The following is a 41,747-nucleotide window of genomic DNA, read 5'->3' as shown; positions in this document are numbered from 1 at the left end:
GCCCGAAACCGGTGGCGCGGTGCCGGCGCAGCGGCTCGACCTCCCGGAACGAGCCCTCGTCGAGCAGCAGCTCGATCCGCTCGCGGGCGGTCAGCTTGCCCTTGGCGTGCTGGGCCTCGGTGGCCTTCTCGCTGGGACCCCGGCGGACCTGCTCGCGGAGTTCGTGCAGTTCCGCGACTCTTCCCCGGACGTCCGTGGGGATCTCCGGGACGTCGTCGTCGACCGGCGCCTGGTGCACAACCGTCATCTCGAACCACTCCAAAGGTGAGGGAACTGTCCGACAGCCAACGTCTGCGATGCCCCCGGCTGCGAATCACTTCTTCACTTATGACTGTACGAGGGGCCGCGCGCTGGTTTCGGCGTCGATTCCGTACAAGGTCGCGTCCGTTTAGATGTCAGGGCTGCACAGAAAGCGAAGCGTTTCAGCCCGTCCTGCCGGTAGCTGTTCGATTACCCCGAGCTGTCGTCCAGATGGCGGTCGGGTGAGCGCAACCTGAGGAAACACGCAGGTCACGGCCGCCCCTGTGAAGGGTGGCGGGGGTTCCGGCCCGGGTGTCCGCGGGACGCCTGGTGCGGCGGTGAAGGCCGTGCCGGCGGGCCGGTGGTGTCCGACCAGTCGTAGGGATGCACCAAAAAGACCGCAGCCCACCCGGTGGATGCCGGGTGGGCTGTCCGAGCGACGGGGGCTCAGCCGCGACGGCCTTCGTCCGGGTCGTCCTTGCCGCGCAGCTCGTTCTCGCGGCGGCGCAAATCCGCCTCCCACTGCTTGAGCATGTCCTCGTGCTCGTTGTTGTGCTTCTTCAACGAGGCGAGGAACTCCGGGTTGTCGTCCGGCGCCAACGGCCGGCCGTCGGGCCGCGCGGCGTACGCCCGGCCGTCGGCGCCGCCGCCCGCCGGTGCGGTCCTCGGCGCCCCGCGCTGCTTGCCGGCCACCAGCCAGGCGATCGAGCCGACGAGCGGGAACAGCAGCACGATGATCACCCAGACCACCTTGGGCAGGTGCTTCACCTCGTCCTCGGGGGTGGTCAGGCAGTCGATGAAGGCCCAAACCCACAGGGCGAGCGGGAGTACGAAGGTCAGGATCCTCAGCACGGCGGCGGTCTCCCCCGGGTGACGTCGGTGGCGGGCGGGCGCGTTCTCGCGGCGGCGGGCCGGTCCGTCGGGCGGTGCGCCGCTTCGAGGGGGCCCTTGACACAGGCCAGGCTATCGGGTGGCGGATACTGGCAGGCATGGCATACGACGATCTCCGCTCGTTCCTGCGGGCCCTCGACCGCGAAGGCGACCTCAAGCGGATCAAGGCGGAGGTGGACCCCTATCTGGAGATCGGCGAGATCGTCGACCGGGTGCAGAAGGCCAAGGGCCCGGCCCTGCTGTTCGAGAACGTCAAGGGTTCGTCGATGCCGCTGGCGATGAACGTCTTCGGCACCGAGCGGCGGCTCTCCAAGGCGCTCGGCCTCAAGGGCCCGGAGGAGATCGCCGACCGGATCTCCGGCCTGCTGAAGCCGGAGCTGCCGCAGGGCTTCACCGGCTTCCGGGACGCCTTCGGCAAGCTGGCCTCGATGGCCCACGTGCCGCCGAAGAACGTGAAGTCCGGCGACGCCCCCGTGCACGAGGTGGTGCTCACCGGCGAGGACGTCAACCTGGACGAGCTGCCCGCGCTGTTCACCTGGCCGCTGGACGGCGGCTCCTTCTTCAACCTGGGCCTGACCCACACCAAGGACCCGGACAGCGGCATCCGCAACCTCGGCCTGTACCGGCTGCAGCGGCACGACCGCCGCACCATCGGCATGCACTGGCAGATCCACAAGGACAGCCGCAACCACGCCGCGGTGGCCGCCAAGCGCGGCGAGCGGCTCCCGGTCGCGATCGCCTTCGGCTGCCCGCCGGCCGTCACCTACGCGGCCACCGCGCCGCTGCCGGGCGACATCGACGAGTACCTGTTCGCGGGCTTCGTCGCGGGCGAGCGGGTGCGGATGGTGGACTGCAGGACCGTTCCGCTGCAGGTCCCGGCGGACGCCGAGGTGGTCCTGGAGGGCTGGCTGGAGCCGGGCGAGATGCTGCCCGAGGGGCCGTTCGGCGACCACACCGGCTTCTACACGCCGCAGGAGCCGTTCCCGGCGCTGACGATCGACTGCGTGACGATGCGCCGCCGGCCGATCCTGCAGTCCATCGTGGTCGGCCGGCCGCCGACCGAGGACGGCCCGCTGGGCAAGTTCACCGAGCGCTTCTTCCTGCCGCTGCTGAAGATCATCATCCCGGACATCGTCGACTACGACCTGCCCGAGGCGGGCGGCTTCCACAACTGCGTGATCGTCTCGATCGACAAGAAGTACCCGAAGCACGCCCAGAAGACCATGCACGCCATCTGGGGCGCGCACATGATGTCGCTGACCAAGCTGATCATCGTGGTGGACTCCGACTGCGACGTCCACGATTACCAGGAGGTCGCCTGGCGGGCCTTCGGCAACGTCGACTACAGCCGCGACCTCACCGTGGTCGAGGGCCCGGTCGACCACCTCGACCACGCCTCCTACCAGCAGTTCTGGGGCGGCAAGGCGGGCATCGACGCGACCCGCAAGCTGCCCGAGGAGGGCTACACCCGCGACGGCGGCTGGCCCGAGATGGTCTCCTCCGACCCGGAGACCGCCGCCCTGGTGAGCCGTCGCTGGAAGGAGTACGGCCTGTGAGCACCGCCGCCGCACTCCCCGAGGTCCCGCCCGGCAAGGTCAGGTCCTTCCTGCGGCTGGTGATGATCGAGCACTCGGTCTTCGCCCTGCCGTTCGCCTACATCGCGGCGCTGACGGCGATGTTCCGGGCCGACGGCCGGGTGCACTGGGGCGAGCTGTTCGTCGTCACGGTCTGCATGGTCGGGCTCCGGACCTTCGCCATGGCGGCGAACCGGATCATCGACCGGGAGATCGACGCCCGCAATCCGCGCACGGCCGGGCGCGAACTCGTCACCGGCGCGGTGTCCCTGAGGACCGCGTACGTCGGCTCCGCGGTCGCCCTGGTGGTCTTCCTGGGCGCGGCCGCGCTGCTGAACCCGCTCTGCCTCGCGCTGGCGCCGGTCGCCGTGGTGCCGATGGTGGTCTACCCGTACGGCAAGCGGTTCACCGACTTCCCGCAGGCGATCCTCGGCCTGGCCCAGGCGATGGGACCGGTGGGTGCCTGGCTGGCCGTCACCGGCACCTGGTCCTGGGACGCGGTCGTGCTCGGCGCGGCCGTCGGCATCTGGATCGGCGGCTTCGACCTGATCTACGCCTGCCAGGACGTGGCCTCCGACCGGGCGGGCGGGGTCCGCTCGGTACCGGCCCGGTTCGGTGTCCCGGCCGCGATCCGCGGCGCGCGCGGCTGCCATGTGCTCACCACGCTGCTGCTCGGCTGGTACGCGGTGCTCACCGACGCGGGCGTCGCGTTCTGGATCGGCCTGGTGGTGGTGGCCGGAGCCTTCGTCTACGAGCACACCATCGTGAAGCCGAACGACCTGTCCCGGCTGAACCGGGCGTTCTTCCAGACCAACGGCTTCGTCGGCATCTCGCTGTTCTTCTTCGCGCTGGTGGACCTGGTGGTGCGCGGCCTCGGCATCTGAGGCCGCGCCCCGCGGGGCGCGGCCCGAAGGACGCGGTCTACTTCCCGCCCTCGTCGAGCGTGTGCTTGACGAGGGCGTTCGCGTGCCCGTGGCCGAGGCCGTGGTCGGCCTTGAGCCAAGCGACCAGCTCCATGTGCCTGGTCAGCGGGGAGGAGCGGATCAGCTCCTGCCAGTGCGCGACCGGCTGCCCGTACTTCTTCTCGATGGCGGGGAAGTAGCTGGCGGGGCCGTTGGGGGTGGTCATGCGGTGCTCCTCGAAGTCCGTCCGGTCGTCCACTGATTGATGATCATTACGCATGCAGCCGGATCGCGACAGCGGTCAGCCAGGTCAGTCCGAGCGCGGCGGCGAGGGTGAAGGCCAGCACGGTGGTGCCCGAGGCGGCGAAGCCGACCAGGACGGCCGCCGCGACCACGCGCGAGGCGAGGGCCCAGCGCCCGTCCAGGTGCCGCGCCAGGACGAGGAAGGCCGCGCACAGGGCGAGGAAGCCGACCGTCCCGCCGATCAGGTGCACCAGGCCGTGTCCGCTCAGCTCCGTCACCCGGCCCTCCGGTGCCCCGACCGGGAAGCCGGCCCCGGGGTCGGCGGCGAAGAAGCCGTCGAGGACGAAGCTCGCCCCGAACACCCCGACCAGCCGGGGTGCCCAGGTGCTCCCCGGCAGGGCCCGGCGCAGTCCGACGGCGCCCGCGAGCAGCAGCGTGCCGGTGAGCAGGAACGCGGTCTGCTGGACCCACCCGAGCTCGCCGAGGCTCAGCTGGCTGAGCGCGTTGCGGGTGAAGTCGAAGCCCTCCCGGGTCAGCCCGCCGGCCACGCCGACGGCGAGGAACAGGGGTCCGGCGACCGCGCCGGCGGTCAGCAGCGGGCGGGCAGCGGCGGAAGCGGTGGGGGCCTGCGCGGTCATCGTGTTCGTCATGCTCATAGGACCGGGCTCGGCGCGGAAACTCATCGGAGCATCGGATGTGACCTGCGTCACCCGACGGTCCGGGTCCGGCCCGCCCCGTACGTCCGGGGGGTGTGGATCGGCCAGACCGGGTGCCCCGCCGGGCGTCGCGGTCGCCCGGCTCGTGGCCCGATGCCCCGCCGCCGTCCGCCTGCGGGATCGTTCCGGCCGGAACCGTCGCAGGTCGGCCGTGCGACGGGCGGTGCGAGTGGCCGGATGGCTGGAAATCTCATGCAATATAACCTGTGACATTGTTCTGATCGCCAGTCGGTGACAGGATCCACGCCGATCTCCTTCCTTCAGTCCGACCCCGACTCGGGCTGCCCCCACTCACGAAGGATTCAGGCGTGCTCCTGCGCACCAGACTCTCCATGCTCGCAGCCGGCGTCGTCGCCTGTTGCGCCACGGCCACCGCCGTAATGCCGGCCCAGGCCGTCGCGGCGCCCCCCGTCGCCACCGCCGGACCGGCCCCGGCCCCGGCCCCGGCCGCGACCCCGGCCGGTCCGGTCGGCCTCGCCGCCCCGACCGCGACCACGGGGTCCGAGGACCTCGCCCGGCCCGCCGCCGCACTGCCCCCGGCGGTGATCGGCGCGACCCGCCTGAACGATCCGGCCGGGGCGAGCGCCCCCGCCGCGTTCAAGTCCCTCGCCGCGCACAGCTGCACCCCGGCCGACTTCGCCGCCCGCACCGGGGCCGACCTGGTCGCGTTCGTCCGGAACTCGACCGTGGACTGCGTCAAGTCGCTGTACAGCAGCGGCGGGTCCGATCCCGGCATCTTCCAGCAGTCCCGGATGCTGTCCGTCGCGGCCGCCCTCAAGGACCTCGCGGCCGGCTACGCGGGCGACAACTCCACCGGCATCACCCAGCTGGTGAAGTACCTGCAGGTGGGCTACTACATCCAGTTCTACTACCCGGCCCAGGCCGGCCCGTACACCGGAGAGCTCACCACCGCCGTCACCTCGGCCCTGGACGCGCTCTTCGCCGGCACCCGGTGGCGCGACGTCAGCGACGCCAACGGCGCCCTCCTCAAGGAGGTGGTGTGGCTCACCGACAGCGCCAACGTCCAGGCCCGCTACATCGGTGCCTACAAGCGGATCCTCGACGAGTACAACAACACCTACAACGCGTTCCCGCAGATGGTCAGCGCGGTCAACTCGGTGCTGTACTACCCGCTCTGGGGCGGTTACCGGAACCAGGACTTCGTCCGGGCGCTCGCCGCCGACCCGGGCCTCGTCAACTCGCTCGCGGACTTCGCGATCAAGCACCGCGACCTGCTCAGCGGCCCCAACGCGGTGCTCGACACCAACGCGGGCAACGACCTGGCCCGGTTCGCCGGAACCAGCGCCGCCGCCGAGGCCGTGGCCAAGCCGCTGGTGAAGAAGGTGCTGGACTCCGCGCCGCTGCTGACGCCGTTCGGCTCGCTGTACGTGTACACGGCCGTCCAGGCCGCCTGGTACAACCCCGGCCAGTGCTCGTACTACGGCATCTGCAACCTGCCGGCCAAGCTCACCTCGGTGGTCCTGCCGAACCAGCTGGTCTGCGACAACCGCACCATCCAGGCCCAGGCCCTGTCGGCCGCCGAGCTCCAGGCGGCCTGCACCAGCCTGCGCGGCGAGGACGCGTTCTTCCACAACGTGGTGAAGGACAACGGCCCGATCCCGAACCAGTACGCCAAGACCGTCACCCAGGGGATCTTCGCCAACAAGGCGGACTACACCACCTACTCGTGGGCGATCTACGGCAACTCGACCGACAACGGCGGCCAGACCGTCATGGACCCGACCGACCCCAACGGCCGGGCCGTGAACGTGATGTACCAGAAGGCGTGGAACACCAAGGACACCGCCCGGGTGTGGAACCTCAACCACGAGTACACCCACTACCTCGACGGCATCTACGACATGAAGGGCAACTTCTCCACCCAGACCTCCGTCCCGGACATCTGGTGGGTCGAGGGCATCGCCGAGTACATGTCGTACAGCTACCGCGCCACCACCGACACCGACGCGATGACGCAGGCGGGCCTGCACACCTACAAGCTCAGCACGGTCTTCCAGAACACCTACGCCAACTCGGACTCGACCCGGGTGTACCCGTGGGGCTACCTGGCCGTCCGCTACATGCTGGAGAAGCACCCGGCCGACGTGCAGGCGATGCTGGCGCGGTTCCGCGTCGGTGACTACACCGGCGGCTACGCGGTCTACAACAACCTCGGCACCTCCTACGACGCCGACTTCGACGCCTGGCTCACCGCCTGCGCCGCCGGTGCCTGCTACGCGGCCGGCCCGACCTCGCTGTTCGACACCACGGTGAACGGCGCCACCGTCAGCACGAGCGAGCGGTCCGTGCAGACCGGCCCGGGCCGGATCACCGCCTGGCACTGGACCTTCGGCGACGGCACCACCTCCGAGGAGCGCAACCCGAGCCACACCTACGCGGTGGCCGGTTCCTACACCGTCGCCCTCACCACGACCGACGACACCGGCCGGACCGCCGTCACCCCGACCACGGTCACCGTGACGGCCCCGGCGTCCTCCCTGCCGACCTGCACCGACCAGCGCACCGACGCGATGGGCCCGAACTGCTCCCGCTCCGGCCGCGCCGCGACCGCCGGTAACTCCGACTACCTGTACATCTACCTGCCGGCCGGCACCACCACGCTCAAGGTCTCCACCACCGGCGGCACCGGCACCGCGTACCTGTACTACAACGCGGACATCTGGGCGTCGCCGACGGCCTGGACCGCCGCCTCGACGGCCGCCGGTGCCACCCAGTCCGTCACCGTCACCAACGCGACGGCCGGCTACCGCTACCTCAGCCTGTACGCCGTCACCGACTTCAGCGGCGTCACCGTCACCACCCAGGTCTGACACTTCCTCGGAACCGCGCGCCCGGCCGGGCTCTCCCGGCCGGGCGCTTCCGCGTCCGGACACCGGCCCGGTCGCGCACCGACGGAGGGTCGTTAGCATCCGTCCATGACCGACGATCAGAACGACTGGAAGTCCGACCGCATCGGCAGCGCGCTGCGCGGGGAGAACCCCACCGTCGTCCGGCGGCTGGAGTCGGGGTTCGCGGTGATCGGGGACGTGCAGTTCCTGCCGGGGTACGCGATCCTGCTGACCGACCGGCCCGGCGTGCAGCGGCTCTCCGACCTGCCCCGGCCGCACCGGCTCGCCTACCTGGAGGACCTCGACCGCCTCGGCGAGGCGGTCGAACGGGCCTGCCGCGCGGCCGATCCCGCCTTCCGGCGGGTCAACCTGGAGATCCTCGGCAACACCGACCCGTTCCTGCACGCCCATGTCTGGCCCCGCTACGACTGGGAGCCCGCCGACCTGGTCCAGCTGCCGGTCTGGCTCTACCCGCGCGAGCGCTGGACCGACCCGGCGCACGCGCTCGCCCCCGCCCACGACCCGATCCGCGCGGCCCTCGGCGCGGAGCTGGACGCCCTGGGGTGATCCGGTCCGCGCCGGTCAGCCGAGGGCCGGCGTGATCAGCGCCAGGGCGGCCGCGCCGAAGACGACGACGTGGCGGGCGTTCTGCAGGACCCAGACCCAGCGCGGGAAGCCGGACTCGGCGGCCTTCAGCAGGGCGGCGACGTCGATCCGGGCGAGCTCCGGGTCGCCCTTGCGGGCGAAGGCGGCCCGGACCGAGGAGGTCGCGGTCAGGTTGCTGTAGAGGATCACCAGGTTGATCGCCAGGACCAGGCCGAGGACGATCCAGCTCGCCGTGCCGGCCCACGCGACGCCGGCGAGGCCGAGGGCGGCGGTGGCGCCCACGGCGGAGGCGATCGCCACCGGCGCCCAGGTCTCGTGGCCGCCGGCGTCGAAGCGCATCCCGTTCTCCTCCAGCACCGTGGTCCGCACGCCCTGGCGGTCGAGCTCGGCCCGGGCGGCGGCGGTCGCGGTGGCCCCGAAGCGTGCCCGGACGACCGGGATGCTCACGAAGGCGGCGGCCACGGACAGCTGCAGGGCGGTGACGAAGGCGTTCATGGTGGATCCCCCTGGGAAGTAGGTGCGCCCGGTTTCTTGAACTAAGTGCAAGTACAAGTTAGCCGCGCTCTTGAACTAAGTGCAAGAGGCTTCTTGAACTTTGTGCAGGAGCCGTCGCCCGCCCTATCGTGGGCCCATGCCACGCAACACGCTCACCCGCGAGCAGATCGTCCGCACCGCCGTCGACCTGCTCGACGAGGAGGGCCTCGAAGGCCTGAACATGCGCAACCTGGGCAAGCGCCTGGACAGCGCCGCCACCGCGGTCTACTGGCACGTCAAGAACAAGGACGACCTCGTCCTGCTCGCCGGCGATCTGGTCTGGCACGAGATCGCGCTGCCGGAGGAGCCGGCGGACCGGGCCCACTGGCGGTCCGCGGCGGTGGACCTCGCGGTCGGGCTGCGCGCGATGTTCGGGCGCCACCCCTGGCTGGTGCAGGCCTTCGGCTCCCACCTCTTCCACGGCCCCGGCAAGGCCCGTTACGACGACCACTGCCTGGCCCTGCACGAGGCCGCCGGGTTCGCCCCGGCCGACGCCGACCGGATCGCCGCCGCCGTCTTCACCCATGTGCTGGGCGGCGCGCTCGGCGACGCGGCCGCGGTCTCCCTCGACCGCCGGCTGCGCCGGGACGGCCAGGACCCGCAGGAGCAGCTCGACGCCACCATGGCCCGGGCGGTCGAGGTGGCCCGGGAGTTCCCCCGGCTGCGCGCCCGGCTCGACGGCCCCGAGGCCCTGGACTACGCGGCCGCCCCCGGGGCGGAGTTCGAGGAGGCGCTCCGGGCGCTGCTCGACGGACTCGCGGCCCGGCTCGGCGGCGGGCCGGATGCCCAGCGGTGAAAGACAGTGGTGCAGACCACTCGTTCTCGTGAATCCGCAGCCCGGGTACGGGACTTCGGTACCGATGCACCCCTACGCTGCGGCACATGGACATCGTCATCCTGCTCTTCGACGACTTCGAGCCGCTGGACGCGATCGGCCCGTACCAGGTGCTCGGCCATCTCCCGGGCGCCACGGTGCGGTTCGTGTCGGCGGGGGAGAAGGGGGTCGTGGCCGACAGCATCGGCGGGATGCGGCTGGACGTGCCCACCGGCCGGTCGGAGGTCGGGGCCTGTGACGTCCTGCTCGTCCCGGGCGGGCACGGCACCCGGCCGCTGATGACGGACGCCGCGCTCCTCGACTGGCTGCGCCGGACGCACGCGACCACCCGGTTCACCGCCTCGGTGTGCACCGGCGCGCTGCTGCTCGGGGCCGCCGGCCTGCTCGACGGCCTGGACGCCACCACCCACTGGGCGGCGGCCGGCGAACTCGCCGCCCACGGCGCCACCTACCGCCCCGAGCGGGTGGTGCGGCAGGGGCGGATCCTCATGGCGGCCGGCATCTCCGCCGGCATCGACATGGCGCTGCACCTCGCCGCCCTGCTCACCGACGAGACCACCGCCCGGGCGATCCAGCTGCACGCCGAGTACGACCCGATGCCGCCCTTCGACAGCGGGTCCTGGGCGAAGGCCTCGCCCGCCGTCCGGGAGCGGATCCGACAGCTCGGATAGCCGTCGGACCCACCGCCGGTCAGTCGCGGAGAAAGGCCTCCCGGGTGGACGGCTCCGGCGAGCGGTCCACCAGCGGGTCGAGCCGGACCCGGCCGGCCCGCTGCCCGGTCACCAGGTCCAGGAGCCGGTACCGCTCGGCGCGGCCCTCGGCGGCACCGTGGAACATCGTCATGTCGGTACCGGTGTCCGCCGGCCGGGCGGCCGGACCGCCGCTCAGAGGGTCCGGTGGTAGCGCATGACGGGCTCGCCGTCGACGCGCCGCTCGCCCACCTCGGTGAACCCGGTGCGGGCGAGCAGGGCGCGGGAGGCGTCGTTGTTCAGGGAGCTCACGGCGGTGAGCTCGCTCAACCCGTAGGAGGCGGCGGCCAGTCGGCAGACCTCCTCGACGGCCGCGCGGCCCAGGCCCTGCTGGGCGTCGGCCTCGGCGATCCGGTAGCCGATCTCGGCGCTGCCCCCGGCGACGTCCACCAGGTTCACCCGGCCGACGATCCGGCCCCAGCCGTTGACGAGGACGTGGAAGTGGCTGCGGCCGTCGGCCTGTTCGGCGAGCAGGGCGCGGTGCCGCTCGGCGAAGCCGTCGGGGGTGAAGTACTCGTCCCCGCGGTCGGGCACCGAGTAGCGGAAGAAGTCCCGGTTCTCCTGCTCGAACGCGAGGACGGCGCCCGCGTGTTCGGCCGTGAGGCGTTCCAGTACGGGCTCGGGGGCGAGTCGCGGGGCCTCGGGGTGGTAGATGCGCTGCCGCTCGGTCGTCGTGTGCCCGATCTCGTGGCCGATGTTCCAGAGCACGTCGCCCGCCCGGACCAGGGCCCCCGTGGCCCGACCGTACCCCTTGATGACGCCGCCGCGGCCGTCCGGGTCCGCGAAGGTGTGCGGTCGGCCGGCGCCGAGCTCGACCGAGTGGGCCGAGATCCGGCCGAGGATCTGCGAGCCGCTGCCGAGCAGGCTGTCGCCGGTGAGCTCGACGCCGTCCATGAGCCGGACCTCGTCACCGATCTCGATGCTCTCGTGGGCCCCGGCGACGATCCGGGTGCCGCCGTCGCCGATCAGCGAGCGGGCGCCGACGGTGATGCTGCCCCCGTCGGTGGCGCTGATCCGGGTGTTGCCGTACAGCACGTTGCCGGGGCCGATCGCGCAGCGGCTCCGTTCGTCGCACTCGACGACGACACCGGGGTGGAGCACGTTGTCGGGTCCGAGCTTGACCTGCCGGGAGACGATCACCGAGAACGGGTCGAGCACCGTGACCCCGTACTCCGCCAGGTCGAGCAGTTCGGCCGGGGTGAGCAGCCCGCGGTCGTGGCGCAGCCGGTCGAGGCGGGCGTGGACGGATTCGTCTCCTGTGGTCATCCGATCATGCTTACGATCTCGGGTCGGCTTGTCCAGCACGGCCACCGGAGCCCGCGGCCGCCGACCCCGTACCACCGAGGAGTCCCGATGATCGGCCGGTTGCAGTGCGTCGTGCTCGACTGTCCGGACCCGGCCGTGCTGGCCCGGTTCTACGCCGGGCTGCTGGGCGGCGAGGTGGACCGACCGGACCCGCGCTGGTCGCTGGGCGAGGACTGGTCCACCCTGCACACCGCCGACGGCCAGGTGCTCTGCTTCCAGCGCGTGGCGGACCACCGCCCGCCCCGCTGGCCGGACCCGGAGCACCCGCAGCAGGCGCACCTGGACGTCGACGTGCCGGACCTCGCCACCGCCGACGCCGCGGTCCGGGCGCTCGGCGCCACCCTCCTGCACGACGCCGGCGGGTGGCGCATCTACGCCGACCCGGCCGGCCACCCGGTGTGCCTGCTCCCGGAGCGCCGCTGATCCCGCGGGCCGGGAAGGGGCGGGCCGGGAAGGGCGGGCCTGCCCCGTGCCCGGCCCGCCCCGGTCCCCGGAGGCCGGCCTCAGGAGATCCCACGACCAGCGCGCCGGTGCCGTTGCGGACGCCCTCGTGGTGGATCCAGGAGCCGGCGAACCGGTCGGCCATCAGCGGACTGTCGATCGCGTAGGTGGGCGTCCTGGCCGGCCGGAAACGCGTGCGTCGGTCAAGCGCTCGCAAGAGTGCGTGAATTGACGGACAGTCGGGCGGTGGCCGGTGGTCAGCCGATGGTCAGCGTGTCCCCGACGCCGAGCCGTCCCGGAGCGGCGACCTCGGCGAGGGCGTCGAGCCGGGTGTCGTGGGCCTGGGCGACGGCCCGGAGGATCTCGGGCGCGTGCGGCAGGCCGGGCTGGGCGACGGTGACCATCGCGCACCGCTCGCTGGAGCGGACGAAGGCGAGCCGGGCGCCCGAGCGGGCGCTGCCCCGGGCCTCCCGGCCGAACCAGGTGTCCTCGCTGAACGGCGGGGTTCCGGGCGGGGTGCGCAGCAGGATGTTCGGGCGGAAGCGGCGGACGTCGACCAGGGCGGTCGGCGCGGCCCGGGCGACCCAGTCCAGGGTGGCGGTGGTGAGCACGCTGACCGGGAGCTGGTCGAAGTGGGAGACGGCGTCCTCGCGGGCGAGTTCGACGTCCTCGCGCTGGAGGTAGGCGCGCAGGAAGGCGGTGGGGTCGGCGACCGGCTGCCCGAGCGGGTCGAACAGCTCGGGGCCGTCGAGCCGGTGGCCGAGCCGGGAGGAGAGGCGCAGCAGGCCGTCCATCCGCCGGAAGCGGCGGGTGTTCTTGCCGGAGCCGAGCTTGCCCTGGCCGTCGCGCACGGCGTAGAGGCGGTCGCCCGCGAGCCCGCGGTCGTCCACCTCGACGGAGTCGAGCCGCTCGCCGCCGGTGGACTTCACGGGGTAGCGCCAGAGCTGCTCGACGACTCCGATGATCTCTGCCATGGCCGGACAGCGTACCGCCGTCCGCCGATGATGGTCTAGACCAAGTCTCCGAGTGGGCCGAGGGGTTCAGGCCAGCCGGGCCACCGCCCGGACCGGAGCGCCGTCCGCCGCGACCAGCCGGAGCGGGAAGAGCGACACCTCGACCGCCCGCCCGGCCTCCTGCGCCGCCAGCAGCGGCCGCAGATCGGTCAGGTTCTCCGCGATCACCCCGCCGCCCGGCGCCCCGAGCAGCACCCGGTGGGCCGCCAGCGTGGGCTCCTCGGCGGCCGGCTGGTCGTGCTCGTCGGTGAGGTCGGCGAGCAGCGCCGCCACCGCCGGGTCGCCCGGGCCGGGATCGGGGGTGGGGTCGACGCTCAGCGCGTCCACCCCGACCGTGCGCACCCCGGCCGCCACGATCGCCTCGGCGGCCCGGGCGGTCAGGGACGGGTGGGCCAGATAGGCGTCGGTGCCCCAGTGCCGCGCCCACCCGGTGGCGAGCAGCAGCACGGTGCCCTCGCCGGCCAGGGCCAGGGCGGGCGCGAGCTGCTCGGCGGTGACCTCGGCGCGCGGCTCCAGGCCGCGCAGGTCGGCCACCACGGCCGGGCCGGTGAACCGCTCCAGCGGCAGGCCGTCCAGCGTCGGCCAGGTGACGTCGACGTGGTACGGCGCGTCGACATGGGTGCCGGACTGCGAGCCGAGGTGCACGGCGAGCACGTTCACCCCGGCGGTGGCGGTGGTGAGGGCGGGCTCCAGGAGGACGGCCGGATCGCCGGGGTAGACCGGCATCGCGGTGGTCACCTGGTGGGTCAGGTCGACGAGGGTCGGGGCCATGCGGCCATCCTCCCAGGGCGGGCCGGGGCCGGGTGGGGATAGAAAGGAAGCACTATGGAAAAGCCTGAGCAGCCCGTGCGCCGCCCCTGGATCGTCGGGGTCTCCGGCGCGTCCGGCACCCCGTACGCCGCGTCCGTGATCCGTGCCCTCCTCGCCGCCGGCGAGTCCGTCGACCTGGTGGTCAGCCGCGCGGCCCGGCTGACGATCCTCGACGAGACCGGTATCGCCTTCCGGGACGCGCACTGGCGCGCCGACCTGGCGCAATGGCTGGGGACGGCGGCGGACGGCCCGGAGGACGTCCGGTACTGGCCGGCCGGGGACTTCGCGGCCGGACCGTCCAGCGGCTCGTACCCGGCGAAGGGGATGCTGGTGGTGCCCGCGACCACCGGCGCGGTGGCCGGGATCGCGCTGGGCCTCAGCAAGGACCTGCTCCAGCGTGTGGCCAGTGTCACCCTCAAGGAACGGCGTCCGCTGGTCGTCTGCGTCCGGGAGGCACCACTCAACGGGGTGACGTTGAAGCACTTGGTGGAGCTGGACGCGCAGGGCGCGGTGGTGCTGCCCGCCTCGCCCGGGTTCTACGCCGGCGGCTCCACCGTCCGCGAGCTGGTCGACTTCGTCGCCGGGCGGGTCCTGGACGCCGTCGGTGTGCCCCACACGCTGTACCGGCGCTGGGAGGGCGAGTTGGGAGGGGCGGCGCGCGCGGCGGAGCGACCGGCCTGAGGGGGAGTGAGGTGACGCAGGACGGGAGAGTATGTTCTCTGCGATATCCGGGTTGGTGCGAGCATGGCGCCTTTGAATCCGGATAATGATCTGTGGGTCTGGTGAGGTTCGGAAGGACGCGGACGGTATATGGACACGGTGGACAGACAGCTCATCCAGGCGCTCCGGGAGAACGGCCGCGCGTCCTACGCCGAGCTGGGCCGGCTGGTCGGCCTCTCCGGCCCGAGCGTCACGGACCGGATCAACCGGCTGGAGCAGGCCGGTGTGATCACCGGGTACCGCGCGACGGTCAACCCGGCCTCGCTCGGCTTCGGCGTGACGGCCCTGATCGGCCTCCAGCTGACCGACGCGGCGGACCACGAGGACGTCGCGTTCCGGCTGAAGGACCTCGGCGAGGTCGAGGACTGCTGGTTCATCGCCGGTGACGACTCGTACATGCTCAAGGTCCGGGTGCCGGACGTCGAGGGCCTGGAGTCGGCGGTGAAGCGGATTTCGGGTACGAAGGGTGTGGCCCGGACCCGGACCACCGTCGTACTCTCCACCAAGTGGGAGAGCCGGGTCAGCGAGCTGCCGTTCGCCGACGGCGAGTAACCGCCGCAGCGGGCCGACGCCGCGGCGGACAGCCGTAGTGGCGGACAGCCGTCGCGGCGGGCGACCGCCGCGGGGCGGACCGGACGAACGAGAGCACACGGGGGAGTGGTGGACATGGCACTGGTCGGTCTGGAGGAGCTGCGCGCGGCCCGGCGGCGGATCGAGGGGGTCGCGGTGCGCACCCCGCTGGTCCCCGCGCCGTGGGCGGCGGACGGCGAGCGCCGGCTCTGGTTCAAGCCGGAGAACCTCCAGCCGACCGGGGCGTTCAAGACCCGGGGCGCCTACAACCGGCTCGCCGCGCTGAGCGAGGACGAGCGGGCCCGCGGTGTGGTCGCCCAGTCCAGCGGCAACCACGCGCAGGCGGTGGCGTACGCCGCGCAGCTGCTCGGGATCAAGGCCGTGATCGTGATGCCGGACACCTCGCCGGCGGTCAAGATCGAGGCCACCCGGTCGTTCGGCTCCGAGGTGCTGGTGGTGCCGCCGGAGCAGCGGGACGTGGTGCCCGGCGAACTGGCCGAGCGGCACGGCTATGTCTGGGTGCCCCCGTACGACGATCCGTTCATCATCGCGGGCCAGGGCACGGTCGGCCTGGAGATCGCCGACGACGCCCCGGCGGAGCTGGACACCGTGCTCGTCCCGGTCAGCGGCGGCGGGCTGATCGCCGGCACGGCGGCCGCGCTCAAGCTGACCCGCCCCGGTGTGCGGGTGATCGGCGTCGAGCCCGAGCTGGCCGCCGACGCCCGGGCCAGCCTGCGGGCCGGCGAGCGGATCACCTGGCCGGTCGCCGACACCTACCGGACCGTCGCCGACGGTCTGCGCACCCCCTCGGTGGGCGTGCTGCCCTTCGAGCACATCACCGCCTACGTGGACGACATCGTCACCGTCACCGAGGACGAGATCCGCGCCACCGTGGCGCTGCTGGCCCGGCGCGGCCGGATCGTCGCCGAGCCGTCCGGCGCGGTCGCCCCGGCCGCGTACTTCCACCGGGCCGCCGAGACCGGCGGGCGGGCGGTCGCGGCGGTCGTGAGCGGGGGCAACATCGAGCCCGCGCTGCTCGCCGAACTCCTGGCCGGCTGAGCCGCGCGGGGCGGCTGCCCGCGAGTCGACGCGGGTGGGGGCGTACGCTCGTTCCGGCAACGATTCGAAGTCGGAGGAGGCGGGGCACCGCATGGACGCAGGGCTCAAGCGCGAGCTGGAGGCGAAGGTCTACGCGGGGGAGCGGCTGACCCGGGAGGACGGGATCGCGCTCTACGAGAGCGACGACCTGGCCTGGCTGGGCGGGCTCGCCCACCACGTGCGGACGGTGAAGAACGGCGATGTCGTCCACTTCAATGTCAACCGCCACCTCAACATGACCAACGTGTGCAGCGCCTCCTGCTCGTACTGCTCGTTCCAGCGCAAGCCGGGCGAGAAGGACGCGTACACGATGCGGATCGAGGAGGCCGTCCGCCTCGCCAAGGCGATGGAGGTCGACTCCCTCACCGAGCTGCACATCGTCAACGGCCTCCACCCCACCCTGCCGTGGCGCTACTACCCGCGCTCGCTGCGGGAGCTCAAGGCCGCGCTGCCGAACGTCTCGCTCAAGGCCTTCACCGCCACCGAGATCCACTGGTTCGAGCGGATCAGCGGCCTGCCCGCCGACGAGATCCTGGACGAGCTGATCGACGCCGGTCTGGAGTCGCTGACCGGTGGCGGCGCGGAGATCTTCGACTGGGAGGTCCGCCAGCACATCGTCGACCACGACACCCACTGGGAGGACTGGTCGCGGATCCACCGGCTCGCCCACAGCAAGGGCCTCAAGACCCCGTCCACCATGCTGTACGGCCACATCGAGGAGCCCCGCCACCGGGTGGACCACGTGCTGCGGCTGCGCGAGCTCCAGGACGAGACCGGCGGCTTCCAGGTCTTCATCCCGCTGCGCTACCAGCACGACTTCCACGACTCCAAGGACGGCGTCGTGCGCAACAAGCTGATGGCGCGCACCGAGATGGCCACCGGCGCCGAGGCGCTGAAGACCTTCGCGGTCTCCCGGCTGCTCTTCGACAACGTGCCGCACGTCAAGGTCTTCTGGGTGATGCACGGCGTCACCACGGCCCAGCTGGCGCTCAGCCACGGCGCGGACGACATGGACGGCTCGGTGGTCGAGTACAAGATCACCCACGACGCGGACAACTTCGGCACCCCGAACAAGCTGGGCCGCGAGGACCTGCTCGGCCTGATCCGGGACGCCGGTTTCCGCCCGGTCGAGCGCAACACCCGCTACGAGATCATCCGCGAGTACGAGGGCCCCGACCTGGGCCGCCGGGAGACCCCGCAGGCGATGCGCCTCTGACGCACGCTCCGCCGCCGCCCGGGCCCCCGCGGCCCGGGCGGCGCCTTCTTCACCGGGCCCGCACAGCCCCCGGGTTTCCCAACCCGGCCTCCGTTTGGCAGGATCGGCCACATGTCCGGTCACCGTCGCACCTCCCCGTACCCGTCGTACGAGCCGGTGCACGAGGTGCCGCAGCCGTCGTACGGCGAGCACCAGCAGGAGTACGGCCAGGATCACGGCACCGTCCACGAGGGCCAGGGCGCCTGGTACGGCTACCGGAGCCTGGCCGACCACGATGTCTACGACCGGCCCTTCCAGGCGTACGCCGCCGAGCCGGCCTTCCCGGCCGACCAGCAGCCGGTGTACCGGACCGTCCCGCAGGACGGCTACGGCGGCGGGTACCAGGACCTCCACCAGGACCTCCACCAGGACGTCGGCCCGGGCCTCCAGTACGACGGGCACCAGGACGTCCACCGGGCCTCGGACCAGGACGCTTACGGGGGCGTCTACCGGACCGCCCCGCAGGACCCGGCGCCGCCGGCGGCGGCGCTGCCGCAGCAGCGGAGCGCCGCGGCCGCTCCCGGCCCCAGGGCGGCCGCCAGGGGCCACCGCCGCAAGCCCAGGAAGAAGCGCACCGGTCGCGCCGTCACCGCCGGCACCGCCCTGCTGCTGGCGGCCGCCGCCGGTTGGTACACCGTCGGCGAGGACGCCGCCAAGCCCGGGGTGGCCAGTGCCGACGGCGCCGGGGCCGAGGGTGTCGCGGCGCAGCCGACGGCCGACCGGCCCTCGCCGACCGCCGACCCGGCCGCCCGGGCCGCCGACGCCCGGCAGACCGAGACCCCCGCGGCCGACCGCAGCGAGCGCACCGACGGCTCGGTGGCCGCCATCCCGGGCCTCGGTGCCTCCTTCGCCGGCCGGATACCCGCCGGCACCAACCAGGTGGTGCTGGCCTCCGGCGAGGGCAAGGACGCCAACCGGAGCACCGTCACGCTGTGGACCCGCACCGGCGAGGGCCGCTGGCTGGCCGGCGAGACCTGGCAGGGCCACAACGCCTTCAAGGGCTGGACCACCGACCACAACGAGGGCGACCTGCGCAGCCCGATCGGCGTCTTCTCGCTCACCGACGCCGGCGGCCGCAAGGCCGACCCGGGCAGCAGGCTCCCGTACGACCGGGACTCGAACTTCGTGGTCTCCGGCCGGGGCTTCGCCGGCGAGCAGCTGGCCGGTTCCTTCGACTACGTGGTCGCGATCGACTACAACCGGGTGCCGGGCAACTCCCCGCTGGACCCGCGCCGCCCCAACGGTTCGACCAAGGGCGGCGGGATCTGGATCCACGTCGACCACGGCGGCCCGACGCACGGCTGCGTCTCGGTGCCGGAGGACAAAATGGCGGAGTTGATCCGCACTCTCGACCCGGCCGCCCACCCGGTGATCGTGATGGGGGACGCCGGCTCGCTGGCGGCCTGAGCGGCCCGGACCGGGCGGTCGTTCGTCCACGACTGTCTTTGCGCGTCCGATCGGGACCCGCCTGCCGCAACGGTCCTTGTCGGCCTCCTACAGCATCCCGGCGCGGATCCTGTAGCCGGTCGCGCCCGACTGACCAGCGGGTAACCGGGTTGAGTGGGCAGTATGACCGGTTCGCGCATCGTGGCACTCGGCCACTACCAGCCCCCCAAGGTCCTCACCAACGACGACCTGTCGAAGCTGGTCGACACCGACGACGAGTGGATCCGCAGCCGCGTCGGCATCCGGACGCGGCACATCGCGGAGGACGAGACCGTCGTCGACCTCGCCACCGAGGCGGCCCAGAAGGCCCTGGCGAACAGCGGCCGCTCGGCCGCCGAGGTCGACCTGGTCGTGGTGGCCACCTGCACGGCGGTGGAGCGCAGCCCCAACACGGCCGCCGCCGTCGCCGCCCGGCTCGGGATCCGCTCCCCGGCCGCCTACGACATCAACACGGTCTGCTCGGGCTTCTCCTACGCGCTGGCCACCGCGGACCACGCGATCCGGGCCGGGGCGGCCACCAAGGCCCTGGTGATCGGCGCGGAGCGGATGTCGGACACCCTCGACTGGACCGACCGGTCCACCTGCGTGATCTTCGGCGACGGCGCCGGCGCGGCGCTGGTGGAGGCCCAGGAGGAGGGCGCCGAGCCCGGCATCGGCCCGGTGGTCTGGGGTTCGGAGCCCGAGCGGGGCGACGCCGTGGTGATCACCGGCTGGGACCCGGTGATCAGCCAGCAGGGCCAGTCGGTGTTCCGCTGGGCGACCACGCAGATCGCCCCGCTGGCCCGGCAGGCCTGCGAGCGGGCCGGGATCGACCCGTCCGAGCTCAAGGGCTTCGTGCCGCACCAGGCCAATCTGCGGATCATCGACGCGATCGCGTCCCGGCTGGGGGTCACCGACGCGGTGGTCGCCCGGGACGTGGTGGACTCCGGCAACACCTCGGCGGCCTCGGTGCCGCTGGCCTTCTCCAAGCTGGTCGAGCGCGGCGAGCTGTCGCCCGGCGACCCGGTGCTCCTGTTCGGCTTCGGCGGCGGCCTCGCCTACGCGGGCCAGGTCGTCCGCTGCCCGTGACACCGCGGCCGGTGGGCTCCCGGGCCGCCGGCGGCCGCCGCGGGCCGCTGTAGGCCGTCGCAGGCCCCGTGCGGCCCCCGGGGCGGCGCGACATGCCTGTGGGCGGTCACCCCTTGCACGGGGTGGCCGCCCACAGGCGTGTCGTGGCGCGCAGCGGACCGCCGGCGGACCTCCCCCGAGGACACGGCCGCCGTCCGTCGTACCCCGGACAGGAGGCCGGGGCGCGCGCGAAGCGGAAGGGTGGGTCGATGCGGATCGGTCTACTTGGGCGCCTTCTTGCCGGTGACGCCCAGGTACACCAGGGGAGCGAGGTTGGGCTTGAGGTCCTTGACCTTGACGCCCCAGGAGGTGAAGGCCTTCTGGTGCTCGGCCGCCGAGGCGAGCAGCGAGACCAGTGACCCGGCTACGGCGGCCGGATCCAGTGACTTGTCGGCCTGTCCCTTCGCCTGGAGTTCCTTGACGGCTTCCGCGAGTGGCTTGGCGACCGCGTTGAGGACGGTCATGCGGATCTTGAAGAACCGCTTGTCCCCTTCGGCGGCACCGAGCGTGACCACTCGGAGAATGGCGTCGTTCTTGCGCCAGAAGGCGAGGAATCCGTCGACCAGTTCTTCCGAAGTGGTCGTGCCGGACTTCCCTGCCCAGGACTTTCCGGCCACCAGCTCTTTGAGCGTGTCGGCGTCCTTGGCCATTTCCTCGGCGATTTCGAGGACAGCGCCCTCGACATCCGGGAAGTACTGGTAGAAGGTCGCGGGGGAGGTACCCGCCATACGGGCGACGTCGATGACCTTGACGTCCCGATAGGGCGACGTGCTGAGCATCTCGCGGAGGCAGTCGAGCAGCTTCTGCCGCGTCTCCTGTCCGCGTCGCCCGGCGACGCGACCGTCGACGGTGCGAACTTGTCCTGTCATGCCGTCAGCTTACCGTGGCCCGATCTTGGCGCGATTCGGTGATGTGACAATTACTCCGCCCGGGGGTTGGTATAGGGCCTCCGGGGCCTTCGGACGGATATTCATCGGCCTCCGGGGGGCGTCATGACGCCCCCCCGTGCACCGATGACGCCACAGGGTGACGACCCCTTCGCTGAGGGGTTATCGAGTAACGGAGCGTGACGAACCGATCGGGGGTGTGAGTCGCCCCTCACGGTGGCCCCGGGCGTGTCGGGCGCAAGCCCGGTCCGGAGCGGACGTCAGGATCCGGCCGTTCCGGAGCCGCTGACCGGGTCACGGCCCCTCCCACCGGCCGGACGGCGCTCCGGGCGGGGGAGGTTGGAGATGGGCCGGGCGGCATTGGACAATCGGTCCGGCACCACGCGGTGGGTGCCCGGCACCACGCGGGCGGTGCTCAATACGGGGAGGTGGCAGCGGGTGGACCAGCTGACGGCGCACGATCCGAGGCGGATCGGGCCCTTCGAGGTGCTGGGGCGGCTCGGGGCGGGGGGAATGGGCCTGGTCTACCTGGCGCGGTCCGCGTCCGGCCGCCGAGTGGCGATCAAGACCGTGCGGGGGGAGCTGGCCGAGGACGAACTGTTCCGGGTCCGGTTCGCACGGGAGATCGCGGCCGCCAAGACGGTCGGCGGGTTCTACACCGCGGCCGTGGTCGACGCCGACGCGGACGCCCGGGTGCCCTGGCTGGCCACCGCGTACGTGCCGGCGCCGTCCCTGGAGGACCTGGTCACCGACTGCGGGCCGCTGCCGGTCGGGGCGGTGCGCTGGCTGGTCGCCGGCATCGCCGAGGCGCTGCAGTCCATCCACGCCGCCGGGCTGGTCCACCGCGACCTCAAGCCGTCCAACGTCCTGGTGGTCGAGGACGGTCCCCGGGTGATCGACTTCGGTATCGCCGCCGGGGTCTCCAGCACCCGGCTCACCATGACCAACGTCGCGGTCGGCACCCCGGCGTACATGTCGCCGGAGCAGGCCAGGGACAGCCGCGGCGTCACCGGGGCCAGTGACGTCTTCTCGCTCGGCTCGCTGCTGGTCTTCTGCGCCACCGGCCACCCGCCCTACCGGGGCGCCAACCCGGTGGAGACGGTGTTCCAGCTGCTGCGCGAGCAGCCCGACCTCTCCGGCCTGCCGGCCGAGCTGGTCGACCTGGTGCGGGCGTGCATGCGCCCGGCCCCCGAGCACCGGCCGACCCCGGAGCAGATCCAGGTCGAGCTGGCCCCGCACCTGTTCTCCCGGGACGACGCCTCGGGCGAGGCCGGGGACTGGCTGCCGCCCGACGCGCTCGCCCTGATCGAGCAGAAGCGCCGCGGCCGCCCGGCCCCCGCGGTGGCGCAGCCCCCGGTCGTGCGGCCGCCGGCCGTCCCGCCGCAGCCGCACCTCCAGCACCAGGTCGGCCACGGGTCGGCGCCGCACTCCGTCCTGCCGCCGGTGCCGCGGCCCGGCCAGGACGACCCGCGCACCCGGCAGGTGGCCGGGCACGCGCCGCCGGCCGCCGGTCCGGTGCACAGCGCGCCGCCCGGTCCGGACACCGAGGCCGCCACCGAGAAGATCTCCGCCCCCAGCCGCCACCGCCGGCCGGTCGGCGAGGACGAGGCGGAGGTCCGGCTGCCGGGGGCCTCGGTCCGGATAGGACCCGGCCCGCGCGCCGAACAGGCCGGCCCGGGCGCACCGCCCGCCGAGACGGACTGGGTCCGCCGGATCACCCCGCCCCCGGCCCGCGCCGCCCGCTGGCGCCCCTGGCGGTTCCGGATGTCCAACGACGTCTGGGGCACCCCCGTGGTCGCCGACGGCACCCTGTTCGTCTCCAGCTTCGAGGTGCACGCCCTGGACATCGCGTCCGGGCAGCGCCGCTACAAGACCAGGGACGTCGCCTGGGCGCTGGCCGTGGACGCCGGGCGGGTGCACGCGGCCGACGGCCCCCACCTCTACACGGTCGACGTCGCGGACGGCACCGAGCGCTGGCGGCACTCGCTGGACGGCTGGGTGTACGCGCTGGACGCGGCCGACGGCGTGCTCTGCTGCGGCGTCCGGGGCGGCGGCGTCCAGCTGCGCTCCGCGGTCACCGGCGCCGAGCTGTGGCGGGCCGACGACGCCCAGCAGGACTACGAGAACCCGCAGTCCGGGCCCGCCCTGGTGGCCGGTTCGGCCTACTACTACGGCGGTGGCCGGCTGCGCTGCGTGGATCCGCGGGGCTCCGGGCTGCGCTGGTCGGTCCCGGTCGGCGAGGACGTGCCGTCCCGCCCGGTCGAGCGGGCCGGCGTGCTCTACGTGACGGCCGGGACCAGGGTGTACGCGCTGGACGCGGCGAGCGGCGCCGAGCGCTGGCGGTTCGAGGCCCCGGTGGTGCTGTTCACCCCGCCGGCGCTGGACGCCGACGCGGTCTACGTCGCCGACTACCTGGGCACCGTGTACGCGCTGGACGCGGCCACCGGCCGGGACCGCTGGCGCGCGGCCACCGGCACCCGGCAGGGCGCCGAGCCGGTGGTGGTGGGCGACGGCACGGTGCTGGTCGGCAGCGGCGAGGTGCTGTACGCGCTGGAGGCGGCCGGTGGCCGGGAGCGTTGGCGCTACACCGCGCGGGGCGAGATCGTCGGCTCCCCGGCGGTCGCCGACGGGCTGGTCCACCTCGGCAGCAGGGACCACTCGCTGCACACCCTGGACCTGGCCAGCGGTCAGCTGCGCTGGGAACTCGGCACCAAGGGCGAGCTGACCGGCTCGCCGGTCGCGGTCGGCGGGAAGGTGTTCGTCGGCAGCAAGGACCGCTGCGTGTACGCGCTGGACGCCTTCTACGGCACGGCGGTGCCCTCGCACTGACCCGGGCGGGGCGGGGGCCGCTGCCCTCGCCCCGCCCGGTGCCGGGCGCGGACTACTTGCGGGCCTCCGGGTGGCGGCCGCACCAGCCGGCCCAGGCCGAGGCGACCATGTCCTCGACCTCGTGCCGGGCGGTCCAGTCCAGCTCGCGGCGGATCAGGTCGGCCGAGGCCACCACCCGGGCCGGGTCGCCGGCGCGGCGGGGGGTGATCTCCGGCGTGGTGTCGTAGCCGGTGACCTTGCCGATCACGTCCAGCATCTCGCGCACGCTGACGCCCTCGCCGCGGCCGATGTTGAGCACCAGGGAGGTCTCCCCGGCCGGGTCCGCGGCCAGTCGCTTCGCCGCGGCCACGTGCGCCGAGGCGATGTCGGAGACGTGGATGAAGTCGCGGACGCAGGTGCCGTCCGGCGTCGGGTAGTCGTCGCCGAACACCAGCGGGGCCTTGCCGGCGGTGAGCCGCTCGAAGACCATCGGGACGAGGTTGAAGACCCCGGCGTCGGAGAGCTCCGGCGAGGCGGCGCCGGCCACGTTGAAGTAGCGCAGTGCGACGGTGGACATGCCGTGGGCCTTGCCGGCCGCGGCGACCAGCCACTCGCCGGCCAGCTTGGTCTCGCCGTAGGGGCTCATCGGCGCGCACGGGGTCGACTCGGTGACCAGGTCGACGTCCGGCATGCCGTAGACGGCGGCGGAGGAGGAGAACAGGAAGCGCTTGACGCCGCCCTCGGCCGCGGCCTCCAGCACGGTCTGGAGGCCGATCATGTTCTCCCGGTAGTACAGGAAGGGCTGCTCGACCGACTCGCCGACCTGCTTCTTGGCGGCGAAGTGGAGGACGCCCTCCACCTGGTGGTCGCGGATCGCGGCGTCCAGCGCGGCCCGGTCCAGGGTCGACCCCTCGACCAGGACGACCTCCTTCGGCAGCCGGGCCCGGTCACCGGTGCTCAGGTCGTCCAGTACGGCCACGCGCTCGCCCGCGTCGAGGAGCTGCTGCACGACGTGCCCGCCGATGTATCCGGCACCGCCGGTGATCAACCAAGTCATGGCCGAATCCTAGGGTGTGCGGGTTTCCTGCCGGTGCCACGGGCGAGTCGGAGCCGGGCAATCGGACATTTCGGTGAAATGCTGACAAAGATCTCTGCGTCCTGTCCGAGCGGCCCCGTGCGGCCGTGTGCCGAGGAATCCGGAGGCGTCACCGGTGAACCGCAAGAAGGAGCCCACCCGTCCGATTCCGGCCGGACCGCGCCCGACCGGGCCGAAGGCCGTCGACCGGAGGCTGCTCGCGCCCGTCGCCGCGGTGGTGCTGACCGCGCTCGCGGCCGCCGGGTGCAGCAGCGGCTCGTCCTCCTCGTCCTCCTCGTCGTCGTCCGCGTCCTCCGCGTCCTCCGCCGGGGCGGCCGGGTCCGCGAGCGCCTCCGCCGGGGCCTCCGGCAGCGCCGCCGCCCAGCCGGGCGGCGGCAACCAGCTCCAGTCCGACTACCAGAAGGTGATCAAGGACGTCCTGCCCTCGGTGGTGCAGATCACCACCTCCAGCGGCCTCGGCTCCGGGATCGTCTACGACGACAAGGGCGACATCGTCACCAACGCCCACGTGGTCGGCAGCGCCACCAGCTTCACGGTCACCCTGGCCGGCAGCACCAAGCCGCTGGACGCCACCCTGGTCGCGAGCTACCCGGACTCCGACCTGGCGGTGATCAAGCTCAGCAGTCCGCCCGGCGGGCTCAGGCCGGCCGCGTTCGGGGACTCCACCAAGGTCGAACTGGGACAGATCACCCTCGCCATGGGCAGCCCGCTCGGACTCTCCAGCAGCGTCACCCAGGGCATCGTCTCGGCCACCGGCCGGACCGTCACCGAGCCGCGCACCGAGGGCTCGCCGGGCGCAGTGATCGGCAACATGGTGCAGACCTCGGCCGCCATCAACCCCGGCAACAGCGGCGGTGCCCTGGTCAACCTGGACAGCCAGGTGATCGGGATCAACACGCTCGCCGCCACCGAACCGGAGGCCAACGGAGCCGCCGCCCCCGGCATCGGCTTCGCCATCCCGGCGTCCACCGTCACCAGCATCACCGATCAGCTGATCAAGGACGGCAAGGTCACCAACTCCGGCCGGGCCGCGCTCGGCATCACCGCCCGGACCTACTTCGACCAGAACTACCGTCCGGCCGGAGCCGTGGTGGTCGCCGTCGCGGACGGCGGTCCGGCCGCCTCGGCCGGCCTCCAGCCCGGGGACGTGATCACCAGGATCGGGGACACCCCGGTCGACTCGCTGAACTCGCTCACCTCCGCCCTGGCCTCGCTGGCGCCGGGAACCAAGGTCACCGTGACCTACAGCCGGGACGGCAGGAGCGCCACCGCCGAGGTCACCCTCGGCACCCTGGCGACGCCCTAGGGCGTCCATCGGCCCCCGGACGGCGGGCGCGCCCCGCACACCGCGCAAGGGTTCGCGGGGGGCCCGCCGTCCGGGACTGTGTTGTCGCCCGCTCGCCTCCGGGGCGCTTCGGTCCGGTGCCGACGGTCGGCGCTCCAACGCCGCTCGTACCTCGCGTCGTCCTCGCTTCTCCCTTTCGGCACCGGCGCGCCCCTTCGGCTCGGGGCGGTGTTGTCGCCCGCTCGCCTCCGTGATGGGGCTCGGGGTGGTGCTGTCGCCCGCTCGCCTCCGGGGGCGGGCCGTCAGCGCCGGGCGGCGCGGGTGTGCCAGGGGAGCTCGACCGTTACCGAGGTCGGGCCGCCCTCCGGGCTCTCCACCAGGAACACCCCGTCCACCGCCCGCACCCGGTCGGCCAGCCCGGCCAGGCCGCTGCCCGGGTAGGGGGCCGCGCCGCCCTTGCCGTTGTCCTGGACCAGCAGCATCAGGTGGTCGCCGGCCCGCCAGACGTCAACGGTGGCGGAGCGGGCCCCGGAGTGCTTCGAGATGTTGGTCAGTAGCTCGCTCACCGTGAAGTAGGCGATGCCCTCCACCGCGGAGTCCGGTCGGCCGGTGCCGCCGTCCGGGCCCTTCAGGTCGACGTGCACCTTGACCCCCTCCGGGACCGTGCAGCGCGCGGCCACCGAGGAGAGCGCCGCGTCCAGGCCGCGGTCGGTCAGGATCGCCGGGTGGATGCCCCGGGCGAGGTCCCGCAGCTCCTGGAGGGCGAGCTTCACCTCGCCGTGGGCGTTGTCCACCATCTTCGCGGCGGCGGCCACGTCCTGCGGGGTCTCGGGCTCGCGCAGCCGCTCCTTGGCCATGCCGAGGTCCATCGCCAGCGCCACCAGCCGGGCCTGGGCGCCGTCGTGCAGATCGCGCTCGATCCGGCGCAGGTCGGCGGCGGCGGTGTCGACCACGGCGCCGCGGTCGTCCTCCAGCTCGCGCACCCGCTCGGAGAGCGCGCCCGGGGTCAGCAGGACCTCGACCAGCATCCGGTCCACCGCCGACTCGGCCCGGACCACCCAGGGCAGGGCCGGCCAGCCGACCAGGACGAAGACCAGGGTCACGGCGAAGCTCAGCAACCCCCACGGCAGCATCAGCACGTGGTAGAGCGCCGAGCGCCAGGAGAGCGAATCGGTCAGATGGGCGATCGAGAAGCCGGTGAGGCCCGGCCGGCGGGGCACCGGCTCCGGCTCGTGCACTCCCGAGCCGTACAGGGCCCGGGCCCGGCCGCGGGCGAAGCCGCCCATGCGCCGGCAGCCGGCCAGGCCGGCTGCGAGCAGCGGCAGCCCGATCACGGTGACGGACAGGGCGAGGCCGATCGACAGGGTCACGACCGTGAAGACGAACCCCGCGATCCCGACCGGCAGGTTCAGCAGCATCCGCCCGACCTGCCGCCACATCCGCGCGCCGTACAGCGGGGTGCGGCCGGCGGGCGCCGGCGTCTGCGCGCCGGTGTCCCCGGCGTGGCGGTCCTTCGACTTCATCTCGGTCTTCCGTCCCTCTCGGTCGAGCTGTGCCCCCAGCTTCGCCGGTCGGGGGCGGTCGGGGCCATGGGGGTGATCCGTCTCCCCGCCCGGGGGATATCCCCACCCCGGTCCGGAGCGCCCGGGTGACGACGGGGTGACTGCCGCGTGCCGCCGGATGTCCACCGGCCGTCCATCGGATGTCTTGCGGACCGGGCAGGATGCCGGGCACGGGGGCGGTGCACTTAGACTCACGCACTGGCGATGGTTATGAGCGTGCAAAGGAACGTCGTAGAACCGCCCGAGGGCGGTTCCGCGGCCGATGTGGAGGCGAGGCATGGTGGGGCAGCGGGCGGCTTCGGTCGCGGCCGACCCGGCGGCCGGCAGCGGCTACTTCGACGCGTACGCCGCGATGGGCCTGCTCGCCGTCGTCGGGGTGCTCTTCGTGACGGTGGCGTTCACCGCCAACCGACTGCTCCGGCCGGTGGTGCACTCGCCGGAGAAGCTCCTCGCCTACGAGTGCGGCGTGGACCCGGTGGGGGAGGACTGGGCGCACACCCAGGTCCGCTACTACGTCTACGCCTTCCTGTACGTGATCTTCGCGGTCGACGCGATCTACCTGTTCCCGTGGGCGACCGTCTTCGCCTCCGCCGGGTACGGCGCCGGGACGCTGGTCGAGATGTTCGTCTTCATCGGCTTCCTCGCGGTCGGCCTGCTCTACGCCTGGAAGAAGGGCGTTCTCGAATGGACGTGACGCACACCCACTCGCACGGGCACGGCGCCGCCGGCGGTCCGGTTCCGCTGGGCGTGCCGGACCCGTCGAGCCCCGGTGCCGCCGTGGAGCGGCGCGGCATCGGCCCGCTGGCCCGGCTGGCGCCGGACCCGGTCAAGGTGGTGCTCAACTGGGGGCGGCGCTACAGCCTCTGGTGCTTCAACTTCGGCCTCGCCTGCTGCGCGATCGAGTTCATCGCGGCGTCGATGGCCAAGCACGACTTCATCCGGATGGGTGTCATTCCGTTCGCGCCGGGTCCCCGGCAGGCCGATCTGATGATCGTCTCGGGGACGGTGACCGACAAGATGGCGCCCGCCGTGAAGCGCCTCTACGAGCAGATGCCCGAGCCGAAGTACGTCATCTCCTTCGGCGCCTGCTCCAACTCCGGCGGCCCGTACTGGGACTCCTACTCCGTCACCAAGGGCGTCGACCAGATCATCCCGGTCGACGTCTACGTGCCCGGCTGCCCGCCGCGGCCCGAGGCGCTGCTCCAGGGCATCCTCAAGCTCCAGGAGAAGATCGCCGCCGAGTCGCTGCCCGAGCGCTACGCCGCGCCCGCGGCGGCGCTGCGGCGTCCGCCGGTGCCCGGGCCCGAGGCCGTCGGCGGCAGCGGTGGCGGCGACACCGGTTCCGGCCCGGCCGGGGGCACCGGCACCGTCGAGGGAGGGGTCTCGTGACCACGGCCGAGCAGTATGCGGCGTCGGTCGGGGAGTGGGCGACCGGCGCCGAGGCATACGGGCTGATCACCGTCGACGTGCCCGCCGAGCACTGGATCGAGGCGCTCACCGCGGCCCGGGACACCCTCGGCCTGACCTTCTTCGACTGGCTCAGCGCCGTCGACGAGCTCGCCGAGGGCTTCTCGGTGGTCGCCCACCTCGCCGCCGTCGACGCCCCCGGCGTGCGCCACCTGGCGGTGCGCACCCGGGTGCCGCGCGCCGGGGCCGCGCTGCCCACCGCCGTCGCCGTGTACGCCGGGGCCGCCTGGCACGAGCGCGAGACGCACGAGATGTTCGGCATCGACTTCCCCGGGCACCCCCACCTGGTCACGCTGTTGCTGCCGGACGGCTTCGAGGGGCATCCGCTGCGCAAGGAGTTCGTGCTCGCGGCCCGGGTCGCCAAGGCCTGGCCGGGTGCCAAGGAGCCGGGCGAGTCCGAGGGCGACGGGCCGGCGCGGCGCAAGATGCAGCCGGCCGGGGTGCCGGACCCGAACGAGTGGGGGCCGCTCAAGGGCACCCTGCCGCCGGTGGCCGAGCGTCCCGCCCGGGGCGCCAGGGCCGCCGGTGCGGCGCGGACGCCGCGGGCCGCGGCTGGTGCGGCCGGGGCCGCCGGTGCGGCGGGTGCCGAGGGTGCCGCCGGTGTCGAGGGTGCCGCCGCGGTGCGGGCGGACCGTCCGCGCCGGGTCAGGTCGGTCTCCGACGGGTCGGCGAGCCAGGCGGCCGCCGCTCCGGCTCCGGGGGCCGCCGAGGATGCTGCTGCTGTCGAGGGTGCCGCCGTGGAGGGCGCCGTCGCACCGCCGGTGCGGGCGGACCGGCCCCGGCGGACCAGGTCGGTGTCGGACGGCTCGGCGAGCCAGGCGGAGGCCGGCGCGGCCGCCGCCGCTCCGGAGCCCGGGCCCGCGCGGCCCGCACCGTCCCGGACCCGGTCCTCCGACGCGCCCTGGCACAACCCGGTGCCGGCCCACGACGGGCCGACGGCCGAGCCCGCAGAGCCGGCCGAGCCCGCCGCCGAGCCCAGCGAGCCCTCGGACGGGCCCTCGGACCGGCCCGCCACCGGGGAGCGGAAGACGAGTGAGCCGCCGGCCGAGTCGGCCGGCCAGGACGGAGACGGCGCGTGAACCTGTTCGACACGGTGCTGCGCTGCGTCGCCACGCTGGTCGTCTTCCTCACCCTCCCCCTGGTCATCGGCCAGACCGAGCACAAGGTGATGGCGCACATGCAGGGCCGGCTCGGCCCGATGTACGCCGGTGGCTTCCACGGCTGGGCGCAGCTGATCGCGGACGGGGTGAAGTTCGCGCAGAAGGAGGACATCGTCCCGGCCGGGGCCGATCGCCGGATCTTCCAGCTGGCCCCCGCCGTCTCGCTGCTGCCCTACCTCTTCGTGCTGCTGGCGATCCCGGTCGGCCCGGACGGCTTCGTCGGGCAGGCGATCGACGCCGGCCTGTTCTTCGTGCTGGCCGTCATGGGTGTCGGCGTGATCGGCAAGCTGATGGCGGGCTGGGCCTCGGCCAACAAGTTCTCGCTGCTCGGCGGTCTGCGCACGGCCGCTCAGCTGATGTCCTACGAGCTGCCGATGGTGCTCGCCGCGGCCTCGGTGGCGATGGCGGCCGGGACGCTCTCGCTGCCCGGGATCGTGGACGCCTGGGAGTGGTACTGGATCCCGTGGCAGATCATCGGTGCCTTCGTGTTCTTCACCGCCGGTCTGGCCGAGCTGCAGCGCCCGCCGTTCGACATGCCGGTCGCCGATTCGGAGATCATCTTCGGCGCGTACACCGAGTACACCGGTCTGCGCTTCGCACTGTTCCTGCTCTCCGAGTACGTGGGCATCCTGGTGGTCTCCGCGCTGACCGCGGTGCTGTTCCTCGGCGGCTGGCACGGCCCGCTGCCGGACCAGCTGGGCTGGCTCTGGACCCTGCTGAAGACCTTCGCGCTGGCCTTCGTGGTGATCTGGCTGCGGGTCACCTACCCCCGGCTGCGCGAGGACCAGCTGATGCGCTTCGCGTGGACGGTGCTGATCCCGCTCGCCCTCGTCCAGCTGGCCCTCACCGGCATCATCAAGGTGGCGATCTCATGAGTTTCCCCGGTGCGGGCCTGGCCAAGGGCCTGGCCGTCACCCTGCGGACGATGACGAGGAAGACCGTCACCGCGCAGTACCCCGACACGCAGCCCGCGCTGCCGCCCCGTTCGCGCGGGGTGATCGCGCTGCTGGAGGAGAACTGCACGGTCTGCATGCTCTGCGCCCGCGAGTGCCCGGACTGGTGCATCTACATCGACTCCCACAAGGAGACGCTGCCGGCCGCCGACCCCAACGCGCGGGCCCGCACCCGCAATGTGCTGGACCGGTTCGCCATCGACTTCTCGCTCTGCATGTACTGCGGGATCTGCATCGAGGTGTGCCCGTTCGACGCGCTGTTCTGGTCGCCCGAGTTCGAGTACGCGGAGACCGACATCCTGGAGCTGACCCACGAGCGGGACCGGCTCCGGGAGTGGATGTGGACGGTGCCGGTCCCGCCGGCGCTGGACCCGGCGGCCGAGGAGCCCAAGGAGATCGCCACCGCGCGGAAGGCCGCCGACAAGCTCGCGGCTGCGGCCGCCGCGGCCGCGGCCGGTCCCGCCGAGGAGAAGGGTGACACCGCGTGAGCGCCGCCGCCCTGCTCGCCGCGACCGGGCCGCTGGACCCGGCCGCGCGCTCCTTCCTCTCCCCGACCGGGGTGGAGATCGTCTTCCTGCTGGTCGGCATCGCCGTGCTCGGCTCGGCCGTGGTCGCCGTGACCACCAGGCAGCTGGTGCACGCCGCGCTGTGGCTGGTCGCCGCGCTCGGCGGGCTGGCGGTGGAGTTCCTGCTGCTCACCGCCGAGTTCATCGCCTGGGTGCAGGTGCTGATCTACCTCGGCTCGGTGGTCGTCCTGGTGCTGTTCGGACTGATGCTCACCAAGGCGCCGATCGGGCGCTCGCCGGACGCGGACTCGAAGAACCGCTGGGTCGCCCTGGTGGTCGCGCTCGCCTCGGCCGGGACCCTGGTGACGCTGGTCGTGGACGCCTTCCGGACGTCCTGGATCGACCTCGGCGCGGGCGGCGGCTCGGCCGCGGTGACCGGGGCCAGCCTGTTCCGCACCTGGGTGCTGCCCTTCGAGGCGCTCTCGGTGCTGCTGCTGGCCGCGCTGGTCGGCGCCATCGTGCTGTCGCGCGGCGCGGGCCGGCGGGTCCCGCCGCCCCGGTCCGGGCGGATCCGGGCCGGACGTCCGGTGGGCTCCAACGGGACGGTCGCCCGGCGGGCAACCGCCGCGCCCCCGGCCGAGGCCCCCGAGCCCGCTCCGGCGGAGGAGAGCTGATGCACCTCGCCTACCCCGTCGTCCTCGCCGCGCTGCTGTTCAGCGTCGGCGTCTACGGCGTCCTCGCCCGGCGCAACGTGATCCTGGTGCTGATGTCCGTCGAGCTGATGCTCAACGCCGTCAACCTCAACCTGGTCGCCTTCGACGCCTGGCTGCGCGACTCGCTGCACGCTGGCCAGGCGCTGACCCTGTTCACCATCACGATCGCCGCCGCCGAGATCGGGCTCGGGCTCGCCGTCGTCCTGCTGCTCTTCCGGGCCCGGGGCACGGCGGACATCGACCGGGTGACCGCGCTCGGCGACCCGGCCGAATCCACCGCCGACGCCGACGGGGCGCCGGTCGGGACCGAGGCGCTGAAGGGCCGGGCCGCCGCATGAACCTCGCCCTGCCCGCCCTCGTCCCCGCCCTGCCCGCGCTCGGAGCGGCCGCCACCCTGGCCGTCGGCCGTCGCTCCCCGGGCCTGGCCCGGCCGCTGGCGATCGTGCCGGTCGCGGTCTCGGCCGTGCTCGCCCTGGTGGTCGCGATCCAGCTCGGCACCGGCCAGGTGCTGGACGCCGCCACCCGGCTCACGCCGACCGGCGGACCGGAGATCTCGCTCGCGATCCACCTGGACGGCTACAGCTCGCTGATCTCGGTGCTGGTCGGCGTGGTCGCCACCTGCGTCCAGGTCTACTCGACCGCCTACCTCAAGGACGATCCGCGCTACCCGTCGTACGCGGCGCTGGTCTCGCTGTTCACGGCGGCGATGTTCCTGGTCGTGTACTCCGGCGACCTGATCGTGCTGCTGGTCGGCTGGGAGGTCATGGGCATCTGCTCGTACTTCCTGATCGGCCACCACTGGGAGACCGAGGACGCGCGATCCGCCTCGCTGAAGGCCTTCCTGGTCACCAAGCTGGGCGACGTGCCGTTCCTGTTCGGCATCTTCCTGCTCGGCGCCGACGCCGGCAGCTTCCGGATCGAGGACGTGCTGCGGGCCGCCGGCGACGGGCGGCTCGGCCACCCCACGCTGATCGCGCTGCTCCTGCTGGCCGGGGTGGCGGGCAAGAGCGCGCAGTTCCCGCTGCACACCTGGCTCCCGGACGCGATGGCCGGTCCGACGCCGGTCTCCGCGCTGATCCACGCCGCCACCATGGTCGCGGCCGGCATCTACCTGGTCGCCCGGCTGCTCCCGGTGTTCCTGCTGTCCGGGGCGGCGCTGGTGGTCCTGGCGGTGATGGCCGCCGTGACGATGATCGGCTCGGCGCTCTGCGCGCTGGCCCAGGACGACCTCAAGCGGGTACTCGCCTACTCGACCGTCGGCCAGCTCGGCTACATGGCCGGCGCGCTCGCCAGCGGCGACCGCGAGGCCTCGGTCTTCCACCTGGTCAGCCACGGCGCGTTCAAGGCGCTGCTGTTCCTCGCCGCCGGTGTGGTGATCCACGCCGCGCACACCAACTCGATCTCCGCGATGTCCAGGATCCCCGGGCTGCGCAAGCGCGTCCCGGACGCCTACTGGACCACGGCCATCGCGCTGATCGCCCTGATCGGCCTGCCGCCGTTCTCCGGCTTCTTCAGCAAGGAGGCGGTGCTGACCGCCGCCGAGCACGCCGCCAACGGCGAGGCGCTGACCAACGGCCTCGGCCCGGCCTCGGCGGTGCCGCAGGCGGCCGGCTGGATCGTGCTGATCTCGGCCGGGCTCACCGCGCTGCTCACGGCGGCGTACGCGGCCAGGCTCTTCCTGGTGACCTTCCACAGCCCGGCGGGCGCGGCGGTGCCCGCCGCGGCCGGGGCCCCGGCCGTCGCCGACCACGAGCCCGACGCGCCGTACTCGCCCGAGCCGGACGAGGCCGACCCGGCCGTCGCCGAACCGCCCGCGATGCGGTGGCCGCTCTGGGTGCTGGCCGTGCCGACCATGGGCTTCGGCATCGCCGGCCTGCGCTCGGACTGGCTGCCCGCGCTGCTGGACGGCGGTTCGCTGAAGCCCTCCGCGGTCACCGCCGTCACCGGCACCGGCCTGGCCGTGGTCGGCGTGCTGCTGGCCTACGGCGCCTGGCGCTCGGCCACCGCCCGGACCACCGAGGGCCTGCCCGCCCCGGCGGAGCCCGGCCGGGTGCCCGAGCAGGCCGGAGCCCCGGCCGCCGAGGTGATCGTCGCCGATCCCGGGCGCGCCCTGCTCGGCCCGCTGTTCGGCCCGGCCCGGCACGGCTTCGGCGTCGACCGGCTCTACAGCGTGCTGTTCGTCCGCCCGGTCGAGGCCGCCGCCCGGCTCGTCCGCTTCCTCGACCGCGAGGTCGTGGAGACGTACGTGCGCGGTGCCGGCACCGGTGCCGACCTGCTCGGCCGGGTCGTCCGGCTGGCGCAGACCGGCAACGCGCAGACCTACCTCAGCGCGTTGCTCGCCGGTGTCGTCCTGCTGGCCGTCCTGGTGGCGGTGTAGCCGATGCCGTCCCTCCCGTCCTCGCCCGTTGTCGTGGTTGTCGCTGCCGCTAGGAGTCCCCGATGAACGCGGTCCTCATCGCCCTCCTGGTGCTGCCGCTGCTCGGCGCCGCGCTCACCCTGGCCCCGGTGTTCGGCCCGGACCCGGCCGCCGCCGACCGGCGCGCGCTGCGCTTCGGCACCGTGCTGACCGGCGCCGTCCTGGTGCTCACCGTCGCTCTGGCGGCCGGCTTCGACCACGACGAGCCCGCCCGGATGCAGGCCACCACCGACGTGGCCTGGATCCCGGCCATCGGGGTGCGCCTCCACCTCGGTGTGGACGGCGTCTCGCTGCCGCTGCTGGTACTGACCTCGCTGCTCACCTTCCTCTGCGCGCTGTACTCGGAGCGGCGGCTGCCGTCCGGGCCCGGGGTGCCCTCGGCCCGGGCCTTCGTCGGGCTGTTCCTCCTCCTCGAAGTCGGCATGCTGGCCACCTTCGCGGTGCTGGACCTGGTGCTCTTCTTCCTGGCCTTCGAGATCGTGCTGATCCCGATGTACTTCCTGATCGCCCGCTGGGGGAGCGGCGCGAAGGTGCCGGCGGCGAACCGGTTCATCCTGTACACGCTGCTCGGCTCGGCCGTGATGCTGCTCGGCTTCCTGCTGGTCGGCCTCGGGGCGGGCACCTTCGACATGCAGGCCCTCGCCGCCGCCCACGGCTCCGGCCTCGGCCACTCCACCCAGGTGATCGCCGCCCTGGCGATCATGATCGGGCTCGCGGTCAAGGCCCCCGCCTGGCCGCTGCACAGCTGGCTCCCGGACGCGCACACGTCCGCCCCGACGGTGGGCTCCGTCCTGCTGGCCGGCGTGCTGCTGAAGATGGGCACCTACGGTCTGGTCCGCGTCCTCCTCCCGGTCGTCCCCGACGGCACCACGACGCTCGCCCCCTACCTGGGCGCGTTCGCCGCCGTCGGCATCGTCTACGGCTCGCTGGCCTGCCTCGCGCTCTCGCGCACCGGCGCCAAGGGCGACCTCAAGCGCCTGATCGCCTACTCCTCCGTCGGCCACATGGGCTTCGTCCTGCTGGGCATCGCCTCCCTCACCCCGGTGGGGGTCAACGGCGCGCTGTTCGCCAACATCGCGCACGGTCTGATCACCGGCCTGCTGTTCTTCGTGGTCGGGGCGCTCAAGGACCGCTACGGCACGGCGGACCTCGACACCCTGGCCGGTGCCACCGGCGCGGCCCTCTACGGGCGGGCGCCCCGGCTCGGCGCGCTGCTCGCCTTCGCCGCCGTCGCCAGCCTCGGCCTGCCGGGCCTGGCCGGCTTCTGGGGCGAGCTGCTCGCGATGTTCGGCGCGTTCGACCCGGCCGAGGGCCTCTCGCGCCCCGCGTTCGTCACCTACATGGTCCTGGCCGGTCTCGGCACCCTCCTCACGGCCGCCTATCTGCTGATCGTGGTCAAGCGCGTCTGCATGGGCGACCCGAAGCAGCCCGCGCCGGTGGCCGAGCTCGCCGACCTCCGCCCGTACGAGGCCGTCAGCTGGACGCCGCTGGCCGCCCTCACCCTGCTCGCCGGCCTCTGGCCCGCGCTGCTGCTCGGACTCTCCGACCCCGCCGTCAAGCACCTGCTCGGCGGTGGCTGACCATGCTCGGCACCGCACTCGGATCTCACTCCACGGGGCAGACCACTGTGACCTCCCTCGCCGTCGCCAACCCGGGCAGCCTGATCCAGTCCGTGGACTGGGTGGCGATCGCGCCCCCGCTGATCGCCGCGCTGGCCGCCCTCGCCGTGCTGGTCACCGACCTCTTCCTGCCCGCGCGGCACAAGCGCTGGCTGGGCCGGCTCACCGCCGCCGCACTCGCCCTGGCCATCGTCTCGCTCCTCCCGCTCACCGGTGGATCACCCCGAGCCACCTTCTGTGCGCAGAACGTAACAGGAGCCACTGACAACGCAGGCTGCTCCTACGTCGCCGACCACTTCGCGCTGGTCTTCCAGCTGCTCGCGCTCGGCGGCGCGCTGATCGCGGCCCTGTTGTCCGCCCACACCGTGGAGCGCGAGGAGCTCCCCGGCGGCGAGTACTGGTTCCTGCTGCTCTCCAGCGCCACCGGCGCCGCGCTGCTGCCCGCCTCCCGCGACCTCGCCACCCTGGTGATCGCCCTGGAGGTGGCCTCGCTGCCCGCCTTCGCCCTGGTCGCGCTGCGCCGCGACGGCCGGGGTGCCGAGGCCGCGCTCAAGTTCTTCCTGTCCTCCGTCACCGCGACCGCCGTGATGCTGCTCGGCATCGGCTTCGTCTACGCGGCGAGCGGCAGCCTGCACCTGGGCGCCGTCGCCACCGGACTGGAGCACGCCCCCGCGCAGCTGAAGCCGCTGGCCGAGGCGGGGGCCGTGCTCACGCTGGCCGGCTTCGCCTTCAAGGTCGCCGCCGTGCCGTTCCACTTCTGGGTGCCGGACACCTACACCGGTGCCCCGCTGCCGGTGGCCGGCTACCTCTCGGTGGTCGGCAAGGCGGCCGGCCTGGCCGGCCTGGCGCTGGTCACCACCATCGCCTTCCGCCCGTACGCGCACACCTGGGGCCTGGTGCTCGCGGTGCTGGCCGCCGTCACCATGACGGTCGGCAACGCGGGCGCGCTGCGCCAGCGCTTCGACACCCGGTACAGCGCGGTCCGGCTGCTCGCCTGGTCCTCGGTGGGCCAGGCCGGCTATCTGCTGGTGCCGCTGGCCGCGGCCGGCTACGCGCCCACCACGACCGACCCGCTGGGCGCCACCGCCGCATACGCGCTGATCTACGGCGTGGTCAACCTGGGCGCCTTCGGCGTGGTGGCGGCGGTCGGCCGCCGTTCCGAGGCCGGGGTGGACGACTTCCGCGGGCTGTTCGCCCGGCGCCGCTGGACGGCGCTGGCGCTGGCGTTCTTCCTGCTCTGCCTGGCCGGGCTGCCGCCGGGCGTGATCGGTCTGTTCGGCAAGGTGGTGGTGTTCCGCGCCGCGGTCGACGCCGGGCTGGGCTGGCTGGCGGTGGTGATGGCCGTCAACGTGGTCGTCGCGCTGTACTACTACCTGCGCTGGACCGCCGTGCTGTTCGCCCCGGCCCCGGAGGCGGCCTCGGAGGCGGCCTCGGTGGCCGAGGGGGCGGCGGGCGCGGCGGGTGACCGCGCGGCCGCGGCCGCCGACACGGCTCCCGAGCGGCGCCTGCCGGTGTCGCTGACCGCCACCCTGGGCCTCACCGCCTCCGTCGCGGTGGTGCTCTCGGTGGCCCCGCAGCTGGTGCTCCAGGTGGTCGGCGGTTCGCTGTTCTGAACCCCGCCCGGCGGGCGGGCGGTTTCCGGGGCCGCGTCCCCCGGTCGGGTGTCATGCCGGTCACAAGGGAACAAGGCCCCGGCCCCCACCCGTTGACCGGGCAGGAGGGACGAGGCAGAAAGGGCTTCCCCACGCACCATTGGAGGGCCACCCGTGCATCGCCGGCACAACGGACTGAGGACCGCCGCTCTGCTCGGGGGCCTCTCGGCGCTGATCCTGGTGATCGGCTCCTTCTTCGGCCGTACGGGCTTCGTGATCGCCCTGCTGGTCGCCCTCGGCACCAACGCCTACGCCTACTGGAACAGCGACAAGCTCGCCCTGCGGGCCATGCGGGCCCGCCCGGTGAGCGAGATCGAGGCGCCGCGGCTGTACCGGATCGTCCGGGAGCTCTCCACCTCGGCGCGCCAGCCGATGCCCCGGCTCTACATCTCGCCGACCCCGGCCCCGAACGCCTTCGCCACCGGGCGCAACCCGCGCAACGCGGCGGTCTGCTGCACCGACGGCATCCTGCAGCTGCTGGACGAGCGCGAGCTGCGCGGCGTCATCGGACACGAGCTGAGCCACGTCTACAACCGGGACATCCTGATCTCCTCGGTGGCCGGCGCGCTCGCCTCGGTGGTGATGTTCCTGGTGAACTTCGCCTGGCTGATCCCGTTCGGCCGGGGGGACGACGACGACGGTCCGGGCCTGTTCGGACTGCTCGCGATCATGATCCTCGGCCCGGTCGCCGCCTCGCTGATCCAGCTGGCCGTCAGCCGGTCCCGGGAGTACCAGGCCGACGCCGACGGGGCCCGGATCACCGGCGACCCGCTGGCCCTGGCGAGCGCGCTGCGCAAGCTGGACGCGGGCACCCGGCAGCTGCCGCTGCCGCCGGAGCCGCAGATCCAGACCGCCAGCCACATGATGATCGCCAGCCCGTTCCGGCCCGGCGAGGCCGGTACGAAGCTGTTCTCGACCCATCCGCCGATGGCCGAGCGGATCGCCCGGCTGGAGCGGATGGCCGGTCACCGGTAGCGACGCCGGGAGGGGGCGGTCACCGGTGGCGGCTTCGGGAGGGGCCGCGGCGGCCAGGAGCGGCTTCGGGAGGGCCGCGGCGGCGGTCAGCCCGTCGTGGCCTCGTCCAGTACCGCCCGGAGCCGGTGGACGCCCTCCACCACCTGGGCCGAGTTCTCGGCGGCGGCGTAACTGAGCCGCAGATGGGCGGCCGGCGGTTCGGCGGCGTGGTACGGCCGGCCGGGAGTCACCTGGACGCCGGCCCGCATGGCGGCGGCGGTGAGCAGACCGTCGTCGACGCCCTCGGGGAGCCGCAGCCACAGGTGGTAGCCGCCGGGGCGGTAGCCGCCGAGCACGCCCGGCAGCTCGCGGTGCAGGGCGGCGACGGCCGCGGTGCGGCGGTTGCGCAGTTCGGTGCCGAGCGCGCGCAGGTGACGGGCCCAGCCCGGGTCGGCGACGAGTTCCAGCGTCGCCTCCTGGAGCGGCCGGGGCACGAAGAAGCTGTCCACCACCTGGGTGGCCCGCAGCCGGGCCAGGGCCGGGCCGCGCGCGGTGAGGGCGCCGACCCGCAGATTGGGGGAGGCGGCCTTGGTGAGCGACCGCAGGTGCACCACCACCCCGTCCCGGTCGTCGGCGGCGAGCGGCCGGGGCAGGGCGGGCGCGTCCGCGTGCACCAGCAGCCGGGAGAAGTCGTCCTCGACGACGAAGGCCCCGGCCGCCCGGGCGATCCGGAGCACCTCGGCCCGGCGTTCGGGGGAGAGCACCGCGCCGGTCGGGTTCTGGAACAGCGGCTGGCAGACGAAGACCCGCGCCCTGGTGGCCTCGAAGGCGTCCGCCAGCAGGTCGGTACGGACGCCGTCGGCGTCGACCGGCACCGGGACGGGCCGCAGCCCGGCCGCCCGGACGACCGCCAGGATGCCCGGATAGGTCGGCGACTCCACCAGGACCGGTGCGCCGGGCGCGGCGAGGGAGCGCATCGCCACGGTGAGGCCGCTCTGCCCGCCCGAGGTGAGCAGCACGTCCCCGGTGGCGATCGGCCCGTCGTGGCCGCCGATGTCGCGGGCGAACCAGCCGCGCAGCTCGGTGAGGCCGTCGGTGGGCGGGCGTTCCCAGGCGCCGGGGCGGCGTCCGGCCCGGGCCAGGGCGGCGGCGAGCAGCCGTTCGGGCAGCAGGGAGGCGTGCGGGTAGCCGCTGTTGAGGTCGATGACGTCGGGCGGCGGCACGCGCAGGGTGGCGAACACCGGGGCGGCCAGCAGGTCGCGCGGTCCGGTCCCGCTGCTGAGGGCGATCTCCTGCCAGGACAGGTCACCGGGGCGGGCGGTGGCGGGCGAGGACCTGCGGGTGCCGGTCGCGGGGCCGGTGGTGAAGGCCGCCGCGCGGAACACCCCGGCGCCCGGGCGGGAGATCACGAGCCCCTCGGCGGCGAGGACGGCGATGGCGCGGGAGACCGTGCCCGGGCTGACCTGGTGGCGTTCCATCAGGGCCCGGCTCGACGGCAGCTTCCGTCCTTCCGGGTAGCGCTCGACTTCTCGCCGCAGGCTGTCGGCGAGTTCGGTCACACTGCTACGCTCGTTCATGAGAGCACAAGATAGCGCTACCCTTCGTTCGGCGATAGCGGACCGGCCCGCTACGGCCCCGACGGCGGCGACGGTCCCGCCGGCCGCAGTGTCCACGTCGGCCCCGACGGCTGCGGTGTCCACGTCGGCCATGTCGGCCACGGCGTCCACGGGGACTCCCGCCGCCCCGGCGCCGAAGGCCGCACCCCGGGCCGGGGCCTCCGCCGGTACCGCGCAGGCCGCCCTGGGTGTCCTCTGCTTCTCCTTCAGCTTCCCCGCCACCGCCTGGGCCCTGACCGGTTTCGGCCCCTGGACCGCGACCGGCCTGCGCGGCCTGCTCGCCGGAGTGCTCGCCGCGCTCTGCCTGGCGGCGGCCCGAGTCCCGCTGCCCGAGCGCCGCCACTGGCCCGGCCTGCTGGTGGTCTCGGCGGGCTGCGTCCTCGGCTTCCCGCTGCTCACCACACTGGCCCTGCGCACCTCCTCGACCGCGCACTCGGCGGTCGTGATCGGGGTGCTGCCGCTGGCCACGGCGGCCGTCGCCGTGCTGCGGGCCGGCCGCTCCGGTGCCCGGCCGTCCCGGCTGTTCTGGGGCGCGGCACTGGCCGGTGCGGTGGCCGTGCTCGGCTTCACCCTGCTGCAGAGCCACGGGCGGCCGGGCCTCGCCGACCTGTACCTGTTCGCGGCGCTGCTGGTCTGTGGCGCCGGGTACGCGGAGGGCGGACGGATCTCCCGGGAGCTGCCCGGCTGGCAGGTGATCGGCTGGGCGGTGGTCGCGGCGCTGCCGGTCACCGCGCTGACCACGGCGCTGGCGCTGCCCGCGGAGCCGGTGGAGTTCGGCGGGAAGGCGCTGGCCGGTCTGGCGTACACGGCGGTGGTGTCGCAGTTCGGCGGGTTCGTGGTCTGGTACCGGGGGATGGCGGCGATCGGCGTGCCGCGGGCGAGTCAGCTCCAGCTGGCGCAGCCGCTGCTGACGCTGGTCTGGTCGGTGCTGCTGCTCGGCGAGGCGCTGCCGGCGGCGGCGCCGGTGACGGCGGTGGTGGTGCTGCTCTGCATCGCGCTCACCCAGCGGGCACGGGTCTGACGCGCGGTGGGGGGGGGGGCCCCGGGGCGGGGCGGGCCCCCCCCCCCGCCCCCCCCCGGGCGGCCCCCCCCCCCCGGGGCGGGGGGGGGGGGGGCCCCCCCCCCGCCAGGATAAATAGAACCCGACCA

At 73.5% G+C, this 41,747-nt stretch carries 40 protein-coding genes; 27 read left to right on the top strand and 13 right to left on the bottom strand.

The genetic code is table 11. The features are described from left to right. Together ACIPYS_RS38935 and ACIPYS_RS38930 are read right to left on the bottom strand one after the other, a co-directional pair. Positions 1-247: carboxyl transferase domain-containing protein (locus ACIPYS_RS38935; protein ID WP_400755258.1), on the bottom strand; the 247-nt coding region annotated here is incomplete at its 3' end. A gap of 440 nt (positions 248-687) precedes the next feature. Continuing rightward, the gene (locus tag ACIPYS_RS38930; protein WP_093861629.1) at positions 688-1,092 is read right to left on the bottom strand and encodes a PLD nuclease N-terminal domain-containing protein; all 405 of its coding nucleotides are present in this window, start codon (positions 1,090-1,092) and stop codon (positions 688-690) included. A 137-nt stretch (positions 1,093-1,229) separates the two neighbouring features. Here ACIPYS_RS38930 and ACIPYS_RS38925 point away from each other — a divergent pair, with 137 nt between their 5' ends. Together ACIPYS_RS38925 and mqnP are read left to right on the top strand one after the other, a co-directional pair. Beyond that, positions 1,230-2,687, top strand: a complete 1,458-nt coding sequence (locus ACIPYS_RS38925; protein ID WP_093861630.1) for a menaquinone biosynthesis decarboxylase — start codon at positions 1,230-1,232, stop codon at positions 2,685-2,687. Then, positions 2,684-3,589, top strand: coding sequence for a menaquinone biosynthesis prenyltransferase MqnP (gene mqnP, locus ACIPYS_RS38920; protein ID WP_093861631.1), 906 nt, complete (start codon positions 2,684-2,686; stop codon positions 3,587-3,589). Before ACIPYS_RS38925 ends, mqnP begins: the two co-directional genes overlap by 4 nt. A gap of 37 nt (positions 3,590-3,626) precedes the next feature. Here mqnP and ACIPYS_RS38915 read toward each other — a convergent pair whose 3' ends face one another. Both ACIPYS_RS38915 and ACIPYS_RS38910 read right to left on the bottom strand, forming a co-directional pair. Then, positions 3,627-3,833 (bottom strand): DUF4287 domain-containing protein, encoded by a 207-nt coding sequence (locus ACIPYS_RS38915; protein ID WP_400755262.1) that lies wholly within the window; start codon positions 3,831-3,833, stop codon positions 3,627-3,629. A 46-nt stretch (positions 3,834-3,879) separates the two neighbouring features. After that, on the bottom strand, positions 3,880-4,500 hold the full coding sequence (locus ACIPYS_RS38910) for a DUF998 domain-containing protein (RefSeq protein WP_400755254.1): 621 nt from the start codon (positions 4,498-4,500) through the stop codon (positions 3,880-3,882). A 374-nt stretch (positions 4,501-4,874) separates the two neighbouring features. Between ACIPYS_RS38910 and ACIPYS_RS38905 the strand changes: the two genes are divergently transcribed. Together ACIPYS_RS38905 and ACIPYS_RS38900 are read left to right on the top strand one after the other, a co-directional pair. After that, positions 4,875-7,397 (top strand): collagenase, encoded by a 2,523-nt coding sequence (locus ACIPYS_RS38905; protein ID WP_400755252.1) that lies wholly within the window; start codon positions 4,875-4,877, stop codon positions 7,395-7,397. Between the two features lie 105 nt (positions 7,398-7,502). Beyond that, entirely contained in the window at positions 7,503-7,982 is a 480-nt protein-coding gene (locus ACIPYS_RS38900; protein WP_400755250.1) for an HIT family protein, read from the top strand. A gap of 15 nt (positions 7,983-7,997) precedes the next feature. On the opposite strand, the gene ACIPYS_RS38895 is transcribed toward ACIPYS_RS38900, so the two are convergent. Next, on the bottom strand, positions 7,998-8,516 hold the full coding sequence (locus ACIPYS_RS38895; RefSeq protein ID WP_400755248.1) for a hypothetical protein: 519 nt from the start codon (positions 8,514-8,516) through the stop codon (positions 7,998-8,000). Positions 8,517-8,652: 136 nt separating this feature from the next. Between ACIPYS_RS38895 and ACIPYS_RS38890 the strand changes: the two genes are divergently transcribed. Next, the gene (locus ACIPYS_RS38890; protein WP_093861635.1) at positions 8,653-9,351 is read left to right on the top strand and encodes a TetR/AcrR family transcriptional regulator; all 699 of its coding nucleotides are present in this window, start codon (positions 8,653-8,655) and stop codon (positions 9,349-9,351) included. 86 nt (positions 9,352-9,437) lie between these two features. Beyond that, complete coding sequence (locus tag ACIPYS_RS38885; protein WP_093861636.1) at positions 9,438-10,061, top strand: DJ-1/PfpI family protein; 624 nt, start codon at positions 9,438-9,440, stop codon at positions 10,059-10,061. 19 nt (positions 10,062-10,080) lie between these two features. Here ACIPYS_RS38885 and ACIPYS_RS38880 read toward each other — a convergent pair whose 3' ends face one another. Next, positions 10,081-10,233, bottom strand: a complete 153-nt coding sequence (locus ACIPYS_RS38880; protein WP_400755245.1) for a hypothetical protein — start codon at positions 10,231-10,233, stop codon at positions 10,081-10,083. A gap of 41 nt (positions 10,234-10,274) precedes the next feature. Continuing rightward, positions 10,275-11,405 carry a GNAT family N-acetyltransferase gene (locus ACIPYS_RS38875; protein WP_400755243.1) on the bottom strand — a complete coding sequence of 377 codons (1,131 nt, stop codon included), beginning with the start codon at positions 11,403-11,405 and terminating at the stop codon, positions 10,275-10,277. A gap of 87 nt (positions 11,406-11,492) precedes the next feature. Between ACIPYS_RS38875 and ACIPYS_RS38870 the strand changes: the two genes are divergently transcribed. After that, positions 11,493-11,867 carry a VOC family protein gene (locus ACIPYS_RS38870; protein ID WP_400755241.1) on the top strand — a complete coding sequence of 125 codons (375 nt, stop codon included), beginning with the start codon at positions 11,493-11,495 and terminating at the stop codon, positions 11,865-11,867. 275 nt (positions 11,868-12,142) lie between these two features. On the opposite strand, the gene ACIPYS_RS38865 is transcribed toward ACIPYS_RS38870, so the two are convergent. Next, a complete protein-coding gene (locus ACIPYS_RS38865) occupies positions 12,143-12,859 on the bottom strand; it encodes an MOSC domain-containing protein (RefSeq protein WP_400755239.1) in 717 nt (238 codons plus the stop codon). Positions 12,860-12,925: 66 nt separating this feature from the next. Then, positions 12,926-13,669, bottom strand: a complete 744-nt coding sequence (locus ACIPYS_RS38860; protein ID WP_093861639.1) for a cyclase family protein — start codon at positions 13,667-13,669, stop codon at positions 12,926-12,928. Between the two features lie 54 nt (positions 13,670-13,723). Here ACIPYS_RS38860 and ACIPYS_RS38855 point away from each other — a divergent pair, with 54 nt between their 5' ends. The 6 genes from ACIPYS_RS38855 to ACIPYS_RS38830 all read left to right on the top strand — a co-directional run bounded on the left by ACIPYS_RS38855 (position 13,724) and on the right by ACIPYS_RS38830 (position 19,865). After that, positions 13,724-14,389, top strand: coding sequence for a UbiX family flavin prenyltransferase (locus ACIPYS_RS38855; protein WP_093861640.1), 666 nt, complete (start codon positions 13,724-13,726; stop codon positions 14,387-14,389). Positions 14,390-14,518: 129 nt separating this feature from the next. Continuing rightward, positions 14,519-14,980 (top strand): Lrp/AsnC family transcriptional regulator, encoded by a 462-nt coding sequence (locus ACIPYS_RS38850; RefSeq protein ID WP_093861641.1) that lies wholly within the window; start codon positions 14,519-14,521, stop codon positions 14,978-14,980. 114 nt (positions 14,981-15,094) lie between these two features. Beyond that, positions 15,095-16,057 carry a threonine/serine dehydratase gene (locus ACIPYS_RS38845; protein ID WP_400755236.1) on the top strand — a complete coding sequence of 321 codons (963 nt, stop codon included), beginning with the start codon at positions 15,095-15,097 and terminating at the stop codon, positions 16,055-16,057. Positions 16,058-16,148: 91 nt separating this feature from the next. Further along, positions 16,149-17,312 carry an aminofutalosine synthase MqnE gene (gene mqnE / locus ACIPYS_RS38840; RefSeq protein WP_400755234.1) on the top strand — a complete coding sequence of 388 codons (1,164 nt, stop codon included), beginning with the start codon at positions 16,149-16,151 and terminating at the stop codon, positions 17,310-17,312. A 111-nt stretch (positions 17,313-17,423) separates the two neighbouring features. Continuing rightward, the gene (locus tag ACIPYS_RS38835) at positions 17,424-18,758 is read left to right on the top strand and encodes a L,D-transpeptidase family protein (protein ID WP_400755232.1); all 1,335 of its coding nucleotides are present in this window, start codon (positions 17,424-17,426) and stop codon (positions 18,756-18,758) included. 162 nt (positions 18,759-18,920) lie between these two features. Beyond that, positions 18,921-19,865, top strand: a complete 945-nt coding sequence (locus ACIPYS_RS38830) for a beta-ketoacyl-ACP synthase III (protein ID WP_045937878.1) — start codon at positions 18,921-18,923, stop codon at positions 19,863-19,865. Between the two features lie 260 nt (positions 19,866-20,125). Here the strand turns inward: ACIPYS_RS38830 and ACIPYS_RS38825 are convergent, their stop codons facing one another. After that, positions 20,126-20,773 (bottom strand): TetR family transcriptional regulator, encoded by a 648-nt coding sequence (locus ACIPYS_RS38825; protein WP_030393842.1) that lies wholly within the window; start codon positions 20,771-20,773, stop codon positions 20,126-20,128. 456 nt (positions 20,774-21,229) lie between these two features. On the opposite strand from ACIPYS_RS38825, the gene ACIPYS_RS38820 reads away from it, so the two are divergent. After that, positions 21,230-23,620, top strand: coding sequence for a PQQ-binding-like beta-propeller repeat protein (locus tag ACIPYS_RS38820; RefSeq protein WP_400755229.1), 2,391 nt, complete (start codon positions 21,230-21,232; stop codon positions 23,618-23,620). Positions 23,621-23,672: 52 nt separating this feature from the next. On the opposite strand, the gene galE is transcribed toward ACIPYS_RS38820, so the two are convergent. Then, positions 23,673-24,656, bottom strand: coding sequence for a UDP-glucose 4-epimerase GalE (gene galE, locus ACIPYS_RS38815; protein WP_400755227.1), 984 nt, complete (start codon positions 24,654-24,656; stop codon positions 23,673-23,675). 184 nt (positions 24,657-24,840) lie between these two features. Here galE and ACIPYS_RS38810 point away from each other — a divergent pair, with 184 nt between their 5' ends. Further along, positions 24,841-26,001: a S1C family serine protease gene (locus ACIPYS_RS38810; RefSeq protein ID WP_400755260.1), complete on the top strand. Its 1,161-nt coding sequence runs from the start codon at positions 24,841-24,843 to the stop codon at positions 25,999-26,001. A gap of 281 nt (positions 26,002-26,282) precedes the next feature. On the opposite strand, the gene ACIPYS_RS38805 is transcribed toward ACIPYS_RS38810, so the two are convergent. Next, positions 26,283-27,503, bottom strand: a complete 1,221-nt coding sequence (locus tag ACIPYS_RS38805) for a sensor histidine kinase (protein WP_400755225.1) — start codon at positions 27,501-27,503, stop codon at positions 26,283-26,285. 316 nt (positions 27,504-27,819) lie between these two features. On the opposite strand from ACIPYS_RS38805, the gene ACIPYS_RS38800 reads away from it, so the two are divergent. From ACIPYS_RS38800 to htpX, 11 genes are all read left to right on the top strand, one after another. Further along, complete coding sequence (locus ACIPYS_RS38800; RefSeq protein ID WP_093861647.1) at positions 27,820-28,236, top strand: NADH-quinone oxidoreductase subunit A; 417 nt, start codon at positions 27,820-27,822, stop codon at positions 28,234-28,236. Further along, positions 28,227-28,931, top strand: a complete 705-nt coding sequence (locus ACIPYS_RS38795; protein WP_400755222.1) for an NADH-quinone oxidoreductase subunit B — start codon at positions 28,227-28,229, stop codon at positions 28,929-28,931. The genes ACIPYS_RS38800 and ACIPYS_RS38795 overlap by 10 nt, the downstream gene beginning before the upstream one ends. Further along, on the top strand, positions 28,928-30,088 hold the full coding sequence (locus tag ACIPYS_RS38790; protein ID WP_400755220.1) for an NADH-quinone oxidoreductase subunit C: 1,161 nt from the start codon (positions 28,928-28,930) through the stop codon (positions 30,086-30,088). Before ACIPYS_RS38795 ends, ACIPYS_RS38790 begins: the two co-directional genes overlap by 4 nt. Then, positions 30,085-31,044, top strand: coding sequence for an NADH-quinone oxidoreductase subunit NuoH (gene nuoH / locus ACIPYS_RS38785; protein WP_375975398.1), 960 nt, complete (start codon positions 30,085-30,087; stop codon positions 31,042-31,044). The genes ACIPYS_RS38790 and nuoH overlap by 4 nt, the downstream gene beginning before the upstream one ends. Further along, a complete protein-coding gene (locus ACIPYS_RS38780) occupies positions 31,041-31,610 on the top strand; it encodes a NuoI/complex I 23 kDa subunit family protein (protein ID WP_400755217.1) in 570 nt (189 codons plus the stop codon). Before nuoH ends, ACIPYS_RS38780 begins: the two co-directional genes overlap by 4 nt. Then, positions 31,607-32,302 (top strand): NADH-quinone oxidoreductase subunit J, encoded by a 696-nt coding sequence (locus ACIPYS_RS38775; protein WP_400755215.1) that lies wholly within the window; start codon positions 31,607-31,609, stop codon positions 32,300-32,302. Before ACIPYS_RS38780 ends, ACIPYS_RS38775 begins: the two co-directional genes overlap by 4 nt. Continuing rightward, positions 32,302-32,679, top strand: a complete 378-nt coding sequence (gene nuoK, locus ACIPYS_RS38770) for an NADH-quinone oxidoreductase subunit NuoK (protein ID WP_400755213.1) — start codon at positions 32,302-32,304, stop codon at positions 32,677-32,679. Before ACIPYS_RS38775 ends, nuoK begins: the two co-directional genes overlap by 1 nt. Further along, on the top strand, positions 32,676-34,718 hold the full coding sequence (locus ACIPYS_RS38765) for an NADH-quinone oxidoreductase subunit L (protein ID WP_400755211.1): 2,043 nt from the start codon (positions 32,676-32,678) through the stop codon (positions 34,716-34,718). The genes nuoK and ACIPYS_RS38765 overlap by 4 nt, the downstream gene beginning before the upstream one ends. 62 nt (positions 34,719-34,780) lie before the next feature. Continuing rightward, entirely contained in the window at positions 34,781-36,337 is a 1,557-nt protein-coding gene (locus tag ACIPYS_RS38760; RefSeq protein WP_400755209.1) for a NuoM family protein, read from the top strand. A 2-nt stretch (positions 36,338-36,339) separates the two neighbouring features. Beyond that, a complete protein-coding gene (locus tag ACIPYS_RS38755; protein WP_400755207.1) occupies positions 36,340-37,989 on the top strand; it encodes an NADH-quinone oxidoreductase subunit N in 1,650 nt (549 codons plus the stop codon). Positions 37,990-38,142: 153 nt separating this feature from the next. Continuing rightward, complete coding sequence (gene htpX, locus ACIPYS_RS38750) at positions 38,143-39,003, top strand: zinc metalloprotease HtpX (RefSeq protein WP_093861655.1); 861 nt, start codon at positions 38,143-38,145, stop codon at positions 39,001-39,003. 86 nt (positions 39,004-39,089) lie between these two features. Here htpX and ACIPYS_RS38745 read toward each other — a convergent pair whose 3' ends face one another. After that, the gene (locus ACIPYS_RS38745; RefSeq protein ID WP_400755205.1) at positions 39,090-40,559 is read right to left on the bottom strand and encodes a PLP-dependent aminotransferase family protein; all 1,470 of its coding nucleotides are present in this window, start codon (positions 40,557-40,559) and stop codon (positions 39,090-39,092) included. On the opposite strand from ACIPYS_RS38745, the gene ACIPYS_RS38740 reads away from it, so the two are divergent. After that, positions 40,558-41,619 (top strand): DMT family transporter, encoded by a 1,062-nt coding sequence (locus tag ACIPYS_RS38740; protein WP_400755203.1) that lies wholly within the window; start codon positions 40,558-40,560, stop codon positions 41,617-41,619. The two genes, ACIPYS_RS38745 and ACIPYS_RS38740, sit on opposite strands and share 2 nt — an antisense overlap. The last annotated feature ends 128 nt before the right edge of the window (positions 41,620-41,747 follow it).

This window comes from Kitasatospora sp. NPDC089913 (genome assembly GCF_044748625.1).
GTDB lineage: Bacteria > Actinomycetota > Actinomycetes > Streptomycetales > Streptomycetaceae > Kitasatospora.
This window is presented reverse-complemented; position numbering and strand designations above follow the sequence as displayed.

Coding starts and splice junctions, on each gene's coding strand:
- ACIPYS_RS38890 (WP_093861635.1), top strand. CDS start 8,653: ATGCCACGCAACACGCTCACCCGCGAGCAGATCGTCCGCACCGCCGTC.
- galE (WP_400755227.1), bottom strand. CDS start 24,656: ATGACTTGGTTGATCACCGGCGGTGCCGGATACATCGGCGGGCACGTC.
- ACIPYS_RS38850 (WP_093861641.1), top strand. CDS start 14,519: ATGGACACGGTGGACAGACAGCTCATCCAGGCGCTCCGGGAGAACGGC.
- ACIPYS_RS38915 (WP_400755262.1), bottom strand. CDS start 3,833: ATGACCACCCCCAACGGCCCCGCCAGCTACTTCCCCGCCATCGAGAAG.
- ACIPYS_RS38755 (WP_400755207.1), top strand. CDS start 36,340: ATGCTCGGCACCGCACTCGGATCTCACTCCACGGGGCAGACCACTGTG.
- ACIPYS_RS38800 (WP_093861647.1), top strand. CDS start 27,820: ATGGTGGGGCAGCGGGCGGCTTCGGTCGCGGCCGACCCGGCGGCCGGC.
- ACIPYS_RS38740 (WP_400755203.1), top strand. CDS start 40,558: ATGAGAGCACAAGATAGCGCTACCCTTCGTTCGGCGATAGCGGACCGG.
- ACIPYS_RS38795 (WP_400755222.1), top strand. CDS start 28,227: ATGGACGTGACGCACACCCACTCGCACGGGCACGGCGCCGCCGGCGGT.
- ACIPYS_RS38870 (WP_400755241.1), top strand. CDS start 11,493: ATGATCGGCCGGTTGCAGTGCGTCGTGCTCGACTGTCCGGACCCGGCC.
- ACIPYS_RS38745 (WP_400755205.1), bottom strand. CDS start 40,559: ATGAACGAGCGTAGCAGTGTGACCGAACTCGCCGACAGCCTGCGGCGA.
- ACIPYS_RS38910 (WP_400755254.1), bottom strand. CDS start 4,500: ATGACGAACACGATGACCGCGCAGGCCCCCACCGCTTCCGCCGCTGCC.
- ACIPYS_RS38855 (WP_093861640.1), top strand. CDS start 13,724: ATGGAAAAGCCTGAGCAGCCCGTGCGCCGCCCCTGGATCGTCGGGGTC.
- ACIPYS_RS38825 (WP_030393842.1), bottom strand. CDS start 20,773: ATGACAGGACAAGTTCGCACCGTCGACGGTCGCGTCGCCGGGCGACGC.
- ACIPYS_RS38845 (WP_400755236.1), top strand. CDS start 15,095: ATGGCACTGGTCGGTCTGGAGGAGCTGCGCGCGGCCCGGCGGCGGATC.
- ACIPYS_RS38865 (WP_400755239.1), bottom strand. CDS start 12,859: ATGGCAGAGATCATCGGAGTCGTCGAGCAGCTCTGGCGCTACCCCGTG.
- ACIPYS_RS38895 (WP_400755248.1), bottom strand. CDS start 8,516: ATGAACGCCTTCGTCACCGCCCTGCAGCTGTCCGTGGCCGCCGCCTTC.
- ACIPYS_RS38880 (WP_400755245.1), bottom strand. CDS start 10,233: ATGACGATGTTCCACGGTGCCGCCGAGGGCCGCGCCGAGCGGTACCGG.
- ACIPYS_RS38925 (WP_093861630.1), top strand. CDS start 1,230: ATGGCATACGACGATCTCCGCTCGTTCCTGCGGGCCCTCGACCGCGAA.
- ACIPYS_RS38860 (WP_093861639.1), bottom strand. CDS start 13,669: ATGGCCCCGACCCTCGTCGACCTGACCCACCAGGTGACCACCGCGATG.
- ACIPYS_RS38805 (WP_400755225.1), bottom strand. CDS start 27,503: ATGAAGTCGAAGGACCGCCACGCCGGGGACACCGGCGCGCAGACGCCG.
- ACIPYS_RS38780 (WP_400755217.1), top strand. CDS start 31,041: ATGAGTTTCCCCGGTGCGGGCCTGGCCAAGGGCCTGGCCGTCACCCTG.
- ACIPYS_RS38760 (WP_400755209.1), top strand. CDS start 34,781: ATGAACGCGGTCCTCATCGCCCTCCTGGTGCTGCCGCTGCTCGGCGCC.
- ACIPYS_RS38875 (WP_400755243.1), bottom strand. CDS start 11,405: ATGACCACAGGAGACGAATCCGTCCACGCCCGCCTCGACCGGCTGCGC.
- ACIPYS_RS38835 (WP_400755232.1), top strand. CDS start 17,424: ATGTCCGGTCACCGTCGCACCTCCCCGTACCCGTCGTACGAGCCGGTG.
- ACIPYS_RS38900 (WP_400755250.1), top strand. CDS start 7,503: ATGACCGACGATCAGAACGACTGGAAGTCCGACCGCATCGGCAGCGCG.
- mqnE (WP_400755234.1), top strand. CDS start 16,149: ATGGACGCAGGGCTCAAGCGCGAGCTGGAGGCGAAGGTCTACGCGGGG.
- ACIPYS_RS38885 (WP_093861636.1), top strand. CDS start 9,438: ATGGACATCGTCATCCTGCTCTTCGACGACTTCGAGCCGCTGGACGCG.
- ACIPYS_RS38830 (WP_045937878.1), top strand. CDS start 18,921: ATGACCGGTTCGCGCATCGTGGCACTCGGCCACTACCAGCCCCCCAAG.
- nuoK (WP_400755213.1), top strand. CDS start 32,302: ATGCACCTCGCCTACCCCGTCGTCCTCGCCGCGCTGCTGTTCAGCGTC.
- ACIPYS_RS38765 (WP_400755211.1), top strand. CDS start 32,676: ATGAACCTCGCCCTGCCCGCCCTCGTCCCCGCCCTGCCCGCGCTCGGA.